At 65.2% G+C, this 56345-nt stretch carries 52 protein-coding genes and 1 tRNA gene; 24 read left to right on the forward strand and 29 right to left on the reverse strand.

The genetic code is table 11. The features are described from left to right. Both sphsw_RS00290 and sphsw_RS00295 read right to left on the reverse strand, forming a co-directional pair. Nucleotides 1-845 (reverse strand): AEC family transporter (locus sphsw_RS00290; protein ID WP_031438862.1); only part of this gene is annotated, 845 nt, incomplete at its 3' end. Beyond that, the gene (locus tag sphsw_RS00295) at nucleotides 842-2335 is read right to left on the reverse strand and encodes an FAD/NAD(P)-binding protein (RefSeq protein WP_152555325.1); all 1494 of its coding nucleotides are present in this window, start codon (nucleotides 2333-2335) and stop codon (nucleotides 842-844) included. The genes sphsw_RS00290 and sphsw_RS00295, both read right to left, overlap by 4 nt. A gap of 297 nt (nucleotides 2336-2632) precedes the next feature. Here sphsw_RS00295 and sphsw_RS00300 point away from each other — a divergent pair, with 297 nt between their 5' ends. After that, nucleotides 2633-3853: a PQQ-dependent sugar dehydrogenase gene (locus sphsw_RS00300; protein WP_235188222.1), complete on the forward strand. Its 1221-nt coding sequence runs from the start codon at nucleotides 2633-2635 to the stop codon at nucleotides 3851-3853. Beyond that, nucleotides 3850-4728 (forward strand): hypothetical protein, encoded by an 879-nt coding sequence (locus tag sphsw_RS00305; protein WP_051916353.1) that lies wholly within the window; start codon nucleotides 3850-3852, stop codon nucleotides 4726-4728. Before sphsw_RS00300 ends, sphsw_RS00305 begins: the two co-directional genes overlap by 4 nt. A 488-nt stretch (nucleotides 4729-5216) precedes the next feature. Here the strand turns inward: sphsw_RS00305 and sphsw_RS19110 are convergent, their stop codons facing one another. Then, nucleotides 5217-5642, reverse strand: a complete 426-nt coding sequence (locus tag sphsw_RS19110) for a hypothetical protein (RefSeq protein ID WP_128082073.1) — start codon at nucleotides 5640-5642, stop codon at nucleotides 5217-5219. A 366-nt stretch (nucleotides 5643-6008) separates the two neighbouring features. Beyond that, nucleotides 6009-6560 carry an FxDxF family PEP-CTERM protein gene (locus sphsw_RS00315; protein WP_152555326.1) on the reverse strand — a complete coding sequence of 184 codons (552 nt, stop codon included), beginning with the start codon at nucleotides 6558-6560 and terminating at the stop codon, nucleotides 6009-6011. Between the two features lie 400 nt (nucleotides 6561-6960). Here sphsw_RS00315 and xrtV point away from each other — a divergent pair, with 400 nt between their 5' ends. The 9 genes from xrtV (at nucleotide 6961) to sphsw_RS00360 (ending at nucleotide 18034) form a co-directional block, all read left to right on the forward strand. Next, complete coding sequence (gene xrtV / locus sphsw_RS00320; protein ID WP_084215035.1) at nucleotides 6961-7854, forward strand: exosortase V; 894 nt, start codon at nucleotides 6961-6963, stop codon at nucleotides 7852-7854. 4 nt (nucleotides 7855-7858) lie between these two features. Further along, nucleotides 7859-8548 (forward strand): exosortase-associated protein EpsI, V-type, encoded by a 690-nt coding sequence (gene epsI, locus sphsw_RS00325; protein WP_157840487.1) that lies wholly within the window; start codon nucleotides 7859-7861, stop codon nucleotides 8546-8548. A gap of 258 nt (nucleotides 8549-8806) precedes the next feature. Continuing rightward, on the forward strand, nucleotides 8807-9667 hold the full coding sequence (locus tag sphsw_RS00330) for a hypothetical protein (RefSeq protein WP_031438869.1): 861 nt from the start codon (nucleotides 8807-8809) through the stop codon (nucleotides 9665-9667). Between the two features lie 1402 nt (nucleotides 9668-11069). After that, nucleotides 11070-12086 (forward strand): endonuclease/exonuclease/phosphatase family protein, encoded by a 1017-nt coding sequence (locus tag sphsw_RS00335; protein ID WP_052380783.1) that lies wholly within the window; start codon nucleotides 11070-11072, stop codon nucleotides 12084-12086. A gap of 301 nt (nucleotides 12087-12387) precedes the next feature. Beyond that, nucleotides 12388-13695 (forward strand): mechanosensitive ion channel family protein, encoded by a 1308-nt coding sequence (locus sphsw_RS00340; RefSeq protein WP_152555327.1) that lies wholly within the window; start codon nucleotides 12388-12390, stop codon nucleotides 13693-13695. Between the two features lie 212 nt (nucleotides 13696-13907). After that, complete coding sequence (locus sphsw_RS00345) at nucleotides 13908-14930, forward strand: potassium channel family protein (protein WP_031438872.1); 1023 nt, start codon at nucleotides 13908-13910, stop codon at nucleotides 14928-14930. A gap of 150 nt (nucleotides 14931-15080) precedes the next feature. Further along, nucleotides 15081-15791: a glycoside hydrolase family 97 N-terminal domain-containing protein gene (locus sphsw_RS20825; protein ID WP_152555328.1), complete on the forward strand. Its 711-nt coding sequence runs from the start codon at nucleotides 15081-15083 to the stop codon at nucleotides 15789-15791. Between the two features lie 8 nt (nucleotides 15792-15799). After that, the gene (locus sphsw_RS00355) at nucleotides 15800-17788 is read left to right on the forward strand and encodes a BCCT family transporter (protein ID WP_031438874.1); all 1989 of its coding nucleotides are present in this window, start codon (nucleotides 15800-15802) and stop codon (nucleotides 17786-17788) included. Between the two features lie 42 nt (nucleotides 17789-17830). Further along, on the forward strand, nucleotides 17831-18034 hold the full coding sequence (locus tag sphsw_RS00360) for a hypothetical protein (RefSeq protein ID WP_031438875.1): 204 nt from the start codon (nucleotides 17831-17833) through the stop codon (nucleotides 18032-18034). Here the strand turns inward: sphsw_RS00360 and sphsw_RS18510 are convergent. From sphsw_RS18510 to sphsw_RS00390, 7 genes are all read right to left on the reverse strand, one after another. After that, nucleotides 18020-18472, reverse strand: coding sequence for a hypothetical protein (locus sphsw_RS18510; protein ID WP_235188223.1), 453 nt, complete (start codon nucleotides 18470-18472; stop codon nucleotides 18020-18022). The two genes, sphsw_RS00360 and sphsw_RS18510, sit on opposite strands and share 15 nt — an antisense overlap. Before the next feature lie 243 nt (nucleotides 18473-18715). Further along, a tRNA-Glu gene (locus sphsw_RS00365) sits at nucleotides 18716-18790 on the reverse strand. A 47-nt stretch (nucleotides 18791-18837) separates the two neighbouring features. Continuing rightward, complete coding sequence (gene recJ / locus sphsw_RS00370) at nucleotides 18838-20595, reverse strand: single-stranded-DNA-specific exonuclease RecJ (RefSeq protein WP_031438876.1); 1758 nt, start codon at nucleotides 20593-20595, stop codon at nucleotides 18838-18840. A gap of 82 nt (nucleotides 20596-20677) precedes the next feature. Next, nucleotides 20678-21361 (reverse strand): prolyl hydroxylase family protein, encoded by a 684-nt coding sequence (locus sphsw_RS00375; RefSeq protein ID WP_031438877.1) that lies wholly within the window; start codon nucleotides 21359-21361, stop codon nucleotides 20678-20680. 90 nt (nucleotides 21362-21451) lie between these two features. Then, a complete protein-coding gene (locus sphsw_RS00380) occupies nucleotides 21452-22351 on the reverse strand; it encodes an RcnB family protein (protein WP_031438878.1) in 900 nt (299 codons plus the stop codon). 124 nt (nucleotides 22352-22475) lie between these two features. Beyond that, nucleotides 22476-23021 carry a (2Fe-2S)-binding protein gene (locus sphsw_RS00385; RefSeq protein ID WP_031438879.1) on the reverse strand — a complete coding sequence of 182 codons (546 nt, stop codon included), beginning with the start codon at nucleotides 23019-23021 and terminating at the stop codon, nucleotides 22476-22478. 40 nt (nucleotides 23022-23061) lie between these two features. After that, nucleotides 23062-23823 (reverse strand): class II aldolase/adducin family protein, encoded by a 762-nt coding sequence (locus sphsw_RS00390; protein WP_031438880.1) that lies wholly within the window; start codon nucleotides 23821-23823, stop codon nucleotides 23062-23064. A gap of 171 nt (nucleotides 23824-23994) precedes the next feature. Here sphsw_RS00390 and sphsw_RS00395 point away from each other — a divergent pair, with 171 nt between their 5' ends. Next, nucleotides 23995-25302: a sugar MFS transporter gene (locus sphsw_RS00395; RefSeq protein ID WP_031438881.1), complete on the forward strand. Its 1308-nt coding sequence runs from the start codon at nucleotides 23995-23997 to the stop codon at nucleotides 25300-25302. A 79-nt stretch (nucleotides 25303-25381) separates the two neighbouring features. On the opposite strand, the gene sphsw_RS00400 is transcribed toward sphsw_RS00395, so the two are convergent. The 4 genes from sphsw_RS00400 to sphsw_RS00415 all read right to left on the reverse strand — a co-directional run bounded on the left by sphsw_RS00400 (nucleotide 25382) and on the right by sphsw_RS00415 (nucleotide 28438). Continuing rightward, on the reverse strand, nucleotides 25382-26527 hold the full coding sequence (locus sphsw_RS00400; RefSeq protein WP_031438882.1) for a CaiB/BaiF CoA transferase family protein: 1146 nt from the start codon (nucleotides 26525-26527) through the stop codon (nucleotides 25382-25384). A gap of 136 nt (nucleotides 26528-26663) precedes the next feature. Beyond that, a complete protein-coding gene (locus tag sphsw_RS00405; protein WP_031438883.1) occupies nucleotides 26664-27860 on the reverse strand; it encodes an acyl-CoA dehydrogenase in 1197 nt (398 codons plus the stop codon). A gap of 66 nt (nucleotides 27861-27926) precedes the next feature. Continuing rightward, nucleotides 27927-28253: a hypothetical protein gene (locus tag sphsw_RS00410; RefSeq protein WP_414712102.1), complete on the reverse strand. Its 327-nt coding sequence runs from the start codon at nucleotides 28251-28253 to the stop codon at nucleotides 27927-27929. Continuing rightward, nucleotides 28250-28438 (reverse strand): hypothetical protein, encoded by a 189-nt coding sequence (locus sphsw_RS00415; RefSeq protein ID WP_031438885.1) that lies wholly within the window; start codon nucleotides 28436-28438, stop codon nucleotides 28250-28252. Before sphsw_RS00415 ends, sphsw_RS00410 begins: the two co-directional genes overlap by 4 nt. A gap of 89 nt (nucleotides 28439-28527) precedes the next feature. Here sphsw_RS00415 and sphsw_RS00420 point away from each other — a divergent pair, with 89 nt between their 5' ends. Next, nucleotides 28528-29160: a S24 family peptidase gene (locus sphsw_RS00420; RefSeq protein WP_031438886.1), complete on the forward strand. Its 633-nt coding sequence runs from the start codon at nucleotides 28528-28530 to the stop codon at nucleotides 29158-29160. On the opposite strand, the gene sphsw_RS20035 is transcribed toward sphsw_RS00420, so the two are convergent. Continuing rightward, nucleotides 29157-29324 (reverse strand): hypothetical protein, encoded by a 168-nt coding sequence (locus sphsw_RS20035; RefSeq protein WP_199848933.1) that lies wholly within the window; start codon nucleotides 29322-29324, stop codon nucleotides 29157-29159. The two genes, sphsw_RS00420 and sphsw_RS20035, sit on opposite strands and share 4 nt — an antisense overlap. 173 nt (nucleotides 29325-29497) lie before the next feature. Here sphsw_RS20035 and sphsw_RS00430 point away from each other — a divergent pair, with 173 nt between their 5' ends. The 3 genes from sphsw_RS00430 (at nucleotide 29498) to sphsw_RS00440 (ending at nucleotide 37501) form a co-directional block, all read left to right on the forward strand. Next, nucleotides 29498-31480 (forward strand): autotransporter assembly complex protein TamA, encoded by a 1983-nt coding sequence (locus tag sphsw_RS00430; RefSeq protein ID WP_031438887.1) that lies wholly within the window; start codon nucleotides 29498-29500, stop codon nucleotides 31478-31480. After that, nucleotides 31477-35640: a translocation/assembly module TamB domain-containing protein gene (locus sphsw_RS00435; protein WP_200873996.1), complete on the forward strand. Its 4164-nt coding sequence runs from the start codon at nucleotides 31477-31479 to the stop codon at nucleotides 35638-35640. The genes sphsw_RS00430 and sphsw_RS00435 overlap by 4 nt, the downstream gene beginning before the upstream one ends. Before the next feature lie 85 nt (nucleotides 35641-35725). Beyond that, the gene (locus sphsw_RS00440; protein ID WP_031438889.1) at nucleotides 35726-37501 is read left to right on the forward strand and encodes an SLC13 family permease; all 1776 of its coding nucleotides are present in this window, start codon (nucleotides 35726-35728) and stop codon (nucleotides 37499-37501) included. Between the two features lie 34 nt (nucleotides 37502-37535). Here the strand turns inward: sphsw_RS00440 and sphsw_RS00445 are convergent, their stop codons facing one another. Beyond that, nucleotides 37536-38960 (reverse strand): aldehyde dehydrogenase family protein, encoded by a 1425-nt coding sequence (locus sphsw_RS00445; protein WP_031438890.1) that lies wholly within the window; start codon nucleotides 38958-38960, stop codon nucleotides 37536-37538. A gap of 104 nt (nucleotides 38961-39064) precedes the next feature. On the opposite strand from sphsw_RS00445, the gene sphsw_RS00450 reads away from it, so the two are divergent. After that, on the forward strand, nucleotides 39065-40030 hold the full coding sequence (locus sphsw_RS00450; RefSeq protein ID WP_031438891.1) for a quinone oxidoreductase family protein: 966 nt from the start codon (nucleotides 39065-39067) through the stop codon (nucleotides 40028-40030). Between the two features lie 273 nt (nucleotides 40031-40303). Here sphsw_RS00450 and glnA read toward each other — a convergent pair whose 3' ends face one another. From glnA to aroQ, 6 genes are all read right to left on the reverse strand, one after another. After that, nucleotides 40304-41716, reverse strand: a complete 1413-nt coding sequence (gene glnA, locus sphsw_RS00455) for a type I glutamate--ammonia ligase (protein ID WP_031394506.1) — start codon at nucleotides 41714-41716, stop codon at nucleotides 40304-40306. Nucleotides 41717-41836: 120 nt separating this feature from the next. Continuing rightward, a complete protein-coding gene (locus sphsw_RS00460) occupies nucleotides 41837-42175 on the reverse strand; it encodes a P-II family nitrogen regulator (RefSeq protein ID WP_031394505.1) in 339 nt (112 codons plus the stop codon). 156 nt (nucleotides 42176-42331) lie between these two features. Beyond that, entirely contained in the window at nucleotides 42332-42667 is a 336-nt protein-coding gene (locus sphsw_RS00465) for an arsenate reductase family protein (RefSeq protein ID WP_031438892.1), read from the reverse strand. Between the two features lie 102 nt (nucleotides 42668-42769). Further along, nucleotides 42770-44122: an acetyl-CoA carboxylase biotin carboxylase subunit gene (gene accC / locus sphsw_RS00470; protein ID WP_031438893.1), complete on the reverse strand. Its 1353-nt coding sequence runs from the start codon at nucleotides 44120-44122 to the stop codon at nucleotides 42770-42772. Then, nucleotides 44122-44610, reverse strand: coding sequence for an acetyl-CoA carboxylase biotin carboxyl carrier protein (gene accB, locus sphsw_RS00475; protein ID WP_031438894.1), 489 nt, complete (start codon nucleotides 44608-44610; stop codon nucleotides 44122-44124). The genes accC and accB overlap by 1 nt, the downstream gene beginning before the upstream one ends. Nucleotides 44611-44624: 14 nt before the next feature. Then, entirely contained in the window at nucleotides 44625-45083 is a 459-nt protein-coding gene (gene aroQ, locus sphsw_RS00480) for a type II 3-dehydroquinate dehydratase (RefSeq protein ID WP_031438895.1), read from the reverse strand. Nucleotides 45084-45225: 142 nt separating this feature from the next. Between aroQ and thiS the strand changes: the two genes are divergently transcribed. The 4 genes from thiS (at nucleotide 45226) to sphsw_RS19575 (ending at nucleotide 47596) form a co-directional block, all read left to right on the forward strand. Then, complete coding sequence (gene thiS, locus sphsw_RS00485; protein WP_081874033.1) at nucleotides 45226-46233, forward strand: sulfur carrier protein ThiS; 1008 nt, start codon at nucleotides 45226-45228, stop codon at nucleotides 46231-46233. A gap of 105 nt (nucleotides 46234-46338) precedes the next feature. Next, complete coding sequence (locus sphsw_RS00490) at nucleotides 46339-46521, forward strand: CsbD family protein (RefSeq protein WP_031394577.1); 183 nt, start codon at nucleotides 46339-46341, stop codon at nucleotides 46519-46521. Between the two features lie 141 nt (nucleotides 46522-46662). After that, nucleotides 46663-47325, forward strand: a complete 663-nt coding sequence (locus sphsw_RS00495) for an HAD-IA family hydrolase (protein WP_031438897.1) — start codon at nucleotides 46663-46665, stop codon at nucleotides 47323-47325. 115 nt (nucleotides 47326-47440) lie between these two features. Further along, nucleotides 47441-47596: a hypothetical protein gene (locus sphsw_RS19575; RefSeq protein WP_156360324.1), complete on the forward strand. Its 156-nt coding sequence runs from the start codon at nucleotides 47441-47443 to the stop codon at nucleotides 47594-47596. Between the two features lie 32 nt (nucleotides 47597-47628). On the opposite strand, the gene sphsw_RS00500 is transcribed toward sphsw_RS19575, so the two are convergent. After that, the gene (locus sphsw_RS00500; protein ID WP_031438898.1) at nucleotides 47629-48699 is read right to left on the reverse strand and encodes a PA0069 family radical SAM protein; all 1071 of its coding nucleotides are present in this window, start codon (nucleotides 48697-48699) and stop codon (nucleotides 47629-47631) included. Between the two features lie 82 nt (nucleotides 48700-48781). Next, nucleotides 48782-49504, reverse strand: coding sequence for an outer membrane protein (locus sphsw_RS00505; protein WP_031438899.1), 723 nt, complete (start codon nucleotides 49502-49504; stop codon nucleotides 48782-48784). A 153-nt stretch (nucleotides 49505-49657) separates the two neighbouring features. Between sphsw_RS00505 and sphsw_RS00510 the strand changes: the two genes are divergently transcribed. After that, nucleotides 49658-49840 carry a hypothetical protein gene (locus tag sphsw_RS00510; protein ID WP_031394581.1) on the forward strand — a complete coding sequence of 61 codons (183 nt, stop codon included), beginning with the start codon at nucleotides 49658-49660 and terminating at the stop codon, nucleotides 49838-49840. 9 nt (nucleotides 49841-49849) lie between these two features. Here the strand turns inward: sphsw_RS00510 and sphsw_RS00515 are convergent, their stop codons facing one another. From sphsw_RS00515 to sphsw_RS00530, 4 genes are all read right to left on the reverse strand, one after another. After that, the gene (locus tag sphsw_RS00515; RefSeq protein ID WP_031438900.1) at nucleotides 49850-50134 is read right to left on the reverse strand and encodes a hypothetical protein; all 285 of its coding nucleotides are present in this window, start codon (nucleotides 50132-50134) and stop codon (nucleotides 49850-49852) included. A 222-nt stretch (nucleotides 50135-50356) separates the two neighbouring features. Continuing rightward, nucleotides 50357-50884, reverse strand: a complete 528-nt coding sequence (moaB, locus tag sphsw_RS00520) for a molybdenum cofactor biosynthesis protein B (protein WP_031438901.1) — start codon at nucleotides 50882-50884, stop codon at nucleotides 50357-50359. Nucleotides 50885-50890: 6 nt separating this feature from the next. Next, the gene (locus sphsw_RS00525; RefSeq protein ID WP_031438902.1) at nucleotides 50891-52762 is read right to left on the reverse strand and encodes a lytic transglycosylase domain-containing protein; all 1872 of its coding nucleotides are present in this window, start codon (nucleotides 52760-52762) and stop codon (nucleotides 50891-50893) included. Then, the gene (locus sphsw_RS00530; RefSeq protein WP_031438903.1) at nucleotides 52759-53526 is read right to left on the reverse strand and encodes a uracil-DNA glycosylase; all 768 of its coding nucleotides are present in this window, start codon (nucleotides 53524-53526) and stop codon (nucleotides 52759-52761) included. The genes sphsw_RS00525 and sphsw_RS00530 overlap by 4 nt, the downstream gene beginning before the upstream one ends. A gap of 150 nt (nucleotides 53527-53676) precedes the next feature. Here sphsw_RS00530 and sphsw_RS00535 point away from each other — a divergent pair, with 150 nt between their 5' ends. Together sphsw_RS00535 and sphsw_RS00540 are read left to right on the forward strand one after the other, a co-directional pair. Next, nucleotides 53677-55338 (forward strand): electron transfer flavoprotein-ubiquinone oxidoreductase, encoded by a 1662-nt coding sequence (locus sphsw_RS00535; RefSeq protein WP_031438904.1) that lies wholly within the window; start codon nucleotides 53677-53679, stop codon nucleotides 55336-55338. Further along, the coding region (locus sphsw_RS00540) for a tetratricopeptide repeat protein (RefSeq protein WP_152555330.1) at nucleotides 55310-56345 on the forward strand (1036 nt) is incomplete at its 3' end. The genes sphsw_RS00535 and sphsw_RS00540, both read left to right, overlap by 29 nt.

Raw genomic sequence — 56345 nt, forward strand, 5'->3', positions numbered from 1 at the left:
GCCGCGGCCTTGCGGTTCGTGTCGAGGAGGGTCGCGAACAGCGTGACGTTGCTCGCGATCGGAAACAGTGCGATCAGCCCAACGATGACGCGGTCGCGGGGTGCGAGGATGCCGATGAACGCGGCTTCGAGCGCAAGTGCGGTGGCGATCAAAACGAGCCCGCTGACCTGCCTGACGCCGAGGATCCGGGTCATCAGCCGGGGCCGCCAGTCGTCGCGGCCAGTCTCGGCGAGGTTGAGGCCGATGACCGCCATGCCGAGAACCGACACCAGTGTACCGGCGACCGACAGGATCGGCGACGCCGCCTCGGGCATCGTGACACCCGCCGCCTTCGCGATGATCGCGCCGACGATCACATAGACGACGGGCACGCGCAGCGCCTTGGTTGCGGCCTTGCGCGTACCCTCCTTGGTCCGCGCGATCAGGAAATAGCCGATCGTGTCGCCGTACAGCGCGCTGCCGATATAGGCGCAGATCACCGTCGAGACGCCGACCTCGCCGAAGAGCGCCTGGCTGACGGGCACGCCGAAGAATGCGACGTTGAAGAACGAGAAGGAGGCCGACAGCAATTTGGGATCGAAATCGTCGCCGAGCCGCTTGGCCAACCGGTGGGCAGGAATGCTCATCAGCGCCGCGACCGCGAACATCAGCGGGGGGATCACCAGCAACTGCTGCGTTTCCGCGCCGAGCACTTTGTCGATGACCAGCAACGGGATGAGGCCGAAGACGAGGATGGTCGAGAACAGCTTCGCCGCCCAGGGCACACGCGCCCCGACGCCCCAGGCGAGCAGGATCACGCCATAAAGCGGCAGCAGTGCCGCCGCGATGTTGCCGAGCGCGCTCATTGCTGGCGCAGGATATCGTCGATGGCGCGGCCCGCGCACTCGACATTGAACCAGACCGCGTTGGTGTCGCGCAACTCGCCGTTGAGCAACTGGCCGAGTGCGTAGATGCGTGGTGCGTCTCGGCTGGCCGATATGATCCGGCAGGTCGCGCGGTGTGCGATGGCACCACCGACCGGGTGTGGTTGCAGCCAGTCCTTGGCGAGCAGATCCTTGACGAGCGTTTCCTTCATCTCGGCGAGGGTGGTCGCCTGGCCGGTGGCGTTGACGACGACCGGCGTCTCGAGCGTGTCGCTCGTCGTGAACCGGACGATGAAGCCGGTGCCGGTCGGGTTGGCAATGGTTTCATCGACTCGTCCGCGGACGCTGAGCTGCCCGCGCGTCATCGCCTCGGCGAGGCGCCGCGCGTTCACCATCGGTGTGACGAAGCGCGCCCCGGCGAAATGCGGCGCCAGCCATTGCCCGAACCGTTTCTGGTCGGCGGGTCGCAACAGGTTCCAGATCGCGGTGGAATCATGGCGGGCGGCGGTCAATATGCGCTGGAACGGTTCGTCGCCGGCGTCAGCCGCGGCGATGTCGTGGAGCAGGGCGGCTTGGGCGTCGCCGTCGGCGCGATCCTCGGCCTGCCAGTCGATCGCGCGTCCTGCGGCAGTCTCGGCCTCGATGCGGAAGAGGCGGAACAGGTCCACGACCGAGAAAGCGGCGCCGCGTTCGCGGATATGCCGGTGGACGTTTTCCAGCGTGAGATGCTGACGGTCATACCCCGTCTCGGGTGCGGGAATTTCGACCCGCGGCAGCAGGCCTTCCTTCGAAATCAGATGGATATGTCCGCGGTGCCCTTCGTCGAGCAGCGTCATCACCGCGTCGATCGCGCTGAGACCGCTTCCGAGGATGACAACGGACTGATCGCTGTCGATCCCCCTGGTCATGCGGTCCGCGGGGTAGGGCGAATCGAAATAGCCGGGTTTGCCGTTCAGGGTGGCGAACCGGTCGGGATCGGGGGTGCCGATCGTCAGGAGAACGACGTCCGTCGCGATCGTCGATCCGTCCGAGAACGTGATGGTCGCCGCATCATGGTCGCCCTCGATGCTGACGGCTTCCTGATGGTGGATACGAACGTCGATCCTCGCGCGCCGGGCCTGGTCGAGCGCCTGGTCGAGGACCTCCTGCATATAGAGGCGATATTCCCGGCGCTCGGGATATTCGACGCCATCGGGGTCGAGCGGAGTCCCGGCTGCCGCGCGCCGCGCCTCGAGCCAGGTCCGGAAATGACCCGGCTCGCGGTCATAGAGCCCCATGAGACGGGATTCGGTATTCAGACGATGCCCCGGCTGTTCCGTGCCGAACGCCAGGCCGCGCGCAAGCTCGTCGTCCCGCTCGACCAGATGGATGACCCATCCGTCGCCCGGATCATAGCATAGTCGCGTGACGGCTTCGGCGAAGGCGGCGACGCCACAGGCCCCCATGCCGATAATAGTCAATGTTTTCGGCATGATATCCCATTCGCTGACGAACGGCGACAACGCGCGGGCGCTATATGGTGCCACGGCCGAGATGAAAATTTTGTCATGTCGGCGGCGCCTCGTTCCGGCGGTGGTTCGGTGGTTTTGTGGTGGTCACCAAGGCTGTTGCCGAGGGGATTGGTCGCGACATCGCCAAATTAATCCGCGGCGCTGGCAGCCTCATGGATATCGTTGATTGTGAGAGGGTTACACTCTTGTCATGTTCCGGGAGACATTATGAGGACGATCCTTGCCGCCGTCAGCGCATTGGGTTTGGCAGCTGGCGCGATGGCCCAGACCTCACCGCCGGTGCTAGGTCTGAAGACGCAGGCCGAGCCCTATGCGACCGCGTCCGTGGTCAACCACCCGAAGACGATCGGCTGGCCCGACGGGCGCAAACCCGTGGCGCCGCGGGGGTATGAGGTCATCAAGTTCGCGGGTGGTCTGGACTATCCGCGCCAAGCGCTGCTGCTGCCCAATGGCGACATGCTGGTCGCGGAGGCGCGCACGAAGCCCAAACTGGATGCCGAGCCCGACGTCGAGCGTGGCCAGGCGCTGTCGAAGACGACGGGCTTCAGCGCCAACCGTATCACCCTGTTGCGCGACGCGGACCGCGACGGAGTCGCGGAACAGCGTTTCGTGCTGATCGAGGGGCTCAATCAGCCGTTCGGGATGCAATATGCGAACGGGCGGCTTTACGTCGCCAATACCGACGGCGTCGTCAGCGTTCCGTTCTCGCCCGGCCAGACGCGGGTGACCGCAGCGCCGCAGCCGCTCGTGTCGCTGCCCGCGGGGGGCTACAACAATCATTGGACGCGCAACCTGTTGCTGAGCCCCGATGCGCGGACGCTGTACGTATCGGTCGGTTCCGCCTCGAATGTCGGCGAGCATGGCATGGACGAGGAGAAGCGACGAGCGGCCATCCTCGCGATCGATCTGCGTACCGGGCGCGAGCGTCTCTACGCGTCGGGGCTCCGAAACCCGGTCGGCATGGCCTGGGCGCCTGGTACGAACACTTTATGGGCTGCGGTCAACGAACGCGATCAGCTCGGCGACGATATCGCGCCCGACTATCTCGTCGGCGTTCGCGACGGCGGGTTCTATGGATGGCCTTACAGCTATTACGGCAAGCAGGATCCGCGTCACGCCAATACCAAGCGCGAGTTGCTGGCGACGACGTTGCTTCCCGATGTTGCCGTCGGGCCCCATGCCGCGGCGCTGGGCGTGGCGTTCGCCAAGGGAACGTCCGCCGCGCAACAGGTCGCCTATGTTGCGCGGCACGGATCGTGGAACCGGTCCGCGTTCATCGGCTATGACGTCCTCGCGGTCCCCTTTGCCAATGGCAGGCCGACCGCCGCGCCGCAGCCGTTCCTGACGGGGTTCGTTGCGAACGAGAAGACGGGCGAAGTCTATGGTCGACCGGTGAGCGTGCAGACGCGCGATGATGGCGCGATCTTCGTCGTCGACGATGCCGGGGATACCGTCTGGCTGGTGCGACGCACCGCGTGACCGCCAAGGCGCTGATCGTTCTGGCGGCGATGTGTGGGTGTTTCGACGCGTCCCGGGTGTCGGCGCAGACCGTGCCGTTCATCGATACCGAAGACGCGACGCTGTCGGAGGTCGATGTCGGCGACGGGACGGTCCATCCGATCGTCACGGTCGACGTCCGCAACGGCGATTATGCGCGCGGCGCCTATGACGACGATGATGCCGGCCTCGCCAGGGTCCCGGTCCATCTCTCGGTCGGTGGTGCCGCCGTGCTGACGCGCCGCGCGGACGGGCAGGGGACCTTGTTTCTGGTTGGGCAAAGTTCGAACGGCTTTCACGCACCGCGCGCCGACGAGCGGTCGCGCCCGCGCAGTTGGTATGAAAGCAACACGATCGTCGCTCTTGCATGGCGGCCTGTCGATGGGCTCTCCGCCGCGGCGGCCTATGCCATTAAGGCCAGCCCCAACGGGGTGGCGAACACGACTCACGAGGCCAGCCTGACGATCCTCTACACCGGCGATAACGCAGTGGGATTTCTCGCGCCGCGTTTCGCCGCGACGAAGCGGACCAAAGGCGAGGGGGGCTTCTACACGATCGCCGGCATCGCCCCCGCCTTTGCGCTGACACGCGCAAAAGACGGTCCGACGCTCACGATGCCGGTCTCGGCCGGCGTCGGCTGGCGGGGCTTCTATGCAGCGGACAGCGGCGACAGGGTATATGGCAGCGCCGGGGTGGCGGTCGCGCAGCCCGTCAAGATCGCTGGTGCGGCGGCATCGTTGCAGGGCGAAATCCTTGCCGTGGTCCGTGACCATCAGCTGGCCCGGCTCGACGCTCCCGGTGGCACGACCGCCGATGTCGTGCCCTTGGCGACCCTGTCGATCACCATGGCCTGGTGACTTCCGCGCGCAAGCGGTTGCAGCCTCCCATTTTGGCGGCGAGGCTCGGGCGCCCTGTTCACGGGTGAAGGCTCCGAGAGCGTCAGTGCATCATCATACGCGCAGCAAATTGGAATTCACAATTTGCGGTTAATGCACTTTAAACCGCTTGCAGTCGCAATTACGAAATGAATTTGCTGCATATGCCTCCTTGTCGAAAGACAGACACTTTTTTAATGAGGGGGATTCACATGCGCTACTGGCCAATCGGCAAGCCCATCAGGGGCTAAACAGTCAACAGCCTGTGCTCTTATATTCTTTAATTAACGCATCCTGCACGGCATAATGCAATGTGTTACTAGAGAAATAGTAAGGCGCACAGGAGTGATGACTGGCAAATATTGTCATGAATAAAATCATGAGCCAATTTGCGATATTGAATACCGTGAAGCCCGATAACGGCTGAACTCGAAAATGCCCGGCTTTCCAAGCCGGGCATTTTTTTGCCATCAAGACCTGGCCATGGCCTTTACCGGCATCTCAAAGGTGAAGGCCCGAGGAACAAGCCCAAGTACTTTTACAGCCTTTTGCATGGCTTCGTTATGCGTCGATATCGTGAAGTGGATTTCGGTGAACCAACCGTTCAGATGAGTTTTCCGAAATCGCGATAGCACGGCAGCAAAGGCTGCGGGAGCGGTAGGCGAACCCCAGGCAAACGTGATTGTGAGCGTTCGATCATCATGGTCCTCGCCCCAATTGATACCGCCAACGCACGTTCCGCTTTCGTCAAAAGCCAGAATTGCGGGATGATCCCATTTGCATGGGGGATATCTCAGCCAGCCATTCTGCTGATGATCAACACCCGCGGCGTAGGCCGCTCTCAGGCCTTCTTTGCTGTGTGCAAGTTTGGTAACATGCTCCAACCGTAAACTCATGTTACAGCTCTCCGCCTGTACTTGAGGATCTAGAGATCGCAGAACGGCGCACACGGGTGCTCATTGCCACTCGCAGCCGCCTACCTGGCTGGGAGCGGTTGTCGACCGATGGGTGCCGATACCAGGCCTTGTGCTTAGTAACTGGCGGCATCCATTCAGGCGCGTTCGCGATCTCGGGGTTTGTGCCTTTGGGCGCAGCATGGACCATCCCGCTTGCCCAAGTATCGATCAACGGCGCTGGTCGCGCCGCATGGATCCTTTCGTCGACCCGTCCGCGCCGTAGACTAAACAAAAACAGCCGCCAACCTCGAAAGGTTGACGGCTGCCTTCACACAGATGGGCGCTGGGACCAGCTGTGAAATGCGCTTAGGCGAATGCGATCTTCGCCTGGCGACGACGAACGCGCATCGATGCGCCGATGCCGCCGATACCGAACAGCATGATTGCCCAGGTGCCAGCCTCGGGAACTGCTGCCGTCGGCTCGAAGGTTGCGGTGCCGGCATAGGAGCCGTTGCCACGCGACATGCCGTTCACGACGATCTGGTTCGTCGCACCCGACGTGATCGCGATGTTGTTGATCTCGAAGAACTCGGCATTGCCGACGATGGTCTTCGTGGCTGCGAAGCCGTTGATGAACACCGACAGGATGTCGAGATCGGTCGAGCTCGTCAGACGCGTGGTGTTCGTGCTCAGCGTGCCGCTAGCCAGACCAGTCTGATCGATGATGAAGTTGAAGGTATCCGTGAACGAACCCGACGCGATGCCCGAACGACCGAAATCTGCCGAAACGGTACCGTCCGTGATATCACCGCTGACGGTGAACTCGGGGTTGCCCGGAACGAAATCGATTGCGTGAGCTGCAGGGGCCATCGCGAAAGCCGATGCGAATGCCATGGTCGAGAGTAGTAGACGCTTCATGATGGTTCCCTCTATTTGATACTTAACAAGCTGTTACCGACGGGCATGGCGATTCGCAAACCGATATAACGCTGAGATTTCCCCATGATCTCAATAATGTCCAAGTTTGGGACAATCGGCCTTCCTTCGTCGCAGACGGGGCCGGAAGGCACGTTCCGCTTCACGCGCCGCTAGGCCTTATGCCCTCCTGGGAACCGGCCCCAAGGAGGCCGGAAAGCGCGATTTCGGCGCATGGGCGCGCGCCGCTTCATAGGGATGGCATGGCCTCGCCGTGTCCCGGGGCGATACGGGTGGCCTATCAATGGTGCGGGCGATGGCATTCTCGGCGATCGTGCCGATGGCTTTGAAAATTAGGTAAAAGACGCTAGCTTTACCGCTGATAGTTCGTCGGGAGAAATACGTGATACGGGTAGAGGCGCGGCCGCAGCCAAGCGGGTCGTGGACTGACGTCGGTAGCGGCCTGGCGCGCTGGACAGCGCGGTGGTGGCCGCTTCTGATAGGATTGGCGTGCCTCATCCTGCCGACAGTGAGCCGGCTGGCGACCGTCAGCTGGTCCACCGAACAGGGCGCGCACGGGCCCATTATCTTCATTTCCGCGCTGTGGCTGATCTGGCGTGCGCGGCCGTGGGAGGTCAGCAAGCGCCAATCCTTCCTTCCTGTCGGCTTGCTGCTGGTCCCCGCGCTGCTGCTCTATTCCGTAGGGCGTATTACCAGCATCTTGGCGATCGAGGCCCTGTCCCTCTACACCGTGATCGTAGTATTATTATGGACTTATCTCGGTAAGGAGGCACTCAAGAGGCTGTGGTTCCCCTTGGTGTACCTGCTGTTCATCATCACGCCGCCGGAAAACTGGGTTTTCGTCGCTACGCGTCCCATCAAGGACTTGATTTCCGATGCTTCCGTAAACTTGCTGGCCGCATTCGGTCTCCCCATCGGGAGTACCGGAACGGTTATCCAGATTGGCGGATATCAGTTGCTGGTCGCAACGGCGTGCTCCGGGATAAACTCCCTGATCGGCATTTGTGCGTTGGGTGTTTTCTACGTCTATCTTCGGCATGGCAATGCACCACGCTACGCGATATTGCTGATATCGTTGATGATACCGCTTGCCATCGCGGCAAACTTTTTACGGATCATCATACTGGTTCTCATGACCTATTACATATCCGAGGAGGCCGCGCAGGGCTTGGCGCACGAGCTGGTTGGCATGGGCATGTTTATCCTGGCATTGCTTATGCTGCTGGGACTGGATGCGGTGCTGCATCCTATTGTTTCACGTTGGGGCCGAAAGTAACGACATGACCATCGCTCGATTTACCCGACGAGAAGCTGCCCTGGGTCTCGCCTTCGGCATAACCGCAGGCGTCACCTATGCTCGACGTCCTACCGAGCTCGTCGTTGCCATTCCTTCCGGAAACCTGAACGACGCCATTCCAAAGCAAGCAGCCCCTTGGGCGATGGTGCCGGATGTCAGCTTTGTTCTACCCCCCGAGGATGAAGCAAAAGCGGCAGCCGTCTATGAGAAGCAGCTGATGCGCAGTTACGGTGCCGATGGCGCTCCGCCCATCATGCTTCTGATCGCCTATGCGTATCGGCAGAGCGGCATGTTGATGGTGCATCGTCCTGAGTCCTGCTACCCCGGATCCGGTTTTACCATCACCGATATACGAGACGTGGATATTCCACTGGGCAAAGGCATCAGTGCACCAGGGCGCTTCCTAACGACAGTGCGCGATACCCGTACAGAGCAGGTTCTTTATTGGACTCGACTGGGGAATCGTTTCCCGGTGTCGTGGGATGATCAGCGGCGGTCCATCGCAATGCAGAACCTTGCCGGCCTTGTCCCCGATGGGGCGTTGATACGATTTTCGATCATCGATCCGGATGCCAAGGCGGCAGAGGCAACCATGATGGGCTTTGCGAAAACATTGTTCGAGTCCTGCGGCGCCTCTGGCCGCGCACTTCTCGCTGGCCCGATCAACGCCTAGGCGATGAGGGTCGCAAGCCACTGAATATATCGTCAAATCTCGCCGCGACCATGAATATGGTGGGAGCGGCAGCGCCCTCATTGTCACGTCACTTGCTCAGCGCGCACAGCAAATAGCACCACACCGTATCAACCGGCTTTTCATCCATCGATCGCCGCAGGTATAAAACGCGCAAGCCCCGCAAAAATCACGACGCTTAGCCAGTTCTATACGGTTCCCATCTCGTTTCCTTCTGCATTATGTCTAAGGTAATTGCTTATGTCAGCATCCTCCAGGTTCCTCATCACCAAGCGGCAAACACTGTCTGCCGCAGCCCTCGCACTCACGCTGGCGGCAGCGGCCTGTAATAAAGCCGGACCGAGCGGCCAGACGGTTGCTACGGTCAATGGCGAAGCCATCACGCAAAGCGAGCTCAATTTCGAGCTGGGGTTGAGCGGGGCCAACGCGCAAAACTCGAAAGACCTTCAGCCAAAGGCGTTGCAGGCCCTTATCGATCGAAAGCTGGTCATCCAGGCCGGCGAGCGCGATGGTCTATACAAGAAGCCGAACGCTGTTCTTGCTGTGGAGCGTGCCAAAAATATCGTGATGGCGAACCTTGCGCTGCAATCGGTCGCAGCAGGCGTGCCTCAACCGGTCACGACGCGCGACGTCGAGACGTATCTGGCGAAGCATCCCGAACTGAGTAGGGAGCGCCGGACACTGTCGGTGGAACAGATTCGTTTTCCAGCACCAAATAACCCGAGCCTGATCGCGGCTATGAAGCCGGCAAAGACACTGGCGGAATTGACAGCAGTTCTGGATAGCCGGGGCGTGAGCTATCAGCGGGCAACGGTGGAGCTCGACAGCGCAAGTCTGGATCGTAACGCACTCGGTCGATTGATGACGACGGTGAACGGTGAGCCTCTGGTTATTCTCGAAGGTGCAACGGCGATCGCCAATCATGTTATAAGCGTCCGTCCAGCCGAAGCGAGCTCCGCTGCTATCAATGAACTCGCCAAGCAGGGGATCGCACGTGATCGCATCCAGGCAGGCATCGTTCAGCATCAGGCGGCGCTGCGGAACGCGGCGAAGATCGAGTATGCCAAACCCCTCGATCCCAAGGCGAAGGCTTCTCAGTAATTCCGATTGAAGGCTCTTTCGATCGGCGCCCGTTGGCGCGGAGTGCGTCAGCCTCCGCTACAACGGGCAAGGACGTGCCGCTGACGTCCGCGACAGAGGGGACTCTGCGGATCTGACATGCCGCTGGGTGAAGTTTCGTCTGAGGGCGGCAGCGTCGCGGACGCATGCGGGCGCGGCCGCGATGATGCCGTGTCGACTCTATGTCAGGCAAGCGTCGCCGGCTTGGATAGGACCGGCAGATGTATCGCGGGTTGCACCGTTTGCCAGCGGACGTCCCGGTGCGATCAGGCCGTCGTTCACGCCGCCGCACCGACCCGCGGCGCGATCGTAATGCGTACCATGATGAACTTGTATCGCCCGAAGTCTGGTGAACTGACCGCTTTGCGGTTCGGTAAGGTCGCGCCGATGCAGACCAAGAGTGCCTCGCCGCCTTTGCGTGCGATCCTGCCTACGCGCTGGAAAGCAGCGAGTACTTATTCTCGGTGTGTAGCAAGCTGAGTTCAAGTACGGCGTTCACTCTGTCGAGCAGCGTCAGCCACCTGATAAGATCCGCGAATTAGCGCTGGGTGAAAGGGCCCTGAAGAGCCATCGGCGCCGTCATTCGGCGCTAAATTACCGGTTACCGCGCAATGTGGGTAGCAGGAGGTAAAGATGATTTAGATTATGGTCGGCAGAGCATGTCTCATGCCTGGCGCCAACATCTTCGGTATCATCACAGCAACCCTAAGGCGGCTGAAAACCGTCAGACAGGCTATTCCGATCCAAAAGTTATCCGGGATAAGAACTCAGAAGCCGTCGCTTGTCGCAAGAATGAATCTTTTCCAATCGATTCATCATAACGTAAAAAAACTGTAACAATTTTATCAATGCCATAGCATGCAAAAACAAAGGACGACCCACTATCAGATAGCGAGTCGTCCTTTATGTTCGACTTAACCCTTGAAAGGCTTGCCGTTCTGCCAATAACGCATAAAATTTCCTTTGAGTTAAATGGATTATGCTGCCGCCCCGCGGCAAGACCGTCCTGCCCGGTCGTGGTTAATATGGCAATCTACTAAAACCGAGTCGGGATCCAATATTCGTTGAACAGAGCGTTTTGGCCGACGAATCGGTGGAACTCCCGTTACTAGGGTGACGACTCGTTAATCAGTGTTACACCAGGCCCGTGGTGGCGAGGTCGATTGCGGAGAGGAAGGCCTTCGGGCATCGATCGTCGCGACTGACGACGCCGCGCCCGTCTCTAAAACGACCGAACATGGCCTCGATACGGCTCCGGCTTCGGCAGCGGCGCCGGTGATATCTCGGCCTGAAGGTCATAGGGCTTGGTCCAAGGCAAGGCCGCTCTTAGGCATCAGCAATGCGGCTAGCTACATTTCCGATCCGTGCCCTCACAGGCGTATTGATGCTCGTAACCGGGCTCAGCATCATCGAGTCCAATGAATGGTGGATCAGGATCTGGGACTTTCCCCGGGTCCAGATACTTGGCCTCCTGCTCTTGGGCGGAGGCTTGGCGCTGTGGCTGGATCGGCAGGCAGGACGATGGATCGCGTTGGGGTGCGCCGTTGCAGCCGGGTGGCAACTCTATCGCATCTATCCGTATACGCCGCTTGCGAAGACGGAGCTGGCCTTTGCGGATGATGCCTCAACTGCACAGAGCCGGTGTTTCGGCGTCCTTTCGCTGAACGTGTTGGAGTCCAATCGAGACTATGGGCGAACGGCGCGGCTGATCGACCGGGTTCGGCCCGATATCCTGCTATTGATGGAAACCGACCAGCGCTGGGCCGATGCATTGGCCAAGCAGCTTGCGCGCTATCCACACCGGCTCGAACAACCGATCGGCAATACCTACGGCATGATCTTCGCCACGCGGCTGCCGATGCACGATGGGCGGATCGAAACGATCGCCCAAAAGGATACGCCGTCGGTCCATGCCGAGCTGACGGCCGGTGATCGATTTCGCGTGATAGCACTTCACCCGCGCCCGCCCGTTCCCGGGCAGGATACCGAGGCACGCGACGCCGAGATCGCGATCGCGGCGAGTCGCGCCGCCCGTACGAAGTTGCCGGTATTGGCCATCGGCGACTTCAACGATGTCGCATGGTCCCACACCTCGCAGCTGTTCAAACGCGTCGGAGGCTATCTCGACGCTCGGATCGGTCGGGGCACGTTCGCGACCTTCCCCGCGCGCACGCCGCTGCTCGGTTGGCCGCTCGACCACATGTTCGTCACACCCGAGTTCAAGGTGCATAGCCTGGAGGTGCTGGAAGATGTGGGTTCAGACCATCTCCCGATACATTCGCGTCTTTGCCTGACCGGCCGGTCAGGCGCCAACAAGGCGCCTGATGCAGTGTCGAACGAAGACCGCAAGGACGTGAAGGAGGTCCTTGAGGAGTATCACGAGGACCGGCGCGAGCGGTAAGCCACGCTCACCGATTTGACGTACGTGATTGGGGCAGAGCGGTTGCAGTACGACCAACTCAAGACATTGGGATCTGACGAACGGCTTTGGCATCGCATGACAGGGTAGGGGGCACAGAGATGGTGCCGATCAATCGCCGAGCAACTCGCCCGTGCTTCGCGCTGCTTCACCAGCGGTCCCTTGTCCAGAATGGCGCAAACGGCACGGCGGTAATGCGCATGACGTACATGGGCTGACCGGGGTGCCAACTCCGTTTAACAGGGATCCGGCGACCAGATGGGAATGACGCTGTGATTGTCGGGTGACCGACGCCGACGAGATGGCATTGGAGAACCGGTTGGAACATGATGCCTGGTGGCAGACCTATCTGGATCAATGGACGGCGTTCCCGTTTCATGACCTGATCGCGGCTGTCGCAATCCTGAGCACGGCCCTTCTCCTGGGTATCGTTGCAGCGCGCCTTGCCTGTAGATACCTCCTGCCGGCCTTGGCGCCGCGCCACGCCGACGTGGTCGCGCCGCGCCTGATGGCGATTACCCGCGCCGGCGTGACGGCGCTGGTCCTGACGGCGTTTCTTGGCGTTCGGGGGCTCAACCCCGGCGCCGATCTTCTGCTTGCGGCGGGTCTCGGCATCGCGGTCGCGGCGCTGGCCTATCAGTTCGGCCGTGCGCTCGGTCTTCGAAGCCGACCGGCGTCGCTGATTGCCGCCGCCCTGTTTCTCATCGTGCTGGCAAGCCGACTGGGCGGCCTGACCCCGTTGATCGCGGGGCTGGATCGCGCGAGCATGGGGGTCGGCACCCGGCGCATTTCGCTGCTCGACATCGTCAACGCGGTCGGCTTGTCGCTGCTTCTGTTCCTCGCCGCGCGCGCGCTGCTCGGGCTGATCCTGCGCTGGATCGGACAGGCGCGGCTGCTCGACGCGGCGCAACGCGTGCTGTTCCAGAAACTCGCGCAGATTGCGGTCGTCACCGTCGCGATCTTCGTCGGTATCGATCTTCTGGGCATCGATCTCACGGCGCTGGCCGTGTTCTCCGGCGCGTTCGGGCTCGCGATTGGGTTCGGCTTGCAGAAAACGCTCGGCAATCTGATCGCCGGCCTCATCCTGCTGCTCGACCGATCGATCAAGCCCGGCGACGTCATCGCGGTCGGCGACACCTTCGGCTGGGTCAACAAGATCGGCGTTCGTGCGGTCTCGGTCCTGACCCGCGATGGCAAGGAGCATCTGATCCCGAACGAACGGCTGATGACCGACGAAGTCGAAAACTGGTCTTTCTCAAGCCGGGACGTCAGGGTTCATGTCGGATTTCGGGTGTCATTCGATTGCGATCTGCGACTGGCGCAAAGGCTCGCCGTCGAGGCCGCGTCCGTCTCGCCCCGTGTGCTGACCGAACCCGCCCCTGTCTGCTGGATCAAGGAATTCGGCGACAATGGGGTGGAATTCGACCTGCGGATCTGGATCGACAGCCCCGAGGCGGGGGTCGGGAACGTCACAAGCGACGTGTTCTTTGGCATTTGGGACCTGTTCAAGGAACACGGCGTCACCATCCCGGTGCCTCAGCGCGATCTCCGTTTTCATTCTCCATCGGGCGAGCAAACGCCCCCGGCCTAGGCCACCGCCGCAGTGATCAGGGCGCCCGTTCGATAAAGCGGGGCACTGCTCCGCGGCGTACGGCCCGGATCCTGCTCGGGATCCTCATGTCGATCCACCGTAAGCGATTGCAGACAGGCGCTATCGAGGGTTTGTATCCTCCCCAAATGCCAACCAATAAAGCGGATCACCGAAAGACTTCACAGTGGCACTGCGGATGGGCAAGAGACGGCATGCACACTGACGATGCAGACACGGTGCACTATCGCCTGCGCCGCCAGAGCCGAACCCCGGCGTGGCTGGCCCTGTCCTGGCGGGCGCTGGTCGCGTTGGCGCTGATCGGCATCGCGCTCGCGGTGCACTGGTTCGATCGCGAGGGCCTGCGGCAGAACTCGGGCGAGCCCGTGACCTTCGCCGACATCCTGTATTTCACGATGATTACCGTCACGACGGTCGGCTACGGCGACATCGTGCCTGTGACCCAGCAGGCGCGGATGTTCGATACCTTCGTCGTGACGCCCATCCGGCTCTTCGTATGGCTCATCTTTTTAGGTACCGCATATGATTTTCTGCTCAAGGGCGTCTGGGAGAAATGGCGCATGTCGGTGATCCAGCGACACCTCGAAGACCATGTCGTGGTCGCCGGGTTCGGTACGAGCGGGTCTGAGGCCGTCAGCGAACTCATCCGTCGCGGCGCCGATCCAGGCATGATCGTCGTCGTCGACGAGCGCGCCGCGGCGTTACGCACGGCGGAGAGTTGCGGCACGACGGTGATGGAGGGAAACGCCACGCGCAACGCCGCGCTGGAGGCCGCCCGACTCTCCAAGGCCCGCGCGCTCATCGTTTCCGCCGGCCGCGACGATACCTCGATCCTTATCGTGCTGACGGCGCGGCGGATCGCGCCCGATCTGCCGATCAGCGTGGTAATCCGGTCGGAGGACAATGAAGCGATTGCGCATCAGGCAGGCGCAAACGTCGTCATCAACCCGGCCAGCTTCGCCGGCCTTCTGCTCGCCGGGTCCACGCACGGCGCTCACACCGCCGAATACATGGCCGATCTTGCCGCGTCGGGCGGGCGTGTAGTCCTGCGGGAACGCGAGGTCGCTGCCGACGAGGTCGGCAAACCGCTTGCCGCCATCGCCACCGGACTCGGCCACCGCATCTATCGTGGGCATCAGGACTTCTGCTTCTGGGAACCCGAGGCCGCCCGTCTGGAAGCGGGCGATATCATCGTTGAGGTTGTCCCCCGGCGCTAAATTACCACCAAATGTCCGGCCAGCGCCGTTTTTTGCGGGGGCACCTCGTCTACCGGATCCATGGCGTTCTTCATCAAGATTAGGCGAGGCCTCGTTTCGATCGCCTGACGGCCGAACCGAAATCGTCGCCGGCCGGCTGAAAATGGCGGATTGGCCGTTCGAATCCGGCATGATGATCGAGATGTCCTTGTTCCCTCGGACGTCGGTTTGCGGCCAGAGGGCGATGCGTACGGCCCCATGATCATCGAAGGCTCAGAGGCTGTTGCGTCGGTCAACGACGATGAAGCGCGACACGGAGAATTGCTGGTCAGGGGGCGTGAGCTCAATGGCGGTAAACGGGCGTTCCCGCTGCACCTGCGGGCCTATAATCAGGGCGCAGCGTTCAGGCTCGAGATTCCTGCCGAGCCAAGACAGGGAGAAATACGGCTTTCGTCCGAGACGACCGCGCTTCGCTTCCCGCTCGATTACGCATGCCGAGGGCGAGACGTATCGATAATAGGTTCCCGACACCGTCCATCGCTTGTCGAGCTCGATCGACGCGCCGGCATAGAGGTCGGTTTCGTACCAGCCCGGCAGGGCGCCATCGTTCGGCTGGCCGAGCCCGGGCTTCGACCCCTGGATACTGTTCCATGTTCCGGCAAGCACACTGGCCTTCTTCTCAGCCGGCAGCATCGTCTCGGTCGGACGCTCATCGCTTTGCTTAACCGGGCGTCCTGCGCTGTTGCCCCCGACGACAGCACCACCGACAGGGCGAGGCCGCAAGCGAGGCCGGGCCAATCGTTTCCCCATCGTAACACTCGTTCGCAACTGACAAGGCTCAGCGTCGTTCCTTTCACTGGACACGACATTAACCATGAATAGGAGGTACATTGACCGAGCCGGTACCGAATGATGCGGGACAGCCAGCAGCGGGACGCAAGGCGGAGATCAATCCACCTGTATTCTTCGTTTCGGCAGGCCTGATCCTGGCCTTCGCCCTCTTCGGCGCACTCGCCCCGGAGACCGCGAACCGGGTGTTCACGACCGTGCAGGCGCTGATCGTCGCGGATTTCGGCTGGTTCTACATCGCCGCGGTCGCGGGGTTCCTGATCTTCGCCATCTTCCTGATGTTCAGTCGTTATGGCGATGTGAAGCTCGGGCCCGACGACAGCGAACCGGATTACAGCTACCCGTCCTGGTTCGCGATGCTGTTCAGTGCGGGGATGGGCATCGGCCTGATCTTCTTCGGGGTGGCCGAGCCGATCCAGCATTACGCATCGCCGCCCGTGGGCGAGGGCAAGACGATCGCGGCCGCGCGCGAAGCGATGGTCCTCACCTTCTTCCACTGGGGCCTGCACGCCTGGGCGATCTACATCGTGGTCGGACTGGCGCTCGCCTATTTCGCGTTTCGCCGTGGACTACCGCTCACCATCCGCTCGGCACTCTACCCGCTGATCGGCAAGCGGATCTATGGCCCGATCGGCCACGCCGTCGACATCTTCGCGGTGCTGGGCACGATGTTCGGTGTTGCGACGTCGCTTGGTCTCGGCGTGCTGCAGGTGAATGCCGGGTTCAATCACCTGTTCGGCCTGCCGACGAGCATCCCCGTTCAGCTCGTCCTGATCGCCGCCATCACCGGCATGGCCACGCTGTCTGTCGTCGCCGGACTGGACAAGGGCGTGAAGCGTCTGTCCGAGCTGAACATCATCCTGGCCGGACTGCTGCTCGCCTTCGTCCTGATCACAGGGTCGACGGTGTTCCTGCTTCAGGCCTTTCTGCAGAACATCGGCACCTATCTCGGCGAAGTCGTGCCGCGTACCTTCCGCCTCTACGCCTACGAACCCAACCCGTGGCTGGGCAATTGGACCTTGTTCTATTGGGGTTGGTGGATCGCCTGGTCGCCCTTCGTCGGCATGTTCATCGCCCGCATCTCGCGTGGGCGCACGATCCGCGAATTCATCGGCGGCGTGCTGCTGGTGCCGACCCTATTCACCTTCCTCTGGATGACGGTGTTCGGCAACACCGCGATCGCGCTGGACATGGCCGGTACGGCCGCCATCGCCGACACCGTCGCCAACAATCTGCCGGTGGCGTTGTTCGAGACACTGGAGCAGCTGCCCTTCGCAACGATCGTCTCGGGTATCGCGACACTCTTGATCATCACCTTCTTCGTCACGTCGGCGGATTCCGGGGCATTGGTCATCGACATGATCACATCGGGCGCGGCGGAGAACCCGCCGGTGTGGCAGCGTGTATTCTGGGCGGTATCCGCGGGCGCCGTCGGTGCGGTGCTGCTGGTCGCCGGTGGGCTCCAGGCCCTTCAGACTGCCGCGATCGCCAGTGCATTGCCATTCGCGGTGGTGATGGTGTTCATTTGCTATGGGCTGCTGCGCGCCCTGCAGACCGAGGGCCAGGAAGCGTTGGACCTGTCCGCCGCGGGTTCCGATCCGATCGCCGAAACGCCGTTGAGTTGGCAGCAGCGCCTCGCGACCATCACGCGCTTCCACGACAAGCGTGAGGTTGCGGCGTTCCTCACCGATACGGCAAGCCCGGCGCTCGACGCGGTAGCGGCACAGATGCGCGACAGCGGCCTCTCGCCAACCCTCGTTCAGGACGAAAACCAGGTCGAGCTTCGCATCCCGCACGGCGAGCGTGGCGAGTTCCGCTACGGGGTTCGGGCACGCGGCTTCCGCCAGGCAAGCTTCGCCTGGGCGGCATCGCGCAAGGCGAACGAGCAGGAGCGTCTCCACTACCGGGCGGTGGCGCATTCCTCGGAGGGAGAGCCCGCGCATGATGTGACCGGCCTGAGCGACGAACAGCTGATCAACGATCTCCTCAATCGGTATGCGCGCTTCCGCCACGCCCGGCGGATGACCTGAGCAGGGGCTGTTCGCCGACCAGGAGCCGCCGCCGAGAATAACATGCCGAACAGAGAGAAGATCACGGACAGTGCCAACGAGCGCGCCATCGACGAGTCGATTGCCGGCACCGCGCCAGGCCTCCCCGATGGCGGGCTCTCGCCTGCCGAGGACCTGCCGGAGGAGCCAAGTGACGAGGACGTTGCACGGATCGCGGCCAAGCGCGGTGCGCCTGACCCAACCAATAACTTCCTAGGTCTGCGATAGGCCTGGTTTTTCCGGGTCAATCAGCGTGACTTCGTCGGCAGGTTCGAAGCGTAGCGTCCACCGGGGGTAGCCTTCCGGTGAAATCTCGATGTCGGGCAGGCCGACCGGGTCCGAGCCGGTTTCTACCCATCCAGCGCCATGGCACCGATCGCAGGCAGTGCGCTTGCAGCGGAAGCTTACGAGATCAATCTCGGTATTCCATTGGCCGCGGCCTTTGCACAATGGGCACATCGCATCCAAGCTCCCCTTACGGGGCTGGATCGGAACGATGTCGAAGGCGTGGGGGCTGTCTGGACCGTCGCAATAGACGATGTTGCTGGCGTGAGGCATGCGCCGCAGTCGCGGAACAGCCGTCTCAATGCAATATGGCCTTGGTGCGCTCAGCGACCATTTATCAGGCGGTGATCCCGTCTCGCGCTGCCTGATCTCGGCAAGCATGCGATAACCAGCACGGCGCGCTTCCTACGCGCCAGGAACGGGTCGGTTGTTCTCAGACACCCTGTCGACGCCGGATTGCCGATGACCCCTCGGACACCCTCCGCAACGATCATTCGAAACTGCGAGAAACGCGATCTGCCGCGCTCGATGGAATGCAGTATGCGACGCCATCTGTAGCACTGGGCGCCTCGCGAGGCGTTGATTCTATTGAATTTCGCCAATCTCAACCGCTTGGCGATGAGATGGTGACCCCTACGGGAATCGAACCCGTGCTTCAGCCGTGAAAGGGCCGCGTCCTAACCGCTAGACGAAGGGGCCTGCGTGGTTGGAGGCGCCTAAGGCCAAGTGGCTGGCCCGTCAACCCTTCAATCGGCCCAAGCGGCATCTTCGACGTGCAATTCTGCTGCGGGGCGCGATGCCCAGTCGTCGATCTTGGCGCGACCGGCGAGCCAGAGCTTGCGGTGCGGGGCCGCGCCGAGCAGCGCCTGACCGAGCGGCGTCTCGGCGGCGCGGAACGCCATCGCCTTGACGCTGCGGCCGTCGTCGCCCGCGACGATCGTGCGGACATGGCCATTGCCCACCACATCCGCCTTGATCACGCGGACCGGCCCCATCGCGACGCGCGGTGCGGGCCAGCCCATCCCATAAGGTCCCCCTGCGTCCATCGACTCGACCAGCGCAGGATTGACCCCGCCCGCGGCCAGGACCGCATCGAGCAAAAGCGCACGGCCGTCATTGGACTGCGAGACCGCTGCGGCGAGCCGGTCCTCGAGGAAGTCGGCGAAAGCCGGGATCGCCGCTTCGGCAATCGTCAGTCCGGCCGCCATCGCGTGGCCGCCCCCTGAAACGAGCAGGCCCTGCTCACGCGCCGCCATCACCGCCGCGCCGAGGTCCACGCCCGGGATCGACCGGCCCGATCCCTTGCCGATGCCGTGTTCGTCGATCGCGATGACGATCGCGGGCCGACCGAGCTTTTCCTTCAGCCGGCCTGCGACGATGCCGATGACGCCGGGATGCCAGCCCTGTCCGGCGACGACCGAGACGCTGCGCTCGCGGCTGGCGAGCAGGTCGGCGGCCTCCTGCACCGCGGTCTCGATCGCGCGGCGTTCCTCGTTGAGACGGTCGAGCTCCTCGGCGATCCCGCGCGCCTCGTCGGGGTCCTGCGTGGTCAGCAGGCGGACGCCGAGATCGGCGCGGCCGATGCGCCCGCCGGCGTTGATCCGCGGGCCGAGCGCGAAGCCGAGATCGGTGCAGGTCGGGTTGCGCGTCAGTCGCGACGCCGCGATCAACGCCGCGACGCCGATGTTGCGGCGCGCGCCCATGACCTTCAGCCCCTGTGCGACGAACGCACGGTTGAGCCCGCGCAACTGCGCGACGTCGGCGACCGTGCCGAGCGCGACGATGTCGAGCAGGTCGATGAGCTTGGGCTCGGCGCGGTTCTCAAAGAAGCCACGCGTGCGCAGCGTGCGGACGAGCGCGGCGGCGGCGAGGAAGCACATGCCGACCGCAGCGAGATGGCCGTGTGCGGCGCCCTCATCCTCGTCGAGCCGGTTGGGATTGACGAGTGCCAATGCGTGCGGGAGCGCAGTCGAGCATTTGTGGTGATCGATCACGATCACATCGACCTTCGCATCGCGCGCGGCATCGAGCGCGTCGAACGCCTGCGCGCCGCAGTCGACGGTGACGATCAGCGAGGCGCCTTCGCCCGCGAGCCGGACCATGGCCTCGCCCGACGGGCCATAGCCTTCGAGCAGGCGGTCGGGGATATAGGCGCGCGCCTCGATCCCCAGATCGCGCAGCACGAGGATCATCAGCGCGGCGGAAGTCGCGCCGTCGACGTCGTAATCGCCGAAGATCGCGACCTGTTCGCCCGCCTGCACCGCATCGGCGAGCCGATCGGCTGCGCGGTCCATGTCGCGGAAGATCGACGGGTCGGGCATGAACGCGCGGATCGACGGCGTGCGGTGCGCGTCGAGCGCCTCGCGCGGGCAGCCGCGTGCGAGAAGGAGCTGGGTCACCAGATCGTCGCCGCCAAACCCGTCGCGCGCGTCTGCGGCGAGCGAGCGCCAGCGCCAGCGCCAGGGCTGGCCGAGGATCGAGGAGGTTACGCCGAGAACTGTCATGCGCCGGAGGTAGTGGCTGCGGGGGGATTGTCGAGCGGGTTCACCGACGCGGCCAGGCCACCCTCCCCCGGCGGGGGGGGCGTCACTTGATCCAGGGGCGTTCGCGAAACCATTTCGTGACGATGTATTTGACGCCCTCAACCACCGGCATGCCTTCGTGGAGCGTCAGGCCATTGGGGCTGCCGTCGGGGCTCATGTTGTTCCACGCGAGCAGCAGCCCGCGCTTGGGCGCGACCTTGACGCCCGCCTGCGGGAACCACGTGGCGCCACCCTCGGGCACGTCGTTCAGATAGACCATCGCGGTCCAGGTGCGCTGGCCGCCCTGTTCCTGCATCTTGTCCCAATAGCTTTCGCTCGCATGGAAATAATCGTGATGCGCGCGAAATTGCTGGCCGGGGGCGTAACGCTGCCCCTGCATCGTTTCGCCATGCGGCAGGTCAATGCCGAGCAGCGCGGCGATCGCCTCGTCGGTGGGTTGCACATCGGGGGACCAGCGATCCATGTCGCAGCTCTCCGACGTGCGGAAACTGCTGTTCGGGCGGTCGGACAGCAGCGTCGACGGTCGCCGCTTCGAATCAATCAGCGCGATGAGCGCGCGACAGGTTGCGGCGTCGAGGAAATTGGCGTGGTGATAGAATTGCACGCCGTCGATCGCGATCCGCTGGACCTTCGGATTGGCGTCGAGCCGCGCGGCGACGCTGGCGCCCGCCGCCTGCCGCGTCGGCGCCATCGGATCCTGCGGCTTGGCTTTGGTGAATAAACCCATGGATCCGAATTTGCGCAGCCGTCCGCGAAACGCAAGGGGGCGAACGCGTGCGGCACGACGGGCGCGGTCGCTCGTCGTGCCGCGATGCGCCTACCAGAAGATGTCGTAGACCGTGTCGACGACCCGCCCGCTGTCGAGATCGACGAGCAACGCGTCGTTGTAATAGCGGACCCAGCGATACGGCCCATAGGCCTCGGGCAGGCGATAGGTGTAGGGATCCTGGATCCAGTAATTCTGGTTGTACAGGATGCTGTTCAGCGAAAAGCCGATGCCGAAGCGGCGATAGCCCGAGCCCCATCCGTTCGGCGCATAATAGCGCGGCAGGCGGTAGGCGCCGCGGTTGCTCGCGCGATAGTCGCTCCAGCCATAGCGATTGTCGCTGCGCCAGCCGCGGTTCCATGCGCCGCGCTGGCCATATCCGCCGCGGCCATAGCCCTGGACGGTGCCGTAGCCGCCAAAATGCTGGCCGCTGCGATAGCCGCCGCGGTCCCGATCGCCGTCACGGCCGCGCCAGTCGTCGCGTCCACGCCCATCCGGGCGGCCGCGGAGGTCGTCGCGCCCGCGTGGAACGTCACGATAGCCGCGGTCCTCGCCTGGGCGGCCGTCAAAGCGCGCGCGATCGGGCTGACCGCGGCGGTCGTTTCGGACGTCCTGGCGGGCGGCATCGCGCTGCGCATTGCCGCGGACCCAGTTCTCGCGAACCTGGTCGGCCTGCCGGTCCGACCCCACACGTGCATTCCAGTCCTGGCGGGGCGCGTCCGGGCGGCCGTTACGCCCATAGCCACCGTCACCGCGTGCCTGGCCCTGCACGACCGTGCCCTGGTCCGCACGTTGCGGACGATCGCCCCGATCGCCCCGATCGCCGCGATCGCTCCAATCACCGCGCATCTCGCCATTCCCCGGCGCCTCGGCACCGAACCGCTGCGCCTGTGCGGCAACCGGCACCAGTGCGGATGCCACGAGCAAGATCTTCAGGAAACTCCGCGTCATTGCCGTCGTCCTCGACTGCCGGCGCACGAGCCGGCTCCTATGGTGCACCCCTTCTAGCCTTACGGGCGTGAGGCGACGCTGAATGGCTTGGTCAGCGATCCGACAGGATTCGTGCGCGTGCGGCTTAGCGCGCGGGCGGCGGGACGAGCGCGGGAACGAGCCGTGCGGAATCCGCCGGGTCGATCCCGGGGCGCGGGCCAGCGGGCAGGACCTCCTCACCCCGGGTCGCGCGGCCCGCGCGCTGGATCGCCTCGACGACGCGCGGATAGACGCCGCAGCGGCACAGATTGGTGATCTGTTCGCGGATCAGCGCTTCGCTCGGGTTTGCATCGCGTTTCAGCAGCGCGGCGGCGGCCATGATCATGCCGGGGATGCAGAAGCCGCATTGCGGCACCGCTTCGGCGATGAAGGCGAGCTGCAGCGGGTGGTTGCGTTCGTGCGACAGCCCCTCGATCGTGGTGACGTAGCGCCCCTCGATCGACCCGATCGGCACACGGCAGCTGCGCACCGCACGACCGTCGATATCGACCGTGCAGGCGCCGCAATGGCCGGTGCCGCAGCCATATTTGGTCCCCGTCAGGTTCGACGCGTCGCGCAGCGCCCAGAGCAGCGGCGTCGCGGGATCGAGCCGATATTCGATCGCCTGGTTGTTGACGGTGAAGCGGGTCATCCCCGCGCGCTAGCCGATCCCCTGGGCGGAGGGGAGGGGGCTATTGCCGCCAGCTCGTGTCACGCTTGTCAACCAGCCGAACCATCGCCTCGAAATCCGCCTTGCCCGCGCCACCGGGCAGCGAGACCTTGCCGAGATCGCGCTGGTGGACCTTGACGACATCGTCGGGGATCAGGATCGGCGTGCCCATCGACGCCGTCGCGACCTGGATCTCGCAGGCGCGCTGCAGCGACCAGTGCTTGATGAACGCCTCGGGCAGCGTCCGGCCCATGACCAGGATGCCGTGATTGCGCAGCAGCATCACGCGCTTGTCGCCGAGATGCTCGATCAGCCGTTCGCCCTCTTCCGACCGGACGGTGACGCCCTCGAAATCATGATAGGCGATCTGGCCGATGAAGTTGCACGCATAGAAATTGGTCGGCTGAAGCCCGCCCTCGACCGCGCTGACCGCCATGCCCGCGGTGGTGTGCGTGTGCATGATGCAATGCGCGTCGGGCAGGTGCTTGTGGAACAGCGCGTGCTGCGTGAAGCCCGCGAGATTGACCGGATAGGGGTTCTGGTCGAGCTTGTTGCCGTCGATGTCGATCTTGACGAGGCTCGACGCAGTCACCTCGCTGAAATGCAGCCCGAACGGGTTGATCAGGAACGCGCCGTCCTCGCCGGGGATCTTCAACGTGATGTGGTTGTAGATCATCTCGGACCAGCCGAGCATGTCGAAGACCCGGTAGCAGGCGGCAAGCTGTTGGCGGGCCTCCCATTCCGCGGGTGAAACCGTCGAATTGCGCAGCGCTGCGGTCGCCATCTCATGCTCTCCCTTGTCGCGTTTGCAAACGGCATACCCGATGCCCGAAAGCGCGGCAATCGACGGGTGCCACGCCGCGGCCGGACGCGAACGCGCCTCTAACCATTGCCACGCGCGGTCGCCCCGGCTTATGCCGCCGCCCAACAAGACCGCGAGAGGGCGCAATTTATCATGCATGTCGACACCCATCACACCGCCGCCGCGGGAGGCGCCGCCGCAGAGGGCGATGCCAATCACGGTTACGACGCCCCCGACCTGCGCGTCTTCGTCTTCGCCCTGTTCTTCATCTTCGGTGGCATCACCTCGCTGAACGACATCATCATTCCGAAGATGAAGGAGCTGTTCACGCTCGACCATGCGACCGCGATGCTGGTCCAGTCGGCCTTCTTCCTCGCCTATGCGCTGTTCTCGATTCCTGCCGCGGCGATCGTGCGCAAGGCCGGTTATATGCGCACCGCCTCGATCGGGCTGGTGACGATGACCGTCGGGTGCCTGTTGTTCATCCCGGCGGCGGGCAAGGCCAGCTTCGAGATGTTCCTGTTCGCGCTTTTCGTGCTGGGCGCGGGCATCACGGTCGTTCAGGTCGTCGCCAACCCGCTGATCTCGGCGCTCGGCGCGCCGAAATCGGCATCGAGCCGGCTGACCTTCGCGCAGGCGTTCAACTCGCTCGGCACGACGATCTTCCCTTATGTCGGTTCCGCGGTCATCCTTGGTGGTCTCGCGACGGTGGATTCCTCGACGCTGACCGGCGCCGCGCTTGACGCCTACCGGACCGAATCGTCGCGGACCGTCGTGCACACCTATATCGGCCTCGCGATCGCGCTGCTGATCGTCGCCGCCGTCGTCTGGACGCGGCGGAACCGGCTGAACGAGGAGCAGGAGCAGACGGGCAGCATCCTCCACGCCTTCACGCTGCTCAAGCGCCCGCGCTTCGCGATGGGGACGGCGTGCATCTTCCTTTATGTCGGCGCCGAGGTCGCGGTCGGCTCGCTGATCGTCAACTACCTGATGCAGCCGAGCGTGATGGGCCTGAGCGATGTCGCTGCCGGTCAGCACGTGCCCTTCTACTGGGGCGGCGCGCTGATCGGGCGGTTCATCGGGGCCTATGTCCTCAACAAGGTGTCGCCAGGCAAGGTTCTGGCCGGTGTCGCGACCGGGACGCTGGCGCTGATCCTGATCTCGGCGAATACCGAGGGTGCCGTGTCGGGTTGGGCCTTGCTGTCGATCGGGCTCATGAATTCGGTGATGTTCCCGACGATCTTCGCCTTGGCATCTGAAGGCCTTGGCAAGCGTGCGGCCGAGGGGTCGGGCGTGATCGCCACGGCGATCGTCGGCGGCGCGATCATTCCCTATTTCACGGGCGTGCTCGCGGACTCGTCGGGCAGCCTGCACTTCGCGTTGCTGCTCCCGGCGATCTGCTACGCGCTGATCCTTGCGTACGGGGTGTATGCGCGCAAGCCGGTGACGGCCGTCGCCTAATCCCCGTCGTCATCCTGGGCTAGACCCAGGATCCAGAGCCACGACCGCTACCGTCCGTGGCTCTGGATCCTGACTTTCGTCAGGATGACGGGTGTTTTGGTAGCATTGGTGCCGCGCGCCCGGTCGCGAGATCGGCATCCGAGAAGCGGATCGGCGTGCGGAGACCCGGGACGGTCGATCCATCCGGACGCACGACGTCGATCGCCATGCCGCGCGCGATCACCTGTGGATCGTCGAATGCCTGCGCGACGGTGTTGATCGGCCCGGCGGGGACACCGACCGCCTCCAGCCGCGCGAGCAGCTCGAGTTTAGGCACCAGCGAGGTCGCCGCCTCGATCCCTGCAAACAAGATGTCCTTGAAGGCGAGCCGCCCGGCATTGGTCGCGAACCGCGGATCGTCGCGCATTTCAGGTAAGCCCATCGCATCGCAGAACCGCCGGAACTGCCCGTCATTGCCGACCGCGAGGATGAACCACCCGTCGCTGGTCGGGAATACGGCATAGGGGCATACGTTCATGTGGGCGTTGCCGACCCGCGTCGGCGAGACGCCGCTCGCGAACCAGTTCATCGCCTGATTGGCGAGGACGCCGGTCATCGTGTCGAGCAGCGCCATGTCGATCTGCTGCCCCCGACCGGTCCGCTCGCGCATCGCGAGCGCCGCCTGGATCGCGATCACCGAATACAGCCCGGTCATGATGTCGGCGAACGCGACCCCGATCTTCTGCGGCGCCCCATCGGGCTCGCCGGTGAGATCCATGATCCCGCTCATGCCCTGGACGATGAAGTCATAGCCCGCGCGCGGTGCGTAGGGTCCGTCCTGTCCGAAGCCGGTGATCGAGCAATAGACGAGCCGCGGATTGATTGCGGCGAGCGTCGAATAGTCGAGCCCGTATCTGGCAAGCCCGCCGACCTTGAAATTCTCGATCACGACATCGGCGTCGGCGATCAGCGCACGAACCGCAGCCTGTCCCTCGGGCGTCGTGAAGTCCGCGACGACCGAGCGCTTGCCGCGGTTGGCGGCGTGGAAATAGGCCGCGTCGCGGGTGCCGTCGGGGTTGTCGATGAACGGCGGGCCCCAGGTCCGGGTGTCGTCGCCGGCGGGGCTCTCGACCTTGGTGACGTCGGCACCGAGATCGGCGAGCACCTGGCCAGCCCAGGGGCCGGCGAGGATGCGGGCGAGTTCGACGACCTTTAGGCCGGCGAGGGGTGTAGGTTTGCCTTCCACGATTAAATCACCACCCCGGCGGAGGCCGGGGCCCAGTTGGAAAGGTTGTAGTAACGACACGCAGCATCAGCCAAGGCGCGTTCCCCAACTGGGCCCCGGCCTTCGCCGGGGTGGCAAGCAAGCACGTGGCCTATCACTAGAACGCTGCAATACCCGTGATCGCGCGGCCGAGGATCAGCGCGTGGACGTCGTGTGCGCCCTCATAGGTGTTGACCGTCTCGAGGTTCATCATGTGACGCATTACCTGATATTCCCCCGAAATGCCGTTGCCGCCGTGCATGTCCCGACTCATCCGCGCGATGTCGAGCGCCTTGCCGACATTGTTGCGCTTGACGATCGAGACCATCTCGGGCGCGAACCGCCCCTCGTCCATCAGCCGCCCGACGCGCAGTGACGCCTGGAGCCCGAGCGCGATCTCGGTCTCCATGTCGGCGAGCTTCTTCTGATAGAGCTGCCGCCCGGCGAGCGGGGTGCCGAACTGGTTGCGATCGAGGCCATATTGCCGCGCGGCGTGGAAGCAGAATTCGGCGGCACCGAGCGCACCCCACGAGATCCCGTAGCGCGCGCGGTTGAGACAGCCGAACGGCCCCTTCAGCCCCTGGACGTCGGGGAGCAACGCGTCCTCGCCGACCTCGACCTCGTCCATCAGGATCATGCCGGTGATCGACGCCCGCAGCGACAGCTTGCCCTCGATCTTGGGCGTCTCGAGCCCCTTCATCCCGCGTTCCAGGATGAAGCCGCGGATGCCACCGCCATGCTCGTCGGACTTGGCCCAGACCACGAACACGTCGGCGATCGGCGAGTTGGAGATCCAGGTCTTGGCGCCCGAGATGACATAGCCGTTCGCGGTCTTCTTCGCGCGCGTCGTCATGCCGCCGGGGTCCGACCCCGCATCGGGCTCGGTCAGTCCGAAGCAACCAATGAACTCGCCAGTCGCGAGCTTCGGCAGATATTTGCGCTTCTGTGCTTCGGAACCGAACGCATTGATCGGGTACATCACCAGGCTCGACTGGACCGACATCATCGAGCGATAACCCGAGTCGATCCGCTCGACCTCGCGCGCGACTAGGCCGTACGCGACATAGGAGGCGCCGACGCCGCCATATTCCTCTGGGATAGTCGGTCCGAGCAGGCCGAGATCACCCATCTCGCGGAAAATCGCGGGATCGGTATGTTCGTGCTGGAACGCGTCGATGATCCGCGGCGCGAGCTTGTCCTCGGCATAGGCGCGCGCGGTATCGCGGATCATGCGTTCGTCTTCGCTCAGCTGGTCGTCGAGCAGGAACGGATCCGCCCATTCGAACTTGCCCATTCCGGCGCCGGTGCCTGCCATCGTCATCTCCTTCATTGGCCGCCGACTTCGTGTTTCCAAGGCCGAAAGTCCAGCCCCAAGGCATGGCTATGCGTCGATCAGCGTCAACGCCGCGATGGTGACACGCAGCCGCGACCCGACCAGCTCCACTGCGTCGATCGCGAGATCGGCGAGGATGTGCCCCCGCAGCGGCAGCTCGGCATCGGGCAGGGCGGCAAGCCAGGATCGAAAACCGGGTATGGGATCCGCCAGGATGACCAGATGATGTTGCTCGCCCGAGAAGGTCGCGCTCGCCCATGGGCGCGAAACCGTCTCGATCAGCTCGAATGACGTGCCCGATGCTGCGGCACTGGCGTGAAGTGCGCGGATCAACCGCGTCGCGACATCGGGGCCGCGCAGGGGGTCCATCATCACGACCGGCCGCGCCCGGACGTGTTCGCGATGAACGCCTCGATCCGCGCGACCAGTCCCGCGCGTGGCTGGCGACCGCGTCTGAGATCCGCGACGAGCCGGGAATCATTCACCGCACGCCGTCCGAAGGTGGCCGCCCCCATGTCGGTCTGCCGCAGATATCGGTTGATCTTGACCAGTACGGACATCGTTTGCTCCTCGTGATTCCCGTCTCCGTTCACGATCTGTTCCCTGAAATCCAACTTGTCTAGGATTTTTCCTGCGCTATGGTCTCGCCATGTCCGATCCCGATCCCCGAGCAGCGCTGGCACGGCTTGCGGCTGCGCGCGGGGACAGTATGGCGGCCCTGTCGGCGATGCTGGGACGCAACGCGGCCTATCTGCAGCAGTATGTGAAGCGCGGGTCGCCACGACGGTTGGCGGAGGACGATCGCCGGCTGCTCGCTCAGTATCTCGGCGTCGAGGATCATGTGCTCGGCGGGAGCGGAACGAAGGGCAGCGAAAGGCGAACCGGGTTTCGGATCGCCCGCCTGGCGGTGCAGGCGTCGGCCGGGCCGGGCGCGCTGGTCGATGACGAGGTGCTGCTGGGCACCGACGTGATCGACCCCGCGCTGGCGCGGCGGCTCGGGCTGCGCGACGGGCAGGCGGCGATCATCCGGGTCCGGGGAACATCGATGGAGCCCGGCCTGCAGGATGGCGATCACATCATCGTCGATATGGCGACCACGGTGCCGGGCGCGCGCGGACGGCTTCACGTCATCCGGGTCGATGGCCTGACGATGGTCAAGCGGGTCGCGTTGCGCGATGGGACGCTCGCCGTGTCGAGCGACAATCCTGCCGCGCCGCCTGTACCCGACGGCCCGGTCGACATTGTCGGCCGCGTCGTCTGGCAGATGCGCGAACCCGCCTAGCGGCGGTCACGGATCCAGACGAGGAGCGCTGCGGCGACGCCGATCGCGGTGCCGATCAGGAGACCGGGCGTGGCCTGGCCGATCGCAAATCCGACCCCCGCGCCGCCAAGAATGCCCATCGCGATCAGGAAGCCGCCGGCGGCGGTCGGACGTTTGTCAGCCATGTCCCGCACCTGCCACGTCGCGCGCGCGGACGCCAGTGCCCGCCGTCGGCGCGGACGATGCACCGCGCAACGCGCTGATTGTCCGGCAGAGTATTTCGATGTCATGACGAAACGTGGCGAAAATGCGTCACGAACGACTGTTGCGGGGGGCCAAGCCCGGCTAGGAGGCGAGCATGGTGTATCGCTTCGGGTGGGTCGGGATCGGTACGGCCACCGCCGTCCTTGTCGTGCCGATGCTGACGGCGCCCCCCCGCGCCGCCGCCCAGACACGCGTGTCCACGCCGCAGGAGGGCGCTGCGGCCGCGGACGCGCCGGTGTCGCTCGATCCCATGTCCCCGCTCGCGCCGCTGCCGGATATCGGCGTCGCCTGGCCCGATCTTGCCGCCGCCACCGATGATCCAGTCACCGTCGCGACCAACACCGATGCGACGACCGAGACGCGCTATTCGTGGCGGCTGGAAGGGATCGACTCGGTTGGAAACGCGCTGCTGAAACAGCGGTTTGACCAGCTCTCGACGCTCAACGCGAACGACGGCGAGGTTGCCAATGCCGCGCAGCTCGATCGCCGTGCGCGCGAGGACGGCGACCTGCTCAACAGCCTTTTGCGCGCCGAGGGCTATTATGACGCGCGCGTCACCACCCGGGTCGAGCCCGGGCAGAAGCCGCTGGTGATCGTCTCGGCCGATCCGGGCACGCGCTACACCTTCACGGGCGTGACGATCGATGGTCTGGCGGCGGCGGGGGACAAGGCGCCCGCGCTGGCCCAGGCCTTCGGCATCAAGCCTGCCGACCCGGTCAACTCGGATGCGATCGTCGCGGGCGAGGCCAAGCTGACGACTCAGATCGGGCGCGAGGGCTTTCCGTTCGCCAAGGTCGGCGATCCGGCGATCGTGGTGGACCATGCGACGCGCACCGCGACGCTCGACCTGTCGATCGTCCCGGGCGGCCAGAAGCGCTTTGGCCGGATCGTCGCGCTGCCCGGCAACCGCGTGTTCGATGCGGAGCATGTGCAGGAGATCGCGCGGTTCACGCCCGGTCAGCCCTATGATGCGGGCGAGCTGGACGATCTGCGCCGGGCGCTCGTCCAGACCAGCCTGGTGTCGTCGGTCGAGGTCAGGCCGATCCCGGGCAGCACCGCCGACAGCGTCGATATCGGTGTGAAGCTCGACCGCGCGCCGCCGCGCACGGTCGCGGGCGAGCTTGGGTATGGCACGGGCGAGGGCGCACGCGCCGAGGTCAGCTGGACGCATCGCAACCTGTTTCCGCCCGAGGGCGCGCTCACGCTGCGCAGCGTTATCGGGACGCAGGAGCAGCTCGGCGCGATCGTCTATCGCCGCAACAACTTTCATGCGCGCGACCGCGTGCTGACCGCGCAGGTCTCCGCGGTGCATATCAACCGCGATGCGTATGAGGCCAAGACCTTCACGCTGGCCGGCAGCATCGAACGCCAGACGAACATCTTCTTCCAGAAGACCTGGACCTGGTCGCTCGGCGCGGAGCTGATCGCGTCGGACGAACGCGACGTGATCGTGTCGACCGGCGATCCTCGACGCCGGACCTTCTTCATCGGCGCGCTGCCGACCACGCTGAATTATGACGGATCGGACGACCTGCTCAACCCGACGCGCGGGTTCCGGCTCGGCGGGCGGCTGAGCCCGGAGGCATCGTTCCAGGGATCGGTGTTCGGCTATGCGCGGACGCAGATCGACGCGAGCGTGTACCGGACGGTCAGCGACGGGATCGTGCTGGCGGGGCGGACCCGGCTCGGCACGATCGTCGGCGCGCCGCGCGATCAGGTGGCACCGTCGCGGCGTTTCTATGCCGGCGGCGGCGCGTCGATACGCGGCTATGGCTATCAGTCGATCGGTCCGCGCGATCCGAACAACGACCCGATCGGCGGCCGCAGCCTGACCGAATTCTCGATCGAGGCGCGGATCAAGGCGTTCGGCAATTTCGGGGTCGTGCCGTTCCTCGATGCGGGCAACATCTACACGTCGCCGCTGCCCAAATTCACCGGCCTGCAATATGGCACGGGGATCGGGGTGCGCTATTATTCGAACTTCGGCCCGATCCGATTCGATGTCGGGACGCCGATCAACCCGCAACCGGGCGACAGCCGGATCGCGGTCTATGTATCGCTGGGACAGGCGTTTTGACCGACGCCGCGACCGAGACGACAGAGCCGGGCCGGCCTGTGCCACGGCGCCGCTGGTGGCGCTGGCTTGCGGCGGCGTTCCTTGCCCTGGTGGCGATCCTCGGCGCCGCGCTGCTGATCGTCGATACCGATATCGGCCACCGCTATGTCGCCAATCGGGTCGGCGCGATCCGCGCGGCCAACGGGCTGCGCTTCACGATCGGGCGGATCGACGGGTCTCTCTATGGTGATACGCGGCTGACTGATCTGCGCGTCTATGATCTCGACGGGCTCGTGTTCCAGGCGCCGCGCGTCGAACTCGACTGGTCGCCCATCCGCTGGTTTTCGAACCGGCTCGAGATCCGCCGGCTCGCGATCGATCGCGCGACGCTGTTCCACGTCCCGCGCACGCGACCGTCGAAGAGGCGCACGCCGATCCTCCCCGATTTCGACATCCGGATCGGGCGGCTCACGGTCGGACGCCTGCTGCTCGACACGCGCGTGCTCGGCACCGCACGCGTCGCGCGGCTCGACGGCCGTGCCGATATCCGCTCGGGACGCGCGCTCGTCGACGTGAACGCGCTGGTCGCGGGCAGCGACCGGCTCAAGCTGCGGATCGATGCGGAGCCAGCGCGAGACCGGTTCGATCTGGACGTAGCGGCGCGCGGGGCGGCGAACGGGGTGCTCGCCCGGATGATCGGCGCCCGGAGCAACGTCGCGCTCGTCGTCACCGGTGACGGCCGCTGGGCACGCTGGACGGGCCGCGCACAGGGTATTGTCGGCACGGCACGCGCGGTCGATCTCGCGCTTTCACAGGCAAGCGGACGCTATACGCTGTCGGGAACGCTCGCCCCCTCGGGGCTGCTCAGCGGACGGCTCGCAGCGCTCACGACGCCGCGGGTGCTGGTCAATGGCGCCGCGACGTTCGTCGAACGCCGGCTCGACGGGCGGCTGTCGCTGCGGTCGCCGGCGCTCTCGCTCGACACGACGGGTATCGTCGATCTCGGCGCGAACGCGTTTCGTGATCTTCGCGTGAAGGCGCGGCTGCTGCGGCCGACGGCGCTGATCGGGACGATGGGGGGCAGCGGCATCGAACTGCGCGCCATTCTCGACGGTGCCTTCGCGACCGCAAGCTTCGACTACCGCCTCGACGCGGCACGACTGACCTTCGACAAGACCGGCTTCGATCGCGTGCGGATCGCCGGCAAGGGGCGTCTGTCGGCGGCGCCGGTCACCGTCCCGATCCGCGTCACCGCCGCCCGCGTGACCGGGGTCGGCGATGTCGCCGGGGGGATCCTGCGCAACCTGTCGGTCGATGGGCGGCTGCGGATCACGCCTGCGCTGTTGACCGGTGACGACCTCGTGCTGCGCTCCGACAAGCTTAACGGACGGATCGGCATCCGGGTCGATCTGCGCACCGGACGGTTCGACGTCGGGGTGAATGGCCGGCTCGGTCGCTATCTGATCCCGGGGCTGGGAATCGTCGACGTCACGTCGACGCTGCGCGTCGTTCCGGGGCCGAACGGCAAGGGGACGCGCGTGATTGGGCAGGGCGCGGCACAGGTGCTGCGTCTCGACAACGCCTTCTTCCGCAGTCTCGCAGGCGGTCTGCCGCGGCTCACCGCCAATCTCGAACGGACGACGGACGGAGTCCTGCATTTCAACAATCTCGTCCTCGTCGCGCCGCAGATCCGGTTGAGCGGCAACGGCTACAGACGGCGCGACGGCAGTTTCCGGTTCGAGGGCGGTGGCCGTCAGCAAAACTACGGGCCGGTCACGCTGACGCTGGACGGCAGGATCGAGCGGCCGACGCTCGACCTCGTCCTCGCCAGCCCCAGTCCGGCGCTGGGGCTGACCAACGTGCGGGCGCATCTCGATCCGACCGCGCAGGGCTATGCCTTTGCCGCTGCGGGTGGCTCGCGGCTTGGCCCCTTTACCGCGGCCGGAACGCTGCTCCTGCCGCGCGGCGCGGGTGCCACGATCGCGATCGCCGCGCTGAACGTCAGCGGGACCCGCGCGACGGGGACGCTCGCGATCGTCGATGGCGGCTTCAACGGGCGGCTCGCGGTGGCGGGCGGCGGTCTTTCGGGTGAACTGCTCTTCCGGCCGGTGGGCGAGAATCAGCGCGTCGAGGCGCATGTCGATGCGCGCGCGGGAACGCTTGCCGGCTGGACGTTGCGGCGTGGCCATATGGACCTCGTCACGATTCTCGACCCCGCGGGCACCTCGATCGAGGCGACCGCGACCGGCGCAGGCTTGCAACGCGGCGCGCTCAGCATCGGGCGGCTGGCGGGCAGCGCGTCGCTGCGCGGCGGGGTGGGGCAGATCAAGGCGTCGATTGCCGGGTCGCGCGGACGCGCATTTGATATCGAGAGCGTGACCGACGTGACCGCCGACAGTTATCGCATCGCCGCGCAAGGGACGCTCGACCGGCGACCGCTCCGACTGTTGAGCCCGGCGATCGTGACCCGCGACGGCGATGGCTGGCGCCTCGCACCGACGCGGCTGAGCTTCTCGGGGGGCGAGGCGCAGATCGGCGGACGCTTCACCGGTTCGACCAGCGCGATCGATGCGAGCATGACGCGGATGCCGCTGGCCATCCTCGATATCGGCTATCCGGGACTCGGTCTTGGCGGTCTGGCATCGGGTACGTTCAGTGTCGCGACGAGCGGCGGCAACCCGCCGACGGGCAAGGCGGACGTGACGATCCGTGGCCTCAGCCGTGCGGGGCTCGTGCTGTCGTCGCGGCCGATCGATGTCGGGGTCGCGGCGCTTCTGTCGCCCGACAAGCTCGGCGTGCGTGCGGTGATCGCCTCGGGTGGCAAGACAATCGGGCGCGCACAGGCGCAGCTCGCACCGCTCGGTGAGGGCGACCTCGCCACGCGGATCGCACGCGCGCGGCTGTTCGGACAGCTTCGCTACAGCGGGCCCGCGGACACGCTGTGGCGGCTGACGGGGGTCGAGCTGTTCGACCTGTCGGGACCGGTGGCGATCGGGGCGGACGTCGTCGGTACGCTCGAAGCGCCGGTAATCCGCGGTGTCGTCCGTGCGACCAACGCTCGCATCGAAAGCGGGACGACGGGCACGATTCTGTCGAACGTCCAGGCCAGCGGCCGGTTCGGCGGCTCGCGTCTGGTGATCGACCGTTTCGCCGCGGACGCGGGCAAGGGCGGCCGGGTGACGGGGGTTGGCCAGTTTGATTTCGCGGCCAGGAACGGGCTCGGCATCGACCTGCGGCTTCAGGCTGCAAGCGCGGTGATGATCAATCGCGACGATATCGGCGCGACCGTGACGGGGCCGCTGACGTTCACATCGGACGGGATAGGCGGCGTGATCGCGGGCGACGTGGTGATGAACAAGAGTCGCTATCGGCTAGGCCAGGCGACTGCGGCGAGCGCGGTGCCGCAGCTCAACATCCGGGAGATCAACCTGCCCGAGGGCGGCGAGGAAAAGGCCGCGCCGACGCGCCCCTGGACGCTGGCGATCAAGGCCCGCGCACCGAACCAGGTCATGGTCAGCGGGCTGGGGCTGACGAGCGAATGGTCCGCCAATCTCCAGATCGCCGGTGAGCCGCAGAATCCCGCGATCACGGGCCGTGCGACGCTGATCCGTGGCGATTACGAATTTGCCGGGCGCGAATTCGAACTGGCGCGCGGCGTCATCCGGTTCGATGGCGGCGTCCCCGCCAATCCCGCGCTCGACATCGAGGCGAATGCGGACTCGACCGGGCTCAACGCCTCGATCCGCGTCACGGGCTATGCGCTCAAGCCCGAGATCGGGTTCACCAGCACGCCTGCGCTGCCGCAGGACGAGCTGCTCTCGCGCCTGCTGTTCGGGACGTCGATCACCAACCTGTCCGCGCCCGAGGCCCTGCAACTCGCGGCGGCGGTGGCGGCGTTGCAGGACGGCGGCAACGGTATCAACCCGATCAACGCGGTGCGGCGTGCGGCGGGTCTCGACCGGCTGCGCATCCTGCCTGCCGATCCGCAGACGGGGCAGGGCACCTCGATCGCCGCGGGCAAATATGTGACGCGGCGGCTCTATGCGGAGATCGTCACCGACGGCCAGGGCTATAGCGCGACGCAGGTCGAGTTCCAGGTCACTCGCTGGCTGTCGCTGCTGTCGAGCATCTCCACGCTTGGCAGGCAGAGTGCGAACGTCCGCATTTCGAAGGACTATTGAACCGGCGGCAAACGCCGGAGGACCCCTTGTCGTGGGAACCAGCGCTTTCGGCCATGGTTGATCGGCAGTCACATATCGAGGCCAGATGACCCTTCCCCAATCCCTTTCGATCGCCACGCTCATCGGCATGATGATGCTCTTCATCTGGGGACGGTTTCGCTATGACGTCACCGCGATCCTGGCCCTGCTCGCGAGCATTGCGCTGGGGATTGTCAGCCCGAAGGATGCCTTCAAGGGCTTTTCCGACGACATCGTCATCATCGTCGGTTCGGCGCTCGTCATCTCGGCGGCGGTCCAGCGCTCGGGGGTGATCGAACTCGCGCTGGCGAAGCTTGCAAAGCGGGTCACGCGGGTACGATCGCAGCTCGTCGTGCTGACGGCGTCGGTGGGGTTCTCGTCCGCGCTCGTCAAGAATATCGGCGCGCTGGCGATGCTGATGCCTGCCGCGTTCCAGATGGCGAAGAAGAACAACACCTCGCCATCGGTGTTCCTGATGCCGATGGCGACCGCGTCGCTGCTCGGCGGTCTCATCACGCTTGTCGGTACCTCGCCCAACATCATCGTCAGCCGCGTCCGCGAGCAGATGACCGGGCAGCCGTTCGGGATGTTCGATTATACCCCGGTCGGGCTCGGGCTGACGGTGATGGGGCTGATCTATCTGCGCTTCGCCTATCGCCTGCTGCCGCGCGACCGGCGGGCTGCGCCAACGATGGGCGAAGCGCTCGATATCAAAGGATATATCACCGAAGCCGCAATCCCCGAGACGTCCCCCGCGGTCGACGAGTCGGTCGAGGATTTTCTCGCACGGCACGACGGCGAGGTGTCGATCACGCGGATCCTGCGCGCGGGCATGCGCAGCGCGCCGAACGAGCATACGCACCTGAGGGCGGGCGACGTACTGATCCTCGGCGGCGAACCCGATGCGCTCGAACGCGTAATCGCGCGCGACCGGCTGAAGCTCGAAGGCGAGGACCGCGAAAAGGCGGATCAGGCGGACGACGATGAAGTCGGCGTGATCGAGGCGGTCGTCAGTGTCGGTTCGCCGCTGGCGGGCCGGACCGCGGCGCGGCTTGCGCTGCAGGCGCGGTTCGGGGTCAATCTGATCGCCATCTCGCGACAGGGCGAGCATCTGTCGCGCAGACTGGCGAATATCGAGCTACGCGCGGGCGACGTGCTGGTGCTGCAGGGGCCGCTCGAACAACTGCCCGGCAAGCTGCGCGATCTGGGTTGCCTGCCGCTGGCACAGCGCGAGATGCGGCTTGGCGTCTCGAAGCGCAGCTGGCTGCCGATCGGGATCCTCGGCGTCGCGATGGGGGCAACGGCGATGGGGTTCGTGCCCGTGGCGGTGGCCTTCTTCGCGGCGGCGGGTCTGATCATGGCGACCGGCGTGCTGCCGGTGCGCGAGGCCTATGACCATGTCGAATGGCCGATCCTGATCATGCTTGGAGCGTTGATCCCGGTCAGCGACTCGCTTCGCACCACCGGCGCGTCGGACGTCATCGCGACCTGGCTGTCCGCGACCGCATCGACGCTGCCGCCCTGGGGGGCGGTCGCGCTGATCCTGGCGGCAGCGATGGCGGTGACGCCGTTCCTGAACAATGCCGCGACCGTGCTGGTGATGGCGCCGATCGCCGCGACGTTTGCGGGCGATCTGGGCTATCGGCCCGAGGCGTTTCTGATGGCGACCGCGGTCGGCGCGGGGTGCGACTTCCTCACGCCGATCGGCCATCAGTGCAACACGCTGGTGATGGGGCCGGGCGGCTACAAGTTCAGCGATTACGCCCGGCTCGGCGCGCCACTGTCGCTGCTGGTGCTGCTGGTCGGCACGCCGCTGATCGTTGCTGTCTGGCCGATGCACTGAGCCCCCTCCCGCAGGGGAGGGGGCGTCGGCGGCATCAGCCGGGCAGGCCCACCACCGTCTTCACTTCCATGAAGTCGGTCAGCCCGTAGCGGCCATTCTCGCGGCCATTGCCCGATTGCTTGTAGCCGCCGAACGGCGCGCCGATGTCGGGGCTCCACGAATTGATCGTAACCAGCCCCGCACGCAGCTTTGGCGCGACTTTGGCGGCGGCGGCGGGGTCACCCGAGATCGTCGCGGACAGCCCGTATTCGGTCGCGTTGGCGATGCGAATACCCTCGTCCTGGTTTGCATAGGCGGTGATTGTCGCGACCGGGCCGAACGTCTCCTCCTGCGCGATCCGCATGTCGGGGCGGACATCGGTGAACAAGGTCGGCTGGATGTAATAGCCCGCGTTGCGCCCGTCGGGACGCCCCACGCCGCCGGTGACCAGCGTCGCACCCTCGTCGATTGCCGACTGGATCAGCCCCTGGATCTTGTCGAACTGCGCCTTGTTGACGACGGGGCCGATATGCTGGCCCATTTCGGCAGGGTCGCCGACCTTGGTCTGCTCCATCATCGACTTCACGATCGCGGTGGCTTCGGCGACTTGGCTGGCATGGACCAGCAGCCGGGTCGGCGCGATGCAGCTCTGTCCCGAATTGGCGAGCACGCCCGCCACCGTCGGCGGCAGGACTTTGGAAAGGTCCGCCCCCTCGAGCACGAGGTTGGCCGCCTTGCCGCCCAACTCCTGATGAACGCGCTTGACGGTCGGAGCGGCGGCCTGCGCGACTGCGATGCCCGCGCGGGTCGACCCGGTGAAGCTGACCATGTCGACGTCGCGGTGGCTCGACAGCGCCGCGCCGACGCCGGGGCCGTCGCCGTTGACGAGGTTGAACACTCCCGCCGGGACGCCCGCGGCATCCATGATCTCGGCGAGGATGATTGCGCAGGAGGGCGCCTCCTCGGACGGCTTCAGGATCATCGTGTCGCCCGCCGCCAGCGCTGGCGCGACCTTGGCGCAGATCTGGTTGAGCGGCCAGTTCCACGGCGTGATCATCGCGACGACGCCGAGCGGTTCGTGCACGACGGTCGCCTTGCCGATGACTTCGGAGAATTCGAACGCCGCCAGCGCCTTGGCGGTCGCGGAGAAATGCGCGAGGCCGGTCGGCGCCTGTGCCACCGATGCGAGCGCCATCGGCGCGCCCATTTCCTGCGACATCGCCTTGGCCAGATCGGGCATGCGTGCCTTGTACTCGGTCATGATTCGGCCGAGCACGTCGAGCCGCTCCTGCACGCTCGTCTGGCTCCAGCTTTCGAACGCGGCGCGGGCGGCGGCGACCGCCTTGTCGACATCGGCCGCGGTGCCGAGCGTGATCTCGGTACAGGGCTGTTCGGTCGAGGGGTCGATGACCTGGTGGATTCGGCCGCCGTCGCTGTCGACCCAGGCGCCGTCGATATACTGCTTCAGATAGCTCTTCATCATGCCTCTCCGCATCGTGTTTTGCAGAGGAATGGGCGTCGGGCGGATCGGTTGCAACCCGAAACGCGGAGCCTAGTTAGGGTCATGACCAACAGGAGACGGGCATGGCACGCGTAGCGACAATCAGGACGACCGGTGGCCCCGAGGTGATCCAGTGGGACGACGTCGACCTGCCCGCGCCGGGCAAGGGCGAGGTGTGGATGCGCAACACCGCGGTCGGGCTGAACTATATCGACACCTATCACCGCAGCGGCGTCTATCCGGTAGCATTGCCCTCCGGGCTCGGCAGCGAGGCGGTCGGCGTGGTGATGGCGGTGGGCGAGGGGGTCACGGGCTTTGCCTCGGGCGACCGCGTCGGCACCTTCGGCCCGACTCGCGGGGCCTACGCCACCGAGCGCAACGTGCCCGCGGGTGAGCTCTTCCATTTGCCTGACATGCTCGACGACCGCACCGCCGCGGCGATCCTGCTTAAGGGCTGCACCGCGGAGTTCCTCATCGAACGCTGCGCGCGCGTCGAGGCGGGGCAGACGGTGCTCGTCCATGCCGCCGCGGGCGGGGTTGGGCATATCCTGGTCGGCTGGCTGAAGGCGATCGGCGCGACCGTGATCGCGAGCGTCGGCAGCGAGGCAAAGGCCGAGCGGACGCGCAAGGCGGGGGCCGATCACGTCATTCTCCACCGGTCCGAGGACATCGCCGCGCGGGTGCGCGAGATCACCGGCGGGAAGGGCGTGCCCGTGGCGCTCGACGGCGTCGGCGGCGCAACTTGGCAGGCGTCACTCGACAGTGCGGCCAAGCGGGGTCTTATCGTCAGCTTCGGCAATGCAGGCGGCGTGGTCGATGGCGTCAATCTCGGCGTGCTCGCGGCCAAGGGATCACTGTTCGTGACGCGCCCGACGCTGTTCGATTATGCCGAGCACCGGCAGGCGATGGTCGACCGGGTCTTCGCGATGCTCGCGCAGGGCGCGTTCAAGCCGGAGATCGGCCAGACCTTCGCGCTGGAGGATGCGGCGGATGCGCACCGGGCGCTCGAGGCAGGGGAGACGTTCGGGAGTAGCGTGCTGCTGGCCTGAGCGCGCCGCAGCCATGTTCTCCCGCGAAGGCGGGAGGCCAGACTGGGTCCCCGCCTTCGCGGGGACACATGGGCATAGAGCAGAACCTAATTTGATCTTCCCGTGCAGGGCAAAAATCGCGGGATGCTCGAACGAAGAAAGGGCGCCCGGATTGCTCCGGACGCCCTTTTTCTGTCAGCGCCGTGGCGAAGCCACGTCGTCGGTCGTCGCCATAGGCGACGCCGGCCGACAGCGGCTGTGCGCTTTCGCGCACCGCCGTGCGGCCCGCACGGCTCAGCCGCTGTAGTACATGTCATACTCGACCGGGCTCGGCGTCATTTCCCAACGCGCGACTTCGGCACGCTTGATCTCGACATAGCTCTCGATCTGATCCTTCGAGAACACGTCGCCCTTGAGCAGGAAGTCGTGATCGGCGAGCAGGCAGTCGAGCGCCTCGCGGAGCGAACCCGCGACGGTCGGAACCTGGGCGAGTTCTGCGGGCGGCAGGTCGTACAGGTTCTTGTCCATCGCTTCGCCCGGATGGATCTTGTTCAGGATGCCGTCCATGCCCGCCATCATCAGCGCCGCATAAGCGAGATACGGGTTGGCGAGCGCATCGGGGAAGCGCACTTCGACGCGCTTCGCCTTGGGGCCGGTGCCGTACGGAATGCGGCACGAGGCCGAGCGGTTGCGCGCCGAATAGGCAAGCAGCACGGGCGCTTCGTAGCCGGGGACGAGGCGCTTGTAGCTGTTGGTCGTCGGGTTGGTGAACGCATTGACCGCCTTGGCATGCTTGATGATGCCGCCGATGAAATACAGGCACATGTCAGACAGGCCCGCATAGCCGTTACCGGCGAACAGCGGGGTCTTGCCATCCCAGATCGAGAAGTGCGTGTGCATCCCCGAGCCGTTATCTTCCTTGATCGGCTTGGGCATGAACGTCGCCGTCTTGCCGTATGCGTGCGCGACCTGGTGGACGACGTACTTGTAGATCTGCATGCGATCCGCGGTCTGCGTCAGCGTGCCGAAGGTCAGGCCCAGCTCATGCTGTGCGGCCGCGACCTCGTGGTGATGCTTGTCGCAAGGAAGGCCCATCTCGATCATCGTCGAGACCATCTCGCCGCGGATGTCGACGGCGCTGTCGACCGGCGCGACCGGGAAATAGCCACCCTTGGCGCGCGGACGGTGGCCGAGATTGCCGCCCTCATATTCGCGGCCCGAATTGCCCGGCAGCTCGATGTCGTCGATCTTGTAATAGCTGGTCGAATAGCTGTTCTCGAACCGGACGTCGTCGAACATGAAGAATTCGGCCTCGGGGCCGACATAGACGGTATCGCCGACGCCGGTCGTCAGCAGATACGCCTCGGCGCGCTTGGCGGTCGAGCGTGGATCGCGGGCGTAGAGCTCGCCGGTCGACGGATCGGCGATGTCGCAGATCAGGATCATCATCGGCGTCGCTGAGAACGGATCGACATAGACCGCGTCGAGATCGGGCTTGAGCGTCATGTCGCTCTCGTTGATCGCCTTCCAGCCCTCGATCGACGAGCCGTCGAACATCAGGCCGTCGGTCAGCTCGTCTTCACCGATCAGGCTGGCGACCATCGTCAGATGCTGCCACTTTCCCTTGGGATCGGTGAAGCGCAGATCGACCCACTCGATCTCCTGGTCCTTGATCATCTTCAGGACGTCGTTGGCCGAATTTGCCATGATGCTAAGCCCTCTTTGCTCGATAGGTCGGCAGATATGCCGGAAATGATAGTGCGGCGCAGCGCGCTAATTCCACAGATTGTTGCGCCGCGTCAAATGAAGTCGGTGTCAGTAAAGCCGTTAAATCGCGTCGTCGTCGCGCTCGCCGGTGCGGATACGCAGCGCGCTTTCGACGGGAATGACGAAGATCTTGCCGTCGCCGATCCGGCCGGTCTGCGCGGCTGCGGCGATCGCCTCGACGACGCGTTGTGCCAGACCATCCGCGACGACGACCTCGAGTTTCACCTTGGGCAGGAAGTCGACGACATATTCGGCGCCACGATACAGTTCGGTATGGCCCTTCTGCCGGCCAAAGCCCTTGGCCTCGGTCACGGTGATGCCGCTTACGCCGATCTCGTGCAGCGCTTCCTTCACCTCATCAAGCTTGAACGGCTTGATGATGGCCTCGATCTTTTTCACAGGTACGCCCCCGATTGTCGTTGAAACCAACGCCCTACAGGGCGCCTTGCACCAAACGTGCCAGTTGTCGCCACCTCGGGCAACGACCGATTCACCCGTAAACCCTGCTCGAAAATACAGCATCCGGAAGGGATGTGCACGATGCGGGGGCAGCGATCACAGAATTTCGTGCAGCCGCGCGATGGGCCGTCCGAGGCGTACGCCCTTGTCGGTCTCGACCAGCGGGCGCTCGATCAGCAGCGGATCGATCATCATCGCGTCGAGGATCGCTTCGGCGTCGCCGTGCTTGACCGCCTTCGCGCCGTCTTCGGCCATGCGCAGGCCCTGGCGCGGCGTCATGCCCGCGCTGTCGTAGAGACGGACGAGTTCGGCGCGCGACGGGGGAGTCTTCAGATATTCGATGATTGTGACGTCCGCACCGACCTCTTGCAACAGCGCGAGCGCCTCGCGAGACTTGGAGCATTTCGGATTGTGGTAGATCGTCGCCTTCACGAATGCTCCGTCGTCATTGGACTGACCTCGGCCAGACCATGTGTCCCGCCCGGTTCTTGTTCTCCCGCCTTCGCGGGAGAACATTCTAAGTGGCAGGAGCGCTTACGCCCCCTGCTTGGCGAGCCACTCTTCCAGCCACTTGATCGTGTACGCGCCCTCCTGGAATTCGGGATCGTCGAGCAGCGCGCGATGCAGGGGAATCGTCGTCGTGACGCCCTCGATCACCATCTCCTCGAGCGCACGCCGCAACCGTCGCAACGCGCCCTGACGCGTCGCGCCGTAGACGATCAGCTTGGCGACCATCGAGTCGTAATAGGGCGGCACGCGGTAGCCGGCATAGAGCCCGCTATCGACGCGGACATGCATTCCGCCGGGTGCATGATAGAGCTTCACCAGCCCCGGCGACGGCGCGAAGGTGCGCGGATCCTCGGCATTGATGCGGCATTCGATCGCATGGCCGCGGAACTGCACATCTTCCTGGCGCAGCGTTAGCGGATGCCCCTCGGCGATGCGGATCTGTTCGCGCACGAGATCGAGGCCGGTGATCATCTCGGTCACCGGATGCTCGACCTGGAGTCGGGTGTTCATCTCGATGAAGTAGAACTCACCCGCTTCCCACAGGAACTCGATCGTCCCCGCGCCGCGATAGCCCATGTCGGCCATCGCCTTGGCGACGATGCCGCCCATCCGCTCGCGCTCTTCGGCGGTGATGATCGGTGAGGGGGCTTCCTCGAGCACCTTCTGGTGGCGGCGCTGGAGCGAGCAGTCGCGCTCGCCGAGATGGATCGCGTTGCCCTCGCCGTCACCGAAGATCTGGAATTCGATATGCCGCGGATTGCCGAGGTATTTTTCCATGTAGACGGTGGCGTCGCCGAACGCGGCCTTTGCCTCGCTGCCGGCCTGCTGCATCTGCGTTTCGAGGTCTTCGGCATCGGTGACGACCTTCATCCCGCGACCGCCGCCGCCGGAGGCCGCCTTGATGATCACCGGATAGCCGATCTCGTCGGCGATCCGCTTGGCCTCGGCGATGTCGCTGATCGCGCCGTCCGAGCCGGGGACGAGCGGCAGTCCGAGCGCGCCCGCGGTGCGCTTGGCCTGGACCTTGTCGCCCATCGTGCGGATGTGCTCGGGCTTGGGCCCGACGAACAGGATGTTGTGCAGCTCGACGATCTCGGCGAACTGCGCGTTCTCGCTGAGAAAGCCGTAGCCCGGATGGATCGCATCCGCGCCGCTGATCTCGGCGGCGGAGATGATGTTGGGGATGTTCAGATAGCTGTCGGTCGCCGACGGCGGTCCGATGCAGATCGCCTCGTCCGCGAGCCGTACGTGCATCGCGTCGGCGTCGGCGGTCGAATGGACCGCCACCGTCTTGATGCCCATCTCATGGCAGGCACGGTGGATCCGCAGCGCGATCTCGCCGCGGTTCGCAATGAGCAGCTTCTTGATTTGCTTCATTATTCGACCACGACCAGCGGCTGGTCGAATTCGACCGGCTGGCCGTTCTCGACAAGAATCGCGGTGACGGTGCCGGCCGAGGGCGCGACGATCGTGTTCATCACCTTCATCGCCTCGATGATCAGCAGCGTGTCGCCCGCATTGACCTTCTGGCCGACGGTCGAGAACGGCTTCGCCTCGGGGTTGGCGGCCAGATAGACCGTGCCGACCATCGGCGACTTGACCGCGCTCGCGCTGATCGCCGGGGCGGACGCGCCGACCTCGGCCTGCGGGATCGCCAGCGGTGCGGAGACGGTGGGCGCCGCAGGGGCGGGGGCATAGTGCGCGACGGGTGCGGCCTGCGCTGCCTTGCGTGCGACGCGGATCCGGCGCGAGCCGTCCTCGACTTCGATCTCGGTCAGCTGCGTGGTGTCGAGCAGTTCGGCGAGCTGGCGCACCAGGGTCACATCGACCTGCATTGCGCCTGTTGTTTCTGGTGTATCGGTCATGGCGGGGCCTCCTGTCAGAACCGTGCGACGGCTTCAAGCGCGAGCAGATACGAAAGCGCGCCGAAACCCGCGATCGTTCCCTTCGCCGCCTGTCCGACCAGGCTGACGTGCCTGAACGATTCGCGGGCGTGGGGATTGGAAAGATGGACCTCGATCACCGGTGTCTTCACGCCCTTGATCGCGTCATGGACCGCGACCGAGGTATGCGTGAATGCGCCGGCATTGAGGATGACGGCCTTCGCGCCGCGCGCCTGCGCCTCCTGGATCCAGTCGACGAGGTGCCCTTCATGATTCGACTGGCGCATGTCGATCGTCAGGTCGAGTTCGCGCGCGCGGTCCTCGAGCTGGCCGGCGATATCGTCGAGCGTCTCGTCGCCGTAAATCTCCGGCTCGCGCGTCCCCAGCAGGTTGAGGTTGGGGCCGTTCAGGACGAAGATTGTCGCAGGGACGGTGGCAGGGACTGTCGCGGTCAAAGGCTGCTCCTGGTTGCAGGGGCGGCAAACCACCCTCTATATGCACCCCCCTTACCCGTTCGTGTCGAGCGAAGTCGAGACATGAGACCGGCAGCGGACGGGTGGTTTCCCGACTTCGGTCGAAACGAACGGAAAACTCTGCATGCCCCACTCCGACGGCACCGTCTCGATCACCGTGAACGGCGAGCACAAGCGTGTCTCCACCGGCCTCAGCCTTGCAGGGCTCGCGACCGAGCTGGGCCTCATCCCCGAAAAGATCGCGGTCGAACGCAATATGGAGGTGGTGCCGCGTTCGACGCTGGCGGACGTGATGGTCGAGGATGGCGACGACCTCGAGATCGTGCACTTCGTCGGCGGCGGCGATCATGCCGCGGCGATCAACACCGACAGCTGGACGGTTGCCGGCCGCACCTTCCGCTCGCGGCTGATCGTCGGCACCGGCAAGTACAAGGATTTCGCGCAGAACGCCGCCGCGGTCGAGGCGTCGGGGGCGGAGATCGTCACCGTCGCCGTGCGCCGCGTCAACGTCTCGGATCGCAATGCGCCGATGCTGACCGACTTCATCGACCCGAAGAAGATTACCTACCTCCCCAATACCGCGGGCTGCTTCGACGCCGAATCGGCGATCCGGACGCTGCGGCTGGCGCGCGAGGCGGGCGGCTGGGAGCTGGTGAAGCTCGAGGTGCTCGGCGAGGCGAAGACGCTTTATCCCGACATGGTCGAGACGCTGCGCGCGACGGAAATCCTGGCGAACGAGGGCTTCAAGCCGATGGTCTATTGCGTCGACGATCCGATCGCGACCAAGCGGCTGGAGAATGCGGGCGCGGTTGCAATCATGCCGCTGGGCGCGCCGATCGGCTCGGGTCTGGGTATCCAGAACCGCGTGACGATCCGGCTGATCGTCGAGGGGGCAGGGGTGCCCGTGCTTGTCGATGCAGGCGTCGGCACGGCATCGGATGCGGCGGTGGCGATGGAACTCGGTTGCGACGGCGTGCTGATGAACACCGCGATCGCCGAGGCGAAGGATCCGCTGATGATGGCGGCGGCGATGAAATCCGCGGTCGAATCGGGGCGGCTTGCCTATCGCGCGGGGCGGATGGGGCAGCGACGTTATGCCGATCCCTCGAGCCCGCTTGCCGGCCTGATCTGACACCATGACGCAAACGTCACGGAACCCTCGATAAAGACGGCCGTTATAGTCTCACAAGTTCAGAGCGGTACGATTGGCGTATCGCACAACATAGTGGAGGCTCTCATGGGCGAATTCACCGATAAGGTCGCAGCCGCAGGCAACAAGGTCGCAGGCAACGTCAAGGAAGCCGTAGGCAAGGCAACCGATAACGATCGTATGGTCGCAGAAGGCGAAGCACAGCAGGCCAAGGGTACTGCGCAGAACGTCAAGGGCAGCGTCAAGGGCGCGCTCGGCGACGACATCTAAGCTTAGGCTTGATGACAGAAATATGGCCGCTTCGGGAAACCGGAGTGGCCTTTTCTTTGGCGTCGCCGTCGCGCGCTGCGCGGGACCTGGTAATGGTGTTGCCGCCGACCAGGACAGCTAAATGATTAAGCGAGATACTCCATGACCCTGCCGACCCGCAGCTACGCCGCCTTCCTGTTCGACATGGACGGAACGATCCTGACGTCGATCGCATCTGCCGAGCGGACCTGGACGGCATGGGCGATTGCGCACGGCCTGGATGTCGCGACCTTCCTGCCCACGATTCACGGCGTCCAGTCGGTCGAGACGGTTCGGCGACTGGGTCTGCCTGGCGTCGACCCGGTCGTCGAAGCGGCTGCGATCACCGCCGCCGAGATGGAGGATGTCGGGGACATTACCCCGATCCGTGGTGCGGCTGATTTCCTCGCGACACTGCCGGCCGGGCGCTGGACGATCGTGACCTCGGCACCGCGCGCGCTGGCCGAGCGGCGTCTTGCCGCCGCGGGTCTGGCGATCCCGGCGCAGTTCATCGCGGCCGAGGACGTCGCAAACGGCAAGCCCGCGCCCGACTGTTTCCTGCTGGCCGCCGAGCGTCTGGGTGTACCGGCATCCGACTGTCTTGTCTTCGAGGATGCACCGGCAGGTATTGCGGCAGCCGATGCCGCGGGATCCGATGTCGTCGTCATCACGGCAACGCATGGCCGCGACCACCGCGTGGACGCAGCGCGGCATGCGATTGTGGATTATGACGGTGTTGAGCTTACGGCCGACGGTCCTGGTCGCTGGCGGCTTGGCCGCGAATAAGGGCTGGATCATGACATCGTCGATCCGGCCGCATGACGGGTAACTATCCGAGATTGATCTGTTTTCGACGCATTATGGATATACACTGGTAATGAGTTGAGCGCAGGATCGGCGGATGGAATTTCCGGTGCGACCAGCCAAGCTCGAACGCTTCATGGACGACCAGGCCGTACTCGCGCGCATCGCACCGAACCCCGCGGTCGCGCAGATGCACCGCGACCTCGAACGATATTATCGCGAGCAACTGGATCAGGCGCTGCGCCTGATCTGATCACGGGGGCCGCAATCAAGCCGGGGCCTGGATCAGAATAACTCCCCCTGCGGCCCCTGTGGCGCGCGGAACAGGTCACACCGCAATCCGACCCGTTCCGCGTTAAGTCCGTGCTTCCGCACGGCAATATCGAACCTCGTCTTGAGCAGGTCCGCCCAGGGGTCTTGCCCCTTCATCCGGCTGCCGAACCCCGGATCATTGTCGCGTCCGCCGCGGATCGACTGGATCGTCGCCATGACTTTGCCGGCGCGATCGGGAAAATGCGCGTCCAGCCACGCACGGAACAGCGGCGCGACTTCCCAGGGCAGGCGGACCGGGATGAAGAACGCAAAACGCGCACCGGCCTGTGCGGCGCGCGCGATCAGATGTTCGATCTCGTGATCCGTGATCGCGGGGATTACCGGCGCGATCGAGACATAGACCGGCACGCCCGCCGCCGCGAGCGCGCTGACCGCCGCAAGCCGTCGCTCGGGATGCGGCGCGCGGGGTTCGAGCGTTGCCGCGATCTTCGGATCGAGCGACGTGATCGACATCGCGACCGCGGCCAGACCCTTTGCCGCCATCGGGGCGAGCAGATCGAGATCGCGGATGACGCGATCCGACTTGGTCGTGATCGTCAGCGGGTGGTTGGTCTCGGCCAGCACCTCGATGATGCCGCGAGTGATCCGCCAGTCGGCTTCGATCGGCTGATAGGGATCGGTGTTGGTCCCCAGCGCCATCGGCCGCGCGCTGTACCCCGGTTTCGCCAGCTCGGCCCGGAGCAGCGCGGCGGCGTCGGGCTTGGCGAAGAGCCGGCTTTCGAAATCGAGGCCGGGCGATAGATCGTGAAACGCGTGGCTCGGCCTGGCAAAGCAATAGATGCAGCCATGCTCGCAGCCGCGGTAGGGATTGATCGAACGGTCGAAGGGGATGTCAGGCGATGCATTGCGACTGATAATCGTCCTGGCCCGCTCGACCGTGACGGTCGTCCGCAGCCGGGGTGCCGCGCCGTCGATCGCATCGCGCGCATCAAGCCAGTCGCCGTCCGCTTCGGTCTGCGGAAGGTTGAAGCGCGTGCTTTCGCCGTTCAGCGTCGCACCGCGTACCGGGCGGGGTCTGGTCATCCCCGATCCTAGCATCGGGCGAGGAACGAAGAAAGAACAAACGGGCAGCGTCCCCGACGCCGCCCGGTGTCGTCATGCGCGTTCAGAACCTGACGCCGAACCCCGCGATCGCCTGGTGGCGGCTGAAATCGAGGCTGGTCTTGGTCGTGCCGTCGTTCACCTCATAGCCGTTATAATCGGTGTAGACGTACTCGAGCTTGCCGTAGAAGCGCGACGAGAACGCGGTCTGGATACCGGCCCCCGCGTGGAAGCCGCTCAGCGAGTCGGACCCCGCGACGTTGTTTTCCTCAACCGTCGCGTTGCGGTTGCTCAGGCGCAACCGGCCACTCGAAAAGCCGCCCTTCACATACAGAAGCGTCGTCGGGGACAGGAGATAGCCGCCGCGGGCGCCGACGGTGATGTTGCGGTTGGCGGCGATGCAGGTGCGATCGCCCACGCTCACGATGTCGTACTCGCACTGCTTCGCGCTTGACCCTTCGAGACCGGCATAGACGCCGAGCACCGCGCTGACATTGACCTGCGCGTCATAGCCGACCTCGCCGCCATAGGTGACGCCGCTCTTGCCGACGCGGACGCTTGCCGAGTCGTTCGCCGTGTCGACGTTCAGCTCGGAAATGACGCGTTCATAGCCGATCCGGGGTTCGACCCGCAGGCCCGAGACCTGGCTTGCCGGATTGCCGCGCGAATCGCGGTCGAATCGGTCATAGGCGCGACCGTCATAGGTCCGGCTGTCAGAGGACTGCGCCACGACCGGCGTGGCGGCGGCCCCGGCTGCGACGAGCGCGAGCAGGTAGATTTTACGCATACTGATACTTCCCCCTTGCCGCCCGTCGTCGTCGACGGGCCGGTACCTGCCTGGTATCGCGCGGGAATGCTGACAGGACGTTAACCGGAAGCGCGGCAGGCCGGGTAAGGTGCCGCGGATGGTCGCGCGGCGGTTTTGCGCGTAGAACGGGGTATGGCAGAGAATCTGACGACGGTGGAGCGGGCCTTCGAACTTGCGCGGTCCGGCGAGTGCGATTCGGTCAACGGTCTGCGCCAGCGATTGCGCCGCGAGGGGTATGACGCGGTGCATCTCCACCTCCACGGCGCGGCGATCAACAAGCAGCTCGTCGATCTGATCCACGCCGCGAGAGGCTGAACGCCACGATCATTTCTGGGCGAGGATCAACTCCTTCGGCATGTCGAGGCCCGACGCGGCCCAGGCGGATGCGGTGCGGCAGGTGATCCGGTCGATGCGGGTGCCGGTGACTGCGGGTTCGGTCAGGCAGTATTTGCGCGACTTCGCATCATATTTCAGCGTCGTCATCTGGGCCTGTGTCGCGCTTCCCCGCGGTGCGGCGTTCGCGATCGTCGGGCTGACGGCCGTGGCAATAGCGATCGTGATGAGGGTGGCGGTGCGGCCGAGCGTACGCGTGGTTGGCAGAGCGGGCATGATGGTGTGTCCTTCCAGAAGATGAGGTCGAGCCGCCCGGGGGCAGCGTGAAGACCAATGCATCTGGCGTGCCAGTTGCCTACTACACTAAGACACTTCGCTTCTGCGCTCTAAAACCTCGTCTTTTTTGCCCGCAGCGGCGATCAGCGCGATCCATGCCCAGCGGAAATCGCGCCATCAGTTGGGAATCGATGCCGAAACATGGCCCGTCGACGTGCGCGGTCAGCGCTCGAGCAGGCGCGGCATCAGTTCGACGAAGTTGCAGGGCCGGTGACGGCTGTCGAGCTGGTCGCGCAGGATCCCGTCCCACCCGTCCTTCACCGCGCCGGTCGAACCCGGCAGCGCGAAGATATAGGTGCCGTGCGCGACACAGGCACAGGCCCGCGATTGCACCGTCGACGTGCCGATCGTCCTGTAGCTGAGCATCCGGAACAGTTCGCCGAACCCGGGGATCATCTTTTCGGCAACGCGCTCGACCGCCTCGGGCGTCACGTCACGGCCGGTGACGCCGGTACCGCCCGTGGTGATGACGCAGTCGACCGCCGGATCATCGATCCAGGCGTGGAGGCGGGCGACGATCGTCTCGACGTCATCCTTCTCGATTCGGCGATCGGCGAGCACATGCCCTGCCTCTGCCAGTCGTGCGACGAGCGTATCACCCGAGCGATCCTCGGCCAGTCCGCGCGTGTCGGACACCGTCAGCACGGCGATCCGGACCGGCAGAAAGGTCCGGCTTTCGTCGATTGGCATAAAAGATCAGTCCGCGCGTGTGACGGTGGAGGATTGCGCGCCGACGCTGGCGTTGACCGCGATCATCGGCTGATGCGCGGTGAGGCTCGCGCTCGCGCGCGCATTCGGCCGGGCGTTCATGCGGATCGCGGTCGCGCCGGGCAGGCCGGGGAACCGCGGCCACATGCCCTGCGCCAGTGCGTTGCGGCTGGTCGAGGCCTTCCGCCCACCCTGCGCTTCGTACATCCAGTAGTTGCGCAGCACGGTGGTGACGTAGCCGCGCGTCTCCCAATAGGGAATGCTTTCGATATACAGCAGCGGATCGCCATTATCGTGGACGATCGCGTTCCAGTCGCCGACCGGGCGCGGGCCCGCATTATAGGCTGCGATCACCTTGGGCAGCAGCCCGCCGGTAACGCCGGCCATGTCGCGCAGCCGTTCGAGATGCCGCTGGCCGATGTCCATGTTGGTCGACGGCTTGGTCAGCGCCTTGAGGTCGATCGACGTGCCGCGTTCGCGCGCAAAGTCGGTCGCCGCTGCGGGCATGATCTGCATCAGGCCGTACGCGCCTGCGGGGCTGCGCACCGTGTTGCGGAAGCGCGATTCCTCGAGCGTGTGCGCGTAGACCAGCGCCTTGTCGATGTGCCAGCCGCTGTCAGGCGTCCAGTTCGGCGTCGGATAGCGCGCCTCGGCCGCGGTGGTGATCCCTTGCGGACAGTTGTGCGCGAGCCAGACGGTCGTGGCGGGCAGGCTGAGTGCCTCTGCGACCCGGACGAGATTGCGGAATTCGCGGGGATCGCCGATCTTCGCCTGCTGGCGGATGACGGTATCGGCCAGTTCGGTCTCGCCGACCTCGACGAGCGCAGCTGCGACGCGGACATTGGGGCGCTTCTCGACGACCTTCCAGTCGCGCGCGACCACGCCGCCGGGACCGCTGCCGCCGACCCGCGCGGGATCGGCCATCGCGAGCTGCTGTCGTGCGAGCTGGCCGTAGAAGCTTTCGCCGAACTGCGCCGCGGCCTTCAGCCGGCCCTGGATCTTGTCGGGACGTGCGCAGACCATGTCGGCACGCGACGCCCAGTAGAGCGCCGCTGCGCGCAGGTCGACATCGCCCGCGCGTGCCGCGACGCCTTCGAACCCCGTGCCGGCGTTGGCACAGTCATTCTGTCGCCACGCGGCCAGCGCCCCAACCCAGCGCGCCTGGACTGCCCATTCGCCGACGCCGTCCTGGCCCTTGGCGGCCATGACGCGCGCATTGGCGTCGTCACCCTGGAGGAAATAGATCCACGCGATCTTCTGCTGCCATTCGGTCAGCGTCTCGGGCGTGAGACCGGGCGTGCTGTCGAGCAGTGACTGCGCCTCGCGGCCCATGTCCGCCTTGACGTAAGGCTGCATCTTCAGCGCGAGGTCGGCGGCGATCATATCGCCTTTGAGGCTCTTCGCGCGCACCCGACGCGGTGCGCCGTCCTGCCAGATCAAACGCTGCGCGACGGGCAGGGGGGGCAGATCGACCGCGCCACGGACCGTGGCGAGGCGTGCAATCTGTTCCGCCTCGGGGAGCTCGGGGGCTTCATTCAGCAGCGCGACGAGCGGCGCCATCTCGATCCTCGGCGATCCCTTGGCGATGTACATCTCGGCGCGCGCGATCGCATGGAGCGGGCCGGGCTTCATGGTATCGAGCTGGATCTGCGCATCGGTCCATTTGCCGTCGCGGATCGCGCCGAAGACCGCGCGATAGGCGTCGCGCTGCGCCGGATCGAGCTGATCGGGAATCTGTTCGGCGGTGGGTGCACCGGCAACGAGTCGGGCATCGCCCGTACCGCTGTCGGCGATCGGTGCCGCCAGAGCGGGCAGCGGCAATGCCGCACAACCGAGCAGGATTGCGAGCGTGCGGGTCATGCCCGCGTCTCCTGAGACATCTGGCCCCCCATCAACATCTGCAAATCCTTCCAGGCTTCTGCCTTGGCCGCCGGCTTCTCGATCAGAAAGCGCGGGTGAAAGCTGGCGACCACGCCTGCTTCTCCGACCTTATGGCTAATTCCATGTAAACGTCCCCGCGCCGCCTGTAATTCCATCCCGAGGATGGCACGGCTCGCCGCATTGCCGAGCAGAAGCAACCGCTTGGGCGCAACAAGTTCGATGTGATGCTTGGCGATCTCCGCCAGCCGGTCCTCGACCTCGCGCTGGATGCGGCCCGCGGTCGGGCGCTTGGCGCAGACCGCCGCGACATGGACCTCCGACCGGGTCAGTCCGATCGCCGCGAGCATGCGGTCGAGCAGACGACCCGATGCGCCGCTCAGCAATTGACCGGCGCCGCCATTGTCCGTGCCGTCGTCACGATCGGGGCAGTCGGCAAGCACCATGACCGTAGCGTCAGCCGGCCCTTCGGCCGCCAGCGAAATGCCGTTCCATCCCGCCTCGGGCACATCCGCGCCGGTCCGCCAGGCCAGGAATTCGGTCAGCGACAGCGGCATCGTGGCGACCGCCACCGGCGGTGCGACGGACACGCCGGCGGGCGCCGGCGGCGCGATAACCAGCGGTTCGGGTGCCGCGAACCAGTCGCGCGGGGCGTCGTCGACGAGCATGTCGACACCGGCATCGTGCCACCAGTCGAGCACGCTGACCGCGGCGTTGCGCCAGTCGATGGTCTGATCCGCCCCCATATGTCTCCTATGCTGCGTGGTTGACGTGGCGGTCAACTCGCGCAATCGCCTAAATAGACGCGACACGGACAAGACGGTGCCGGCCCGAGCCCGAACGAACGGGAGGGGCGGGAAGCCGGGCAGACAGGGACCATCCCCCGGGAGACGATGATGACGACACGTGAATCGATGCCCTACGACGTAGTGATCGTCGGCGCAGGTCCGGCGGGGCTTTCGGCAGCGATCCGGCTGAAACAGCTGGCGGCCGAGAAGGACGCGGACATCTCGGTCTGCGTGCTCGAAAAGGGATCCGAGGTCGGCGCGCACATCCTGTCGGGCGCGGTCATCGATCCCAAGAGCCTCGACGAGCTGCTGCCCGACTGGCGCGAGGATGGCTGTCCGCTGGCAGAAGTGCCGGTGACGGAGAATCATCACTGGATCCTCAGCAAGACGAAGAAGAGCGAGATGCCGCACTTCGTCACGCCGTCGTTCATGCACAACAAGGGCACCTATACCGGCAGCCTCGGCAATCTGTGCCGCTGGATGGCGGGCAAGGCGGAGGAGCTCGGCGTCGAGATATTCCCCGGCTTCGCGGCCGCCGAGATCCTGTTCAACGACGACGGATCGGTGAAGGGCGTCGCGACCGGCGACATGGGCGTCGCGCGCGACGGCACGCACAAGGGCGATTATACCCCGGGGCTCGAACTCCACGCCAAATACACCTTCTTTTCCGAAGGCTGTCGCGGTCACCTGACCAAGCAGCTGATCGCGAAGTTCGATCTCGCCAAGGACAGCGACCCGCAGGTCTATGGTCTTGGCATCAAGGAATTGTGGGACATCGATCCCGCGCTCCATTCGCCCGGCCGCGTCATCCATACGCAGGGCTGGCCGCTCAGCGAAACCGACGGGTCGAACGGCGGCGGCTGGATCTATCACCAGGCCAATGGCCAGGTCTCGATCGGCTTCGTCACCTGGCTGAACTACACCAATCCGCATCTCTCGCCGTTCCACGAGATGCAGCGCTGGAAGACGCATCCCGAGATCGCGGCGCTGCTCAAGGGCGCCAAGCGGGTCAGCTATGGCGCACGCGCGATCAGCGACGGCGGGCTGCAGTCGATTCCGAAGCTCGTGATGCCGGGTGCCGCACTGATCGGCGACAGCGCCGGCTTCCTGAACGTGCCGCGGATCAAGGGCACGCACACTGCGATGAAGTCGGGCATGATGGCGGCCGAGGCTGCAGTCGACGCGATCGTGTCGCAGCGCGGGCATGACGAACTCGCCGCCTATCCCGAAGCGTTCGAACGCAGCTGGGTCAAGAAGGAGCTGTCGGTCGTCCGCAACGTCGTGCCCCTCGTCAAGAAATTCGGCGACATGCTAGGGTCCGGGCTTGCCGGTGTGACGATGTGGCTCGAGCATTGGGGGCTGAAGGTGCCGTTCACGATGCACCATCATCCCGATCACGAAAGCCTGTGGCGCAAGGATCTGGTCAAGCCGATCGTCTATCCCAAGGCGGACGGCGTGCTGACGTTCGACCGGCTGTCGTCGGTGTTCATCTCGAACACCAATCACGAGGAGGACCAGCCGGTCCACCTGACGCTGAAGGACCCGGCGGTGCCGATCGCCTACAACCTGCCGATGTACGACGAACCCGCTCAACGCTATTGCCCGGCCGGCGTTTACGAGGTGGTGGGCGAAGAGACGGGCGATCCGAAGTTCGTGATCAACGCGCAGAACTGCGTCCACTGCAAGACCTGCGACATCAAGGACCCGACGCAGAACATCAACTGGGTCGTGCCCGAGGGCGGTGGAGGCCCCAACTATCCCAACATGTAAGTCTGTCCTGCTGGCGATCGGCCTGCTGACCGCCCCGACGGCGGCGCTGGCCGACACCGGCGGTCTCTCCGCCTATCTCAAGGCGCGCGCCGCGGATGCGGACGGGCGGGTGACGATTGCCGCGGACCAGTATGCCCTGGCACTGGCGGCGGCGCCCGACGATCCGGTCGTTGCGATCCGCGCCTACCGGGAGGGGATCGAGGCGGGTGACATGCCGCTCGTCGCGCGCGCGGCGGGGGTGCTGGCGAGAGCCGGAGTCGCGCCTGCGGACGCCGCACTGTTCCCGCTCGCCGCCGCCGCGCGCAAGGGCGACACCCGGGCGACCCGGACGGCGATCGCCACGCTCGGCAAGGGCCCGCTGGTCGTCCTCGCACCATCATTGAACGCATGGGTCTCGCGCGCCGAGCACCGCGATCCGAGCGCGGCGCTGGCGACCGCAGGCAATGACCCGGTTGCACGCCGCTTCGCCGCCGAGACGCGTAAGCGCATCGCTGCCGCCCCCGCGCGCCAGCCACTCGGCCTTGCCGTCGCGCAAACGTTCGCGGGGCTGGCGGGAGACCTTATTGCAGGGGCGCCGTCGCCGCTGGCAATCGCGCTCGCCCAGGCTGCGGTGGAGGCCGATCCCGATTATGCCCCCGCGCGAATCGTCCTTGCCGACGCGCTTGCGCATAGCGACCGGGTCGACCGCGCGCTGGTGGTGCTCGACAGGGTCGATGGCACGTCGCCGTCCGCAGAGGCGGCGATCGCCAAGCGTCTCGAAATCCTGTCGGTCGCCGGCCGTGACGAGGCGGCGCTGGCCATCGCGAAGACACGCGCCGAGCGGCAGGAGGCGGTCGCCGGTGACTGGCAGCGTTACGCTGACCTGTTGCTGACGACCGGCGATGCGGCGGCGGCGGCGCAGTGGTATGGCCGGGTTCTGGCGGCGGATCACGGCGCGCCGGCGGCCGCGCGCGGCGGCTGGGGGGCGTGGCTGCAATATGGCGGGGCGCTCGATCAGGCGGGGCGCT

Source organism: Sphingomonas sp. FUKUSWIS1 (assembly GCF_000733135.1).
GTDB classification, from domain to species: Bacteria; Pseudomonadota; Alphaproteobacteria; order Sphingomonadales; family Sphingomonadaceae; genus Sphingomonas; species Sphingomonas aerolata.

Excerpts from the sequence above, each read along its gene's own strand:
- sphsw_RS00440 (WP_031438889.1), top strand. The coding sequence starts at position 35,726 with ATGACCCTTCCCCAATCCCTTTCGATCGCCACGCTCATCGGCATGATG.
- sphsw_RS00515 (WP_031438900.1), bottom strand. The coding sequence starts at position 50,134 with ATGCCCGCTCTGCCAACCACGCGTACGCTCGGCCGCACCGCCACCCTC.
- sphsw_RS00380 (WP_031438878.1), bottom strand. The coding sequence starts at position 22,351 with ATGACGCGGAGTTTCCTGAAGATCTTGCTCGTGGCATCCGCACTGGTG.
- sphsw_RS00420 (WP_031438886.1), top strand. The coding sequence starts at position 28,528 with ATGTCCGATCCCGATCCCCGAGCAGCGCTGGCACGGCTTGCGGCTGCG.
- sphsw_RS00430 (WP_031438887.1), top strand. The coding sequence starts at position 29,498 with ATGGTGTATCGCTTCGGGTGGGTCGGGATCGGTACGGCCACCGCCGTC.
- sphsw_RS00495 (WP_031438897.1), top strand. The coding sequence starts at position 46,663 with ATGACCCTGCCGACCCGCAGCTACGCCGCCTTCCTGTTCGACATGGAC.
- thiS (WP_081874033.1), top strand. The coding sequence starts at position 45,226 with ATGCCCCACTCCGACGGCACCGTCTCGATCACCGTGAACGGCGAGCAC.
- sphsw_RS00385 (WP_031438879.1), bottom strand. The coding sequence starts at position 23,021 with ATGACCCGCTTCACCGTCAACAACCAGGCGATCGAATATCGGCTCGAT.
- sphsw_RS00405 (WP_031438883.1), bottom strand. The coding sequence starts at position 27,860 with ATGGCAGGCACCGGCGCCGGAATGGGCAAGTTCGAATGGGCGGATCCG.
- sphsw_RS00360 (WP_031438875.1), top strand. The coding sequence starts at position 17,831 with ATGCCGAACAGAGAGAAGATCACGGACAGTGCCAACGAGCGCGCCATC.
- sphsw_RS00530 (WP_031438903.1), bottom strand. The coding sequence starts at position 53,526 with ATGGGGGCGGATCAGACCATCGACTGGCGCAACGCCGCGGTCAGCGTG.
- sphsw_RS00390 (WP_031438880.1), bottom strand. The coding sequence starts at position 23,823 with ATGGCGACCGCAGCGCTGCGCAATTCGACGGTTTCACCCGCGGAATGG.
- sphsw_RS00395 (WP_031438881.1), top strand. The coding sequence starts at position 23,995 with ATGCATGTCGACACCCATCACACCGCCGCCGCGGGAGGCGCCGCCGCA.
- sphsw_RS00345 (WP_031438872.1), top strand. The coding sequence starts at position 13,908 with ATGCACACTGACGATGCAGACACGGTGCACTATCGCCTGCGCCGCCAG.
- sphsw_RS00300 (WP_235188222.1), top strand. The coding sequence starts at position 2,633 with ATGGCCCAGACCTCACCGCCGGTGCTAGGTCTGAAGACGCAGGCCGAG.
- sphsw_RS18510 (WP_235188223.1), bottom strand. The coding sequence starts at position 18,472 with ATGCTTGCCGAGATCAGGCAGCGCGAGACGGGATCACCGCCTGATAAA.
- sphsw_RS00525 (WP_031438902.1), bottom strand. The coding sequence starts at position 52,762 with ATGACCCGCACGCTCGCAATCCTGCTCGGTTGTGCGGCATTGCCGCTG.
- sphsw_RS00500 (WP_031438898.1), bottom strand. The coding sequence starts at position 48,699 with ATGACCAGACCCCGCCCGGTACGCGGTGCGACGCTGAACGGCGAAAGC.
- sphsw_RS19575 (WP_156360324.1), top strand. The coding sequence starts at position 47,441 with ATGGAATTTCCGGTGCGACCAGCCAAGCTCGAACGCTTCATGGACGAC.
- accC (WP_031438893.1), bottom strand. The coding sequence starts at position 44,122 with ATGAAGCAAATCAAGAAGCTGCTCATTGCGAACCGCGGCGAGATCGCG.
- sphsw_RS00490 (WP_031394577.1), top strand. The coding sequence starts at position 46,339 with ATGGGCGAATTCACCGATAAGGTCGCAGCCGCAGGCAACAAGGTCGCA.
- moaB (WP_031438901.1), bottom strand. The coding sequence starts at position 50,884 with ATGCCAATCGACGAAAGCCGGACCTTTCTGCCGGTCCGGATCGCCGTG.
- sphsw_RS00375 (WP_031438877.1), bottom strand. The coding sequence starts at position 21,361 with ATGGGTTTATTCACCAAAGCCAAGCCGCAGGATCCGATGGCGCCGACG.
- accB (WP_031438894.1), bottom strand. The coding sequence starts at position 44,610 with ATGACCGATACACCAGAAACAACAGGCGCAATGCAGGTCGATGTGACC.
- sphsw_RS00330 (WP_031438869.1), top strand. The coding sequence starts at position 8,807 with ATGTCAGCATCCTCCAGGTTCCTCATCACCAAGCGGCAAACACTGTCT.
- sphsw_RS00510 (WP_031394581.1), top strand. The coding sequence starts at position 49,658 with ATGGCAGAGAATCTGACGACGGTGGAGCGGGCCTTCGAACTTGCGCGG.
- sphsw_RS19110 (WP_128082073.1), bottom strand. The coding sequence starts at position 5,642 with ATGAGTTTACGGTTGGAGCATGTTACCAAACTTGCACACAGCAAAGAA.
- recJ (WP_031438876.1), bottom strand. The coding sequence starts at position 20,595 with ATGACAGTTCTCGGCGTAACCTCCTCGATCCTCGGCCAGCCCTGGCGC.
- sphsw_RS00315 (WP_152555326.1), bottom strand. The coding sequence starts at position 6,560 with ATGAAGCGTCTACTACTCTCGACCATGGCATTCGCATCGGCTTTCGCG.
- sphsw_RS00445 (WP_031438890.1), bottom strand. The coding sequence starts at position 38,960 with ATGAAGAGCTATCTGAAGCAGTATATCGACGGCGCCTGGGTCGACAGC.
- sphsw_RS00535 (WP_031438904.1), top strand. The coding sequence starts at position 53,677 with ATGACGACACGTGAATCGATGCCCTACGACGTAGTGATCGTCGGCGCA.
- sphsw_RS00450 (WP_031438891.1), top strand. The coding sequence starts at position 39,065 with ATGGCACGCGTAGCGACAATCAGGACGACCGGTGGCCCCGAGGTGATC.
- epsI (WP_157840487.1), top strand. The coding sequence starts at position 7,859 with ATGACCATCGCTCGATTTACCCGACGAGAAGCTGCCCTGGGTCTCGCC.
- sphsw_RS00505 (WP_031438899.1), bottom strand. The coding sequence starts at position 49,504 with ATGCGTAAAATCTACCTGCTCGCGCTCGTCGCAGCCGGGGCCGCCGCC.
- sphsw_RS00335 (WP_052380783.1), top strand. The coding sequence starts at position 11,070 with ATGCTCGTAACCGGGCTCAGCATCATCGAGTCCAATGAATGGTGGATC.
- glnA (WP_031394506.1), bottom strand. The coding sequence starts at position 41,716 with ATGGCAAATTCGGCCAACGACGTCCTGAAGATGATCAAGGACCAGGAG.
- sphsw_RS00415 (WP_031438885.1), bottom strand. The coding sequence starts at position 28,438 with ATGTCCGTACTGGTCAAGATCAACCGATATCTGCGGCAGACCGACATG.
- sphsw_RS20035 (WP_199848933.1), bottom strand. The coding sequence starts at position 29,324 with ATGGCTGACAAACGTCCGACCGCCGCCGGCGGCTTCCTGATCGCGATG.
- sphsw_RS00295 (WP_152555325.1), bottom strand. The coding sequence starts at position 2,335 with ATGCCGAAAACATTGACTATTATCGGCATGGGGGCCTGTGGCGTCGCC.